General features: G+C 70.2%; 48 protein-coding genes and 3 pseudogenes. 16 read left to right on the top strand and 35 right to left on the bottom strand.

The window, feature by feature from the left end; translation table 11 throughout:
- Positions 1 to 407 precede the first annotated feature (407 nt).
- On the bottom strand, positions 408 to 1856 hold the full coding sequence (locus tag P3L51_RS09895; RefSeq protein ID WP_354604737.1) for a gamma-aminobutyraldehyde dehydrogenase: 1449 nt from the start codon (positions 1854 to 1856) through the stop codon (positions 408 to 410).
- A gap of 176 nt (positions 1857 to 2032) precedes the next feature.
- Between P3L51_RS09895 and P3L51_RS09890 the strand changes: the two genes are divergently transcribed.
- The 5 genes from P3L51_RS09890 to P3L51_RS09870 all read left to right on the top strand — a co-directional run bounded on the left by P3L51_RS09890 (position 2033) and on the right by P3L51_RS09870 (position 7269).
- Entirely contained in the window at positions 2033 to 2539 is a 507-nt protein-coding gene (locus P3L51_RS09890) for an Lrp/AsnC family transcriptional regulator (protein ID WP_354604733.1), read from the top strand.
- The gene (locus tag P3L51_RS09885) at positions 2524 to 3903 is read left to right on the top strand and encodes an aspartate aminotransferase family protein (protein WP_354604732.1); all 1380 of its coding nucleotides are present in this window, start codon (positions 2524 to 2526) and stop codon (positions 3901 to 3903) included. Before P3L51_RS09890 ends, P3L51_RS09885 begins: the two co-directional genes overlap by 16 nt.
- 259 nt (positions 3904 to 4162) lie before the next feature.
- Positions 4163 to 4891 (top strand): ABC transporter ATP-binding protein, encoded by a 729-nt coding sequence (locus P3L51_RS09880; RefSeq protein WP_354604731.1) that lies wholly within the window; start codon positions 4163 to 4165, stop codon positions 4889 to 4891.
- Positions 4873 to 6030 carry a hypothetical protein gene (locus P3L51_RS09875; RefSeq protein ID WP_354604730.1) on the top strand — a complete coding sequence of 386 codons (1158 nt, stop codon included), beginning with the start codon at positions 4873 to 4875 and terminating at the stop codon, positions 6028 to 6030. Before P3L51_RS09880 ends, P3L51_RS09875 begins: the two co-directional genes overlap by 19 nt.
- Positions 6031 to 6090: 60 nt before the next feature.
- Positions 6091 to 7269, top strand: a complete 1179-nt coding sequence (locus tag P3L51_RS09870) for an LOG family protein (protein ID WP_354604729.1) — start codon at positions 6091 to 6093, stop codon at positions 7267 to 7269.
- Between the two features lie 31 nt (positions 7270 to 7300).
- Here P3L51_RS09870 and P3L51_RS09865 read toward each other — a convergent pair whose 3' ends face one another.
- From P3L51_RS09865 to rpsB, 9 genes are all read right to left on the bottom strand, one after another.
- On the bottom strand, positions 7301 to 8389 hold the full coding sequence (locus P3L51_RS09865) for an ABC transporter ATP-binding protein (RefSeq protein ID WP_354604728.1): 1089 nt from the start codon (positions 8387 to 8389) through the stop codon (positions 7301 to 7303).
- Positions 8389 to 10002, bottom strand: a complete 1614-nt coding sequence (locus P3L51_RS09860; protein WP_354604727.1) for an ABC transporter permease — start codon at positions 10000 to 10002, stop codon at positions 8389 to 8391. Before P3L51_RS09860 ends, P3L51_RS09865 begins: the two co-directional genes overlap by 1 nt.
- 140 nt (positions 10003 to 10142) lie before the next feature.
- Complete coding sequence (locus tag P3L51_RS09855) at positions 10143 to 11237, bottom strand: thiamine ABC transporter substrate-binding protein (RefSeq protein ID WP_354604726.1); 1095 nt, start codon at positions 11235 to 11237, stop codon at positions 10143 to 10145.
- 258 nt (positions 11238 to 11495) lie between these two features.
- The gene (gene rlmN / locus P3L51_RS09850; protein WP_354604725.1) at positions 11496 to 12608 is read right to left on the bottom strand and encodes a dual-specificity RNA methyltransferase RlmN; all 1113 of its coding nucleotides are present in this window, start codon (positions 12606 to 12608) and stop codon (positions 11496 to 11498) included.
- Positions 12609 to 12783: 175 nt separating this feature from the next.
- A complete protein-coding gene (locus P3L51_RS09845; RefSeq protein WP_354604724.1) occupies positions 12784 to 13857 on the bottom strand; it encodes a phosphatidate cytidylyltransferase in 1074 nt (357 codons plus the stop codon).
- A complete protein-coding gene (gene frr, locus P3L51_RS09840; protein WP_354604723.1) occupies positions 13857 to 14414 on the bottom strand; it encodes a ribosome recycling factor in 558 nt (185 codons plus the stop codon). The genes P3L51_RS09845 and frr overlap by 1 nt, the downstream gene beginning before the upstream one ends.
- Positions 14415 to 14544: 130 nt before the next feature.
- A complete protein-coding gene (gene pyrH / locus P3L51_RS09835; protein WP_354604722.1) occupies positions 14545 to 15324 on the bottom strand; it encodes a UMP kinase in 780 nt (259 codons plus the stop codon).
- A gap of 198 nt (positions 15325 to 15522) precedes the next feature.
- On the bottom strand, positions 15523 to 16383 hold the full coding sequence (gene tsf, locus P3L51_RS09830; protein ID WP_354604721.1) for a translation elongation factor Ts: 861 nt from the start codon (positions 16381 to 16383) through the stop codon (positions 15523 to 15525).
- An 87-nt stretch (positions 16384 to 16470) separates the two neighbouring features.
- Positions 16471 to 17439: a 30S ribosomal protein S2 gene (gene rpsB / locus P3L51_RS09825; protein WP_354604720.1), complete on the bottom strand. Its 969-nt coding sequence runs from the start codon at positions 17437 to 17439 to the stop codon at positions 16471 to 16473.
- Between rpsB and P3L51_RS09820 the strand changes: the two are divergent.
- Positions 17438 to 18295 (top strand): annotated as a pseudogene (locus P3L51_RS09820) (peptidoglycan DD-metalloendopeptidase family protein); the annotation flags it as partial. The gene rpsB and the pseudogene P3L51_RS09820 overlap by 2 nt on opposite strands.
- A gap of 292 nt (positions 18296 to 18587) precedes the next feature.
- Here P3L51_RS09820 and P3L51_RS09815 read toward each other — a convergent pair.
- The 17 genes from P3L51_RS09815 to P3L51_RS09735 form a co-directional block, all read right to left on the bottom strand.
- Positions 18588 to 19148: a TetR/AcrR family transcriptional regulator gene (locus P3L51_RS09815; protein ID WP_354604736.1), complete on the bottom strand. Its 561-nt coding sequence runs from the start codon at positions 19146 to 19148 to the stop codon at positions 18588 to 18590.
- A 73-nt stretch (positions 19149 to 19221) separates the two neighbouring features.
- Positions 19222 to 20070 (bottom strand): RNA polymerase sigma factor WhiG, encoded by an 849-nt coding sequence (gene whiG, locus P3L51_RS09810; protein WP_354604719.1) that lies wholly within the window; start codon positions 20068 to 20070, stop codon positions 19222 to 19224.
- Positions 20071 to 20318: 248 nt separating this feature from the next.
- Positions 20319 to 21488: a DNA-processing protein DprA gene (gene dprA / locus P3L51_RS09805; protein WP_354604718.1), complete on the bottom strand. Its 1170-nt coding sequence runs from the start codon at positions 21486 to 21488 to the stop codon at positions 20319 to 20321.
- Positions 21485 to 23113, bottom strand: a complete 1629-nt coding sequence (locus P3L51_RS09800) for a YifB family Mg chelatase-like AAA ATPase (RefSeq protein WP_354604717.1) — start codon at positions 23111 to 23113, stop codon at positions 21485 to 21487. Before P3L51_RS09800 ends, dprA begins: the two co-directional genes overlap by 4 nt.
- Positions 23113 to 23475, bottom strand: a complete 363-nt coding sequence (locus tag P3L51_RS09795) for a YraN family protein (RefSeq protein ID WP_354604716.1) — start codon at positions 23473 to 23475, stop codon at positions 23113 to 23115. The genes P3L51_RS09800 and P3L51_RS09795 overlap by 1 nt, the downstream gene beginning before the upstream one ends.
- A 191-nt stretch (positions 23476 to 23666) precedes the next feature.
- On the bottom strand, positions 23667 to 23975 hold the full coding sequence (locus P3L51_RS09790) for a DUF2469 domain-containing protein (RefSeq protein WP_003993268.1): 309 nt from the start codon (positions 23973 to 23975) through the stop codon (positions 23667 to 23669).
- A gap of 55 nt (positions 23976 to 24030) precedes the next feature.
- Positions 24031 to 24522: an NUDIX hydrolase gene (locus tag P3L51_RS09785; protein ID WP_354604715.1), complete on the bottom strand. Its 492-nt coding sequence runs from the start codon at positions 24520 to 24522 to the stop codon at positions 24031 to 24033.
- Entirely contained in the window at positions 24512 to 25279 is a 768-nt protein-coding gene (gene lepB / locus P3L51_RS09780) for a signal peptidase I (RefSeq protein WP_354604714.1), read from the bottom strand. Before lepB (P3L51_RS09780) ends, P3L51_RS09785 begins: the two co-directional genes overlap by 11 nt.
- Positions 25280 to 25339: 60 nt before the next feature.
- The gene (gene lepB, locus P3L51_RS09775) at positions 25340 to 26311 is read right to left on the bottom strand and encodes a signal peptidase I (RefSeq protein ID WP_354604735.1); all 972 of its coding nucleotides are present in this window, start codon (positions 26309 to 26311) and stop codon (positions 25340 to 25342) included.
- A complete protein-coding gene (gene lepB / locus P3L51_RS09770; RefSeq protein ID WP_354604713.1) occupies positions 26280 to 27284 on the bottom strand; it encodes a signal peptidase I in 1005 nt (334 codons plus the stop codon). Before lepB (P3L51_RS09770) ends, lepB (P3L51_RS09775) begins: the two co-directional genes overlap by 32 nt.
- Positions 27277 to 28053, bottom strand: a complete 777-nt coding sequence (gene lepB / locus P3L51_RS09765; RefSeq protein WP_354604712.1) for a signal peptidase I — start codon at positions 28051 to 28053, stop codon at positions 27277 to 27279. The genes lepB (P3L51_RS09770) and lepB (P3L51_RS09765) overlap by 8 nt, the downstream gene beginning before the upstream one ends.
- 57 nt (positions 28054 to 28110) lie before the next feature.
- Positions 28111 to 28461: a 50S ribosomal protein L19 gene (rplS, locus tag P3L51_RS09760; RefSeq protein WP_354604711.1), complete on the bottom strand. Its 351-nt coding sequence runs from the start codon at positions 28459 to 28461 to the stop codon at positions 28111 to 28113.
- Between the two features lie 131 nt (positions 28462 to 28592).
- Entirely contained in the window at positions 28593 to 29414 is an 822-nt protein-coding gene (gene trmD / locus P3L51_RS09755; RefSeq protein ID WP_354604734.1) for a tRNA (guanosine(37)-N1)-methyltransferase TrmD, read from the bottom strand.
- Positions 29415 to 29428: 14 nt separating this feature from the next.
- A complete protein-coding gene (gene rimM, locus P3L51_RS09750) occupies positions 29429 to 30025 on the bottom strand; it encodes a ribosome maturation factor RimM (protein WP_354604710.1) in 597 nt (198 codons plus the stop codon).
- A 159-nt stretch (positions 30026 to 30184) separates the two neighbouring features.
- Positions 30185 to 30424 (bottom strand): RNA-binding protein, encoded by a 240-nt coding sequence (locus P3L51_RS09745; RefSeq protein WP_003980229.1) that lies wholly within the window; start codon positions 30422 to 30424, stop codon positions 30185 to 30187.
- A 2-nt stretch (positions 30425 to 30426) separates the two neighbouring features.
- Positions 30427 to 30873, bottom strand: a complete 447-nt coding sequence (rpsP, locus tag P3L51_RS09740) for a 30S ribosomal protein S16 (RefSeq protein ID WP_354604709.1) — start codon at positions 30871 to 30873, stop codon at positions 30427 to 30429.
- A 230-nt stretch (positions 30874 to 31103) separates the two neighbouring features.
- A complete protein-coding gene (locus P3L51_RS09735) occupies positions 31104 to 31697 on the bottom strand; it encodes a hypothetical protein (RefSeq protein WP_147878267.1) in 594 nt (197 codons plus the stop codon).
- A 748-nt stretch (positions 31698 to 32445) separates the two neighbouring features.
- Between P3L51_RS09735 and P3L51_RS09730 the strand changes: the two genes are divergently transcribed.
- The 9 genes and pseudogenes from P3L51_RS09730 to P3L51_RS09690 form a co-directional block, all read left to right on the top strand.
- Positions 32446 to 33375, top strand: a complete 930-nt coding sequence (locus P3L51_RS09730; protein ID WP_354604708.1) for a methyltransferase domain-containing protein — start codon at positions 32446 to 32448, stop codon at positions 33373 to 33375.
- Between the two features lie 216 nt (positions 33376 to 33591).
- Positions 33592 to 34530 carry a GntR family transcriptional regulator YhfZ gene (gene yhfZ, locus P3L51_RS09725; protein ID WP_354604707.1) on the top strand — a complete coding sequence of 313 codons (939 nt, stop codon included), beginning with the start codon at positions 33592 to 33594 and terminating at the stop codon, positions 34528 to 34530.
- 119 nt (positions 34531 to 34649) lie between these two features.
- Positions 34650 to 35036 carry a transcriptional antiterminator gene (locus P3L51_RS09720; RefSeq protein WP_354604706.1) on the top strand — a complete coding sequence of 129 codons (387 nt, stop codon included), beginning with the start codon at positions 34650 to 34652 and terminating at the stop codon, positions 35034 to 35036.
- A gap of 13 nt (positions 35037 to 35049) precedes the next feature.
- Complete coding sequence (locus P3L51_RS09715; protein WP_354604705.1) at positions 35050 to 35406, top strand: DUF2620 domain-containing protein; 357 nt, start codon at positions 35050 to 35052, stop codon at positions 35404 to 35406.
- Between the two features lie 88 nt (positions 35407 to 35494).
- Positions 35495 to 36871, top strand: a complete 1377-nt coding sequence (locus tag P3L51_RS09710; protein ID WP_354604704.1) for a YhfT family protein — start codon at positions 35495 to 35497, stop codon at positions 36869 to 36871.
- Between the two features lie 57 nt (positions 36872 to 36928).
- Entirely contained in the window at positions 36929 to 37927 is a 999-nt protein-coding gene (locus P3L51_RS09705; protein ID WP_354604703.1) for a phosphotriesterase family protein, read from the top strand.
- On the top strand, positions 37928 to 39031 hold the full coding sequence (locus tag P3L51_RS09700; protein ID WP_354604702.1) for an aminotransferase class V-fold PLP-dependent enzyme: 1104 nt from the start codon (positions 37928 to 37930) through the stop codon (positions 39029 to 39031).
- Positions 39032 to 39033: 2 nt separating this feature from the next.
- A complete protein-coding gene (locus P3L51_RS09695; RefSeq protein WP_354604701.1) occupies positions 39034 to 40194 on the top strand; it encodes an alanine racemase in 1161 nt (386 codons plus the stop codon).
- A gap of 12 nt (positions 40195 to 40206) precedes the next feature.
- A pseudogene (locus P3L51_RS09690) lies at positions 40207 to 41415 on the top strand (phosphopentomutase); the annotation flags it as partial.
- Positions 41416 to 41448: 33 nt separating this feature from the next.
- Here P3L51_RS09690 and ffh read toward each other — a convergent pair.
- The 5 genes from ffh to nsdA all read right to left on the bottom strand — a co-directional run bounded on the left by ffh (position 41449) and on the right by nsdA (position 49313).
- Positions 41449 to 42999 carry a signal recognition particle protein gene (gene ffh, locus P3L51_RS09685; RefSeq protein WP_354604700.1) on the bottom strand — a complete coding sequence of 517 codons (1551 nt, stop codon included), beginning with the start codon at positions 42997 to 42999 and terminating at the stop codon, positions 41449 to 41451.
- A gap of 193 nt (positions 43000 to 43192) precedes the next feature.
- On the bottom strand, positions 43193 to 45643 hold the full coding sequence (locus tag P3L51_RS09680) for a [protein-PII] uridylyltransferase (RefSeq protein WP_354604699.1): 2451 nt from the start codon (positions 45641 to 45643) through the stop codon (positions 43193 to 43195).
- Positions 45644 to 45880: 237 nt separating this feature from the next.
- Positions 45881 to 46219, bottom strand: a complete 339-nt coding sequence (locus tag P3L51_RS09675) for a P-II family nitrogen regulator (RefSeq protein WP_023538375.1) — start codon at positions 46217 to 46219, stop codon at positions 45881 to 45883.
- Positions 46216 to 47502: an ammonium transporter gene (locus P3L51_RS09670; protein ID WP_354604698.1), complete on the bottom strand. Its 1287-nt coding sequence runs from the start codon at positions 47500 to 47502 to the stop codon at positions 46216 to 46218. The genes P3L51_RS09675 and P3L51_RS09670 overlap by 4 nt, the downstream gene beginning before the upstream one ends.
- 338 nt (positions 47503 to 47840) lie before the next feature.
- Entirely contained in the window at positions 47841 to 49313 is a 1473-nt protein-coding gene (gene nsdA, locus P3L51_RS09665; RefSeq protein ID WP_354604697.1) for a transcriptional repressor NsdA, read from the bottom strand.
- Between the two features lie 472 nt (positions 49314 to 49785).
- On the opposite strand from nsdA, the gene P3L51_RS09660 reads away from it, so the two are divergent.
- Positions 49786 to 50445, top strand: coding sequence for a bifunctional DNA primase/polymerase (locus P3L51_RS09660; protein WP_354604696.1), 660 nt, complete (start codon positions 49786 to 49788; stop codon positions 50443 to 50445).
- A gap of 152 nt (positions 50446 to 50597) precedes the next feature.
- Here P3L51_RS09660 and ftsY read toward each other — a convergent pair whose 3' ends face one another.
- The 3 genes and pseudogenes from ftsY to P3L51_RS09645 form a co-directional block, all read right to left on the bottom strand.
- Entirely contained in the window at positions 50598 to 51818 is a 1221-nt protein-coding gene (gene ftsY / locus P3L51_RS09655) for a signal recognition particle-docking protein FtsY (RefSeq protein WP_354604695.1), read from the bottom strand.
- 99 nt (positions 51819 to 51917) lie between these two features.
- Positions 51918 to 53284: pseudogene (locus P3L51_RS09650) on the bottom strand (sugar porter family MFS transporter).
- Positions 53285 to 53416: 132 nt separating this feature from the next.
- Positions 53417 to 55205 (bottom strand): AAA family ATPase (locus P3L51_RS09645; protein ID WP_354604694.1); only part of this gene is annotated, 1789 nt, incomplete at its 5' end.

Below are 55205 nucleotides of genomic sequence, written 5' to 3'. Positions count from 1 at the left end.
GACTCGCCACAACCACCAGGAACGGGGCCGGAGTTCAGTGGCTCCCGACAACTCTCCGCGTCAAGGCTTGCGCGACGACGGTGGCACCCGCAGCCGCGGCAAGTCCCATCGCGACGTCGCGTGCCCGGGGGACGGCTTCAGCACACCGGCCCGCCTCAGCACCAGACCGTTCAGTCCGAAACCGTCCAGCGCGCCCTGGTAGAAGCCGGACCCCCCGTACGGTGCCCGCGACGGCGGCGGAACCGACGAACGGGGCCATCACCCCGACAGACGGGGCGGGGCGCAGACACGCTACGTGTCCGCGCCCCGCCCCGGGGAAAGCAACTCAAGCACCGTGCTCGCGAGTTGGCGGGCCGATCACGTCGCGACGAGGCGCCGGCCTCAGCGACTCGCACGCCCCGCGTACCTCACGCGTCGAGCGACGTCATCACGTGCTTGATACGTGTGTAGTCGTCAAAGCCGTACGCCGACAGGTCCTTGCCGTAGCCCGACTTCTTGAAGCCGCCGTGCGGCATCTCGGCCACCAGGCAGATGTGCGTGTTGATCCACACACAGCCGAAGTCCAGGTTCTTGGACATGCGCATCGCGCGCCCGTGGTCCTTGGTCCACACCGAGGAGGCGAGCGCGAACTCGACCCCGTTCGCGTACTCCAGCGCCTGCGCCTCGTCCGTGAACGACTGCACCGTGATGACGGGCCCGAACACCTCGTTCTGGATGATCTCGTCGTCCTGCTTGAGACCCGAGACGACGGTCGGCGCGTAGAAGTACCCCTTGTCACCGACACGGTGACCGCCCGCCTCGACCTTGGCATGGGCCGGCAGCCGCTCGATGAAGCCCGAGACGTGCTTCAGCTGGTTGGCGTTGTTCAACGGCCCGTACAGCACGTCCTCGTCATCCGGACCACCGGTCTTGGTGTCGGCGGCGGCCTTGGCGAGCTCGGCCACGAACTCGTCGTGGATCGACTCGTGCACCAGGACGCGGCACGCCGCCGTACAGTCCTGCCCGGCGTTGAAGAAGCCGGCCACCGAGATTTCCTCGACAGCCTTGGCGATCGCCTCGCTGTCGAGGTCCTCGAAGACCACGACGGGCGCCTTGCCCCCCAGCTCCAGATGCACGCGCTTGACGTCCCTCGACGCGGACTCGGCGACCTGCGTCCCGGCCCGTACGGAGCCGGTGATCGAGACCATCGCCGGAGTCGCGTGCTCCACCATGGTGCGCCCGCTGTCGCGGTCGCCGCAGATGACGTTGAAGACGCCCTTGGGCGCAATCGCGCCGATGATCTCCGCCATCAGCAGCGTGGAGGCCGGGGTGGTGTCCGACGGCTTCAGTACGACGGTGTTGCCCGCCGCGAGCGCCGGGGCGAACTTCCACACGGCCATCATCATCGGATAGTTCCACGGTGCGACCTGCGCGCAGACGCCGACCGGCTCACGCCGCACGAAGGAGGTGAAACCGTCCATGTACTCGCCGGCCGAGCGGCCTTCGAGCATCCGCGCCGCACCCGCGAAGAACCGGATCTGGTCCACCATCGGCGGGAGTTCTTCGGTGCGGGTCAGTTCGAGCGGCTTACCGGTGTTCTCCGACTCGGCGGCGATCAGGTCCTCGGCGCGCTCCTCGAACGCGTCCGCGATCTTGAGCATCACCTTCTGGCGTTCGGCCGGAGTGGTGTCGCGCCAGGCGGGGAACGCCGCGGCGGCGGCCTCCATGGCGGCGTCGACGTCGGCCTGGCCGGAAAGCGGGGACGTGGCGTAGGCCTCGCCCGTGGCCGGGTTGACCACCTCGATGGTCCGCCCGTCGGCGGCGTCCCGGAACTCCCCGTTGATGTAGTTACGCAGACGGCGCAGCTCGGTGGTCACTGCCACCCCTCCTTACAGATGTCATGCCGGATGTGTCCGATGGGTGAGACACCCACCTTAAGCGTTCTGCCGACGCTTTCGACAGACCTGACCCCTCCCAACTTCGGATTCAGTCATATTCTGACCCACGTACAACGAATTTCATCGCTTTGGGGTTGCAAGACAGACGAGTCGCGGTGCACAGTGAGCCGGTGGCCAGTCGCAGCGCAGACCCCAGGAACGGGAACGGATCGTCGTCGACGATCGACGCCGTGTCCCTCGCGATCATCGAACAGCTTCAGGAGGACGGCCGGCGCCCCTACGCCGCGATCGGCAAGGCCGTGGGCCTCTCCGAGGCGGCCGTACGTCAGCGCGTCCAGAAGCTGCTCGACCAGGGGGTCATGCAGATCGTGGCCGTGACCGACCCGCTGACCGTCGGTTTCCGGCGCCAGGCGATGGTCGGCATCAATGTCGAGGGCGACCTCGACTCCGTGGCCGACGCGCTCACGGAGATGGACGAGTGCGAGTACGTGGTGATGACCGCGGGCTCCTTCGACCTGATGGTGGAGGTCGTCTGCGAGGACGACGACCACCTGCTGGACGTCATCAACAAACGGATCCGCGCGCTCCCCGGCGTGCGCTCCACCGAGAGCTTCGTCTACCTCAAGTTGAAGAAGCAGACCTACATGTGGGGAACCCGATAGCCGTGAGCAAGGACCTCTCCAAAACCGCTTACGACCACCTGTGGATGCATTTCACCCGCATGTCGTCGTACGAGAACGCACCCGTGCCCACCATCGTGCGTGGTGAGGGCACCTACATCTACGACGACAAGGGCAAGCGTTACCTGGACGGCCTCTCCGGCCTGTTCGTGGTCAACGCGGGCCACGGGCGCCACGAGTTGGCCGAGACCGCCTACAAGCAGGCTCAGGAACTCGCCTTCTTCCCCGTGTGGTCGTACGCCCACCCGAAGGCGATCGAGCTGGCCGAGCGGCTGGCCCACTACGCGCCCGGGGACCTCAACAAGGTCTTCTTCACCACCGGCGGCGGCGAGGCGGTCGAGACCGCCTGGAAGCTCGCCAAGCAGTACTTCAAGCTGACAGGCAAGCCCACCAAGTACAAGGTCATCTCCCGCGCCGTCGCCTATCACGGCACGCCGCAGGGAGCGCTGTCCATCACCGGACTGCCCGCTCTGAAGGCCCCGTTCGAGCCGCTGGTCCCCGGCGCCCGCAAGGTGCCGAACACCAACATCTACCGCGCCCCGCTCCACGGCGACGACCCGGAGGCCTTCGGCCGCTGGGCCGCCGACCAGATCGAGCAGGAGATCCTCTTCGAGGGCGCGGACACGGTCGCCGCCGTCTTCCTGGAGCCGGTGCAGAACGCGGGCGGCTGTTTCCCGCCCCCGCCGGGCTACTTCCAGCGGGTTCGCGAGATCTGCGACCAGTACGACGTGCTGCTCGTCTCGGACGAGGTCATCTGCGCCTTCGGCCGGCTCGGCACGATGTTCGGCTGCGACAAGTTCGACTACGTACCGGACATGATCACCTGCGCCAAGGGCATGACGTCGGGCTACTCCCCGATCGGCGCCTGCATCATCTCCGACCGTCTCGCCGAGCCCTTCTACAAAGGTGACAACACCTTCCTGCACGGCTACACCTTCGGCGGCCACCCGGTCTCCGCGGCAGTCGGTCTCGCCAACCTCGACATCTTCGAGCGCGAGGGTCTCAACAAGCACGTGCTGGACAACGAGGACGCGTTCTTCACGACGCTGCGCAAGCTCCACGACCTGCCGATAGTCGGCGACGTACGGGGCAACGGCTTCTTCTACGGCATCGAGCTGGTCAAGGACAAGACCACCAAGGAGTCGTTCACGGACGAGGAGACGGAGCGCGTCCTGTACGGCTTCCTCTCCAAGGCTCTGTACGACAGCGGGCTGTACTGCCGCGCCGACGACCGCGGTGACCCGGTCGTACAGCTCGCGCCGCCGCTGATCTCCGACCAGTCGACGTTCGACGAGATCGAGCAGATCCTGCGCACCGTCCTGACCGAGGCCTGGACGAAGCTCTGATCACCGCGGCGTACGGGGCGTGGGACGGCGCGTAAGAGGCGCCGTACGCCGCCTTGTAGCCCCATCCCACGCGTCATCCGCATGTCGGCCCGGGTGCCCCCGTTCGAGTGCAAAGGGGGCGCCCGGGCCGCGTGCTGTCCGCACACCTCGTCATCGATCTCTACGGTGCAGTGACCGATCGGCTTCGCTCTCGTTCCCCCCGGACGGGGCGCGGTACGTCAGCTCAGAACCGAGCCCGATCCGAACCGAGGTGTACGCCATGGTTGCCCCGCCGGACAACGACGTGCTCTGGGCGCGTTCCCTGCACCACTCGCACAACGGCTCGCCGGCTCTCAGCGGCGTCTCGCTCGGTGTGCGCGAGGGCGAGATCCTCGCCGTCAGCGGCGCGCGCGGCAGCGGCAAGACGACCCTACTGCGCTGTCTCGCGGGCCAGCTCGTCCCGCAGGAGGGCGAGGTCTGGTTCAACAGCACCGCCGTGCACACGATGCCCCCGGCGCTGCGTGAACGGCTCCGGCGTGACCGTTTCGGCTGGATCGACTCCGATCCGGTCCTGGTCCCGGAGTTCAACGCGTGGGAGAACGTCGCCCTGCCGCTGCTCCTGCGCGGTTCCTCCCGCCGTGCGGCGAAGGCCACGGCCGTGGAGTGGCTGGAGCGGCTCGACATCGGAATGTGCGCCCGCAAGCGTCCGCACGCCCTGCTCCAGTCGCAGCGCCAGCGCGTCGCCGTCGCCCGCGCCCTGGTCAGCACGCCCGCCGTACTCTTCGCCGACGAGCCGACGGCGCCGTTGTACGCCGCCGAACGCACACAGGTCCTGCGCACGCTGACGACCGCGGCGCGCTCGCATCGCATCACCGTCGTCCTCGCCACCCTTGACGACGAGGTCGCGACCCTCGCCGACCGCACCGTCGTACTGGTCGACGGGCGCCGCGTGGGCGCCCTGCGACCGTCCGAGGCGGAAGGCCAGGCAGCGTGCTCGCTCTCCGTCTAGCCCGTGGCAGTCACCCTCTCGTCCTGCTGCGCAGACTGCTCGTCGCCGCAGCGTCGGCGGGCGTCGGTTTCCTCCTGCTGTGCACGCTGGGCTGGGCGATGAATCACCCCGCTGGATCGCTGCTGCGCCTGCTGTGGTGCGTGCTCCCACTCGCCGCCACGGTGCAGTTCGCCGTCGCCGTGGCCCGTACGGACCCGAGTACGCGGCCGCGTCCCGGTCTCTCGGCGGTCGGCCTCGGCCCGGCTCAACTCACCGCACTGGCCGCCGCGTCGACCACCCTGTCCTGCACGCTCGGCAGCGTGGTGGCGCTGTTGTTCTTCCTTCACCTGCGGGGTGACCTCACGGGGCTGCCCTTCGACGGCGCCGCGTCAGATCTCCTCGGCGCCGGACAGCCATTGCCGCTGGCCGCCGCCCTCACGCTGCTCGCCGTCGTACCGGTCCTCGCCACCGTGGCCACCGGAGTCGCCCTGCGTCCGCGCAAGGCGAGGTCGGTCGAGCACACCGATCCCGAGCGTCCGGCAACTCCCAAGCCCGCCCCGTCGGGGCTGCCTTGGGGCGTGGCTCTCACCGCGGCCGGGCTCGCCGTCGAGACGTACGCGAGCCGGGGCGGCTCGGGAACGCCGCTGCCACTGCCGGGACGTTTCGAGGGCAGCCCGGCGGGTGTCCTGGCCGGCTGGTCGTTGACTGCGCTCGGCCTGGCCCTGGCGGGCCCCGGTATCGCGCACCTCTGCGGCCGACTCCTCCAGATGCTGCGACCCGGCGCGACCCGGCTGCTCGCGGGGCGCGTCCTGATGGACGAGGCGGTACGGATCGGCCGCCCGCTGGGCGTGGTCTGCGCGGTGGTCGCCGGCGGATTCGCCGCCGCGGCGCTCTACGGCCCCGGCGACCCACGCCCGTTCGGACCGCTCACGGGCCTCGGCGCCACGCTCATCGTGGGCTGCACCGTCGCGACGCTGCTGACGGCGGTCCTGGAGGCCAAACACGCCCGCACCGACACCACGGCGGCGTTGGTGCGGGTGGGCGCCCCAACAAGGCTCCTGCGGACCGCCGCCGCACTGCGCGCGGGCGCGCTCCTCGCCGTTTTCGGGCCGCTGACATGGGTGGTCGCCGCACTCGCCGCCGTACCGCTCACCGGCTGAGTCGGCCCAGCCTTCCCGGACCCCCGTTCCCCTCCCGCACGAGGGGCCTATCGTGTCCGCATGGCGTACGGCGAGGGACACGACGGACATGAAGCACAACAGGCAGCGGCGCAAGGCCCCCAGGGGCCGTGGGAGCACCGGGCGGACGGCCTGGACCGCGAGATCGAAACCCTCGACGAGTTCGACCAGGTGATCCTGGGCGGGACGCTCAGCGGCTTCCGCGTCCAGTCGGTCGACCTGACGGACCGTACGCTCGCCCTTCTGTCCACCGACACCTCCGAAACCGTCTTCCTCGGCTGCCCGATGGCACCGGACGCCGCGGCGAAGATACGGGCGGACGGGGCCCTGGTCTTCCCTCCCGTCCCGCACCTCCCCTTCGACCCGTACCGGGGTCTGCTCTACTCGCCCGAGCAGCTCTTCGAAGGGCTGGGCGCGGGTGGGTACGAGGCGACGCCGGACGCGCTCGCCTACGAGTGGTTCCAGCGGACCAAGGCCGACGGCGACATACTCGCCTCGATGCTGCGCTCGGTCCACGACGATGCGATCTCGGACGCTCTGGACGAACTCCTCGCCGGCGCACGGGTCGTCGGCGTGATGGGCGGCCACGCCATGGCACGAGGCACCGACGCGTACGCGGGGGCGGCGCGTCTCGGCCGCGACCTGGCCCGTACGGGACTCACGGTCGCGACCGGCGGCGGCCCCGGCGCCATGGAGGCCGCCAACCTCGGCGCGTACGCCGCCCCGCATCCCGACGAGATGCTGGACGAGGCCCTCGAAATCCTCGCCAAGACACCGTCGTTCAGCCCGTCGATCTCCGACTGGGCACGGGCCGCTTTCGAGATACGGGGCCGATGGCCCGGGGGCGACGGCTCCGTGGGCATCCCCACCTGGTTCTACGGCCACGAACCGCCGAACGCCTTCGCCGGCCACATCGCGAAGTACTTCGCCAACGCGACGCGCGAGGACGGCCTGCTCGCCCGCTGCAACGCGGGCGTCATCTTCCTGCCCGGCGCCGCGGGCACCGTCCAGGAGGTCTTCGACAACGCGACGCCGAACTACTACGAGTCACGCGGCGAACCGACGCCCATGGTCCTGGTCGACCGGGCGCACTGGACAGAGCGGCTGCCTGCCTGGCCGCTGCTCACGTCGTTGGCTCGGGAACGCTCGATGGAATCGCGCATCGCGCTCGTCGACTCGGTGACCGAGGCTCCCGAGGCCCTGGCCCGGCTGTCGGGCTGACCGACCTGGCGCAGGTACCGGCGGTGCCTCGTCAGCCCGCCCCGTTGTCGCCTGTCGGGGCTGCGCCCTCTTCGGGCTCGGCAGGGTCCGGCTCTCTCTCGTCCAGGACCAGCACGTCCTCGGGGGCAAAGGAGACGCCGACCGTCGCTCCCTCGTCGGGCATGTCGCGGAGGCCGCACTGCGCCTCCACCTCCGGCCCGTCCGTGGGGCGCAACTGGACGGCGACGTGACTGCCGCGGAAGGTGCGCGCCCCGACGATGCAGCGGAGCCCGTCCTCGGATGGGCCGAGCCGTACGCCCGCAGGACGTACCAGCAGCGTGCGGCGGCCCTGGGGCGAGTCGACGGGTACCGGGATCTTCCCCCAGGGCGTATCGGCGATGTCGCCGTGCACCCTGGCCGGCACGACGTTGTCGAAGCCCAGAAAGCGCGCCACGAACGCCGAGGCCGGGCGCTGCCAGAGTTCCACCGGTGTGCCGGTCTGGACGACGCGTCCGTCGCGCATCACCACGACCCGGTCGGCGAGCGCGAAGGCCTCGCCCTGATCGTGCGTGACAGCCAGCACCGTCGCGCCCAACTGCGCGAACACGCCGCGCAGTTCCGCGACGAGGCGCTCGCGCAGGCTCCGGTCGAGTTGGCCGAGCGGTTCGTCGAGCATGAGCAGCCGGGGCCGAGGGGCGAGCGCCCGTGCCAGCGCCACGCGCTGCTGCTCGCCGCCGGACAGCCCGGCGACGGCGCGGCGCTCGGCGCCCGGCAGGCCGACGAGGTCGAGCAACTCGGCGACACGTCGCCGCTGTTGGGCGCGCGGCTCGCCGCGCATGCGCAGCCCGAAGGCGACGTTGCCACCGACGTCACGCTGCGGAAAGAGCTGGTGATCCTGGAACATCAGTCCGACACCGCGCCGGTGCACCGGTACGCCCGCCTGGTCGGTGCCTTCCAGCAACACCCGGCCGGCGTCCGGCCGCTGGAGGCCGGCGACGACACGCAGCAAGGTGGACTTGCCACTGCCGCTCGGTCCCAGCACGCACACGATCTCGTGCGCGGCCATCTCCAGATCCACCGCGTCGAGCGCCGTACGCCGCCCGAACCGTACGGTCACGTCCTCAAGGGTGAACAGGGCCATCAGAACTCTCCGGAACGGTCGGTACGGATACGTTCGAGCACCAGCAGCGATACGGCGCACACCACCATCAGCACCGTGCTCAGCGCCATCGCCTGCCCATAGTTGAGATCACCGGGCCGCCCCAGGAGCCGCGCGACGGCGACCGGCAGCGTCGGCCGGTCCGGTCGCGCGATGAAGACCGTGGCACCGAACTCGCCGAGCGAGACGGCGAAGGCGAATCCCGCCGACACCAGCACCGCTCGCCGCACCATCGGCAGATCCACCTCCCGCCACACACGCAACGGCGACGCGCCGAGAACGGCGGCGGCCTCGCGCAGCCGCCCGTCCACGGCGCGCAGCACGGGAAGCATGATCCGTAAGACGAAGGGGACCCCTACCAACGCCTGGGCGAGCGGCACCAGGATCCAGGAGGCCCTCAGGTCCAGAGGCGGCTTGTCCAGCGTGATCAGGAACCCGAAGCCGACGGTCACCGCGGAGACACCCAGCGGAAGCATCAGCAGCGCGTCGAAGCCCCGTACGAGGCGCCCCGCCCTACGAGTGAGCGCGGCGGCCGCCAGCCCGCCCACGACCAGGGCGATGACCGTCGCCATCAGGGCGTAGCGCAGAGAGTTCCAAACGGATTCCAGCGGCGGTACGAGGAACGTGCCGCCGCTCGCCTCCACCGAGCGGAGCGCCCGGTAGTAGCCGAAGCCGTACCCGGTGGGGCCGTCGAGCGACCGCTCGATCAGCACGCCGAGGGGCAGCAGAATCAGCAGGAGGACGGTGCCGAGCACGCCGGCGAGCAGCGCCCATTGGCCGGCTCCGCGCGGTCTGTGCGCCGTCTGCGCGGGGTCGACCAGTTTCAGGGCGGTCTCCCGCCTCCGTACGGTCCAGGCGTGGAGCGCCAAGACAGAGCCGACCGCGGCGAACTGGACCATCGTCAGAACGGCGGCGGTGGGCAGATCAAGTAGCTGCGCGGTCTGCCGATAGATCTCCACCTCCAGCGTGGAGTAGGCCGGCCCGCCCAGAATCTGGACGATGCCGAAAGAAGTGAAGGTGAAGAGAAAGACCATCAGCGCCGCGGCGGCGACGGCGGGGCCGAGCGCGGGCAGCGTGACCCGCCACCACGCCGCGAGCCGCCCTGCGCCGAGGACCCGTGCGGCCTCCTCCTGACCTGGGTCGAGCCGGGCCCAGAGGCCGCCGACGGTGCGGACAACCACCGCGTAGTTGAAGAAGACATGCGCGAGGAGGATCGCCCATACCGTCGTGTCCGCCCGCACGCCCCAGAGTTCGTCGAGCAGCCCGCCGCGCCCCAGCAGCGCGAGGAACGCCGTGCCGACGACGACGGTCGGCAGGACGAACGGCACGGTCACGACGGCGCGCAGCAGCTGTTTGCCGGGGAACTCGAAGCGTGCGAAGACGTAGGCACCAGGGAGCGCGAGCAGCAGGGTGAGGGCGGTGGAGACCGCGGCCTGCCACGTCGTGAACCAGAGGACCTGCCCGATGTCGGGCCGACTCAGCACGTCGCCGAACCTGCCCCAGTGCCAGGAGCCGTCCGCCTTCAGGCCACGGCCGACGATGGCGGCAACGGGATAGGCGAAGAAGACCGCGAAGAAGGCGACGGGCACCGCCATGAGGCAGAGCCTTACAGCGCTCCCCCGACGCCGTGCGACGCGCGCCACACGTCCCGCGTCCCCGCCCCGTCGTCGCACGACGGGGCGGGTGGAGGCGGCCTTACGCGTGGACCTCTCGCCCTTCCGAGCGGCCTCCGCGTCTACTTGACGACGAGTGAGGACCACGACTGGATCCACTCGTCACGGTTCTTGGCTATCTTCTCCGGGGCCACGGTCTCCGGGTTGTCGACGACGGCGCCGTGTTCGGTGAAGAGCGCGGGCAGCTTCGCACCGTCGACCACCGGATTCACGAACATGTTGAGCGGCATGTCCTCCTGGAAGGTCTTGCTCACCAGGAAGTCCAGCAGGGCCTTGCCGCCCGCCTCGTTCTTGGCCCCCTGGAGCAGGCCGGCGAACTCGACCTGACGGAAGCAGGTGCCCGCGGCGACGCCGGTCGGCGCTTCCTTGGGCTGCGGGTCGGCATACAGGACCTCGACGGGCGGGCTCGACGCGTACGAGACGACGAGCGGACGCTCCGCCTTCGCCTTCTTGCCGCCCGCCGAGCCGGAGAAGTCCTCGTTGTAGGCCTGTTCCCAGCTGTCGACGACCTGGACGCCGTTGGCCTTGAGCTTCTTCCAGTAGTCCTGCCACCCGTCGTCCCCGTACGCGGCGACGGTGCCGAGGAGGAAGCCGAGCCCCGGCGAGGACTGCTCGGCGTTCTCGACGACGAGAAGGTCCTTGTAGGCGGGCTTCGTCAGGTCGGCGAAGGACTCCGGCGGGGCCAGCTTCTTGTCGGTGAAGTACTTCTTGTCGTAATTGACACAGATATCGCCGGTGTCGACGGGGGTGACACGGTGCTTGGCGTCGTCGAGCCGTACGTCGGCGCGGACCTGGTCGAGGCCCTTCGCCCGGTAGGGAGTGAACAGGCCGTTGTCGAGAGCACGGGAGAGCAGGGTGTTGTCGACACCGAAGAAGACATCGCCCTGCGGCGAACCCTTGGTGAGGATCTCCTTGTTGAGTGCCGCGCCGGCCTCGCCGCTCTTGAGTACCTTGACGGTGTAGCCCGTCCGCTCGGTGAACTCCTTCAGTACGGAGTCCGAGGCGGCGAACGAGTCGTGGGCGACGAGCGTCACGCTCTTGGACTTCGCACCGTCCGACGCCGTGGAGTCCTCGGACCCGCCGCCGCACGCGGCGAGTGTCGAGACTCCCAGCGCGGCGGCGACGGCGCCGGCCGCCATCTTCTTCGTGGTACGCACTGAATTCCTCCTGGGATGTCCAGGAGAAGACGCGGCCCTGCCCCGCGCCGGCGGACCGGAGCAGGGCAGGGCGCAACAGCTTGAGTGATGACCGAACTTCCTACCCAGAATGACCTGGGCAAGGTTCAGAGGGTCTGCGACCGTGAGGCTCTCATCGAACCTCTGCCGCACTCTCAGCGCTGTGGCGCTCCCCTGTCGGAATATGTAATTCGTTCGAAGCTCAGCGTACATGGGCCCCGGCGGGGCCCTTCGCCGCGCTCAGCGCTCCGTCGCCGCCAGCTGACCGCACGCCCCGTCGATCTCCTGACCGCGGGTGTCGCGCACCGTCACGGGCACCCCGTGGGACGCGATGGCCTCGACGAATGCCTTCTCGTCCTCGGGGCGGGAAGCCGTCCACTTGGAGCCGGGCGTGGGGTTGAGCGGGATCAGATTGACGTGCACCCGCTTGCCCTTGAGGAGCCGCCCCAGCAGATCGCCCCGCCACGCCTGGTCGTTGATGTCACGGATCATGGCGTACTCAATGGAGATCCGACGCCCCGACTTCTCTGCGTACTCCCAGGCGGCGTCCAGCACCTCCCGCACCTTCCAACGGGTGTTGACCGGCACGAGGGTGTCACGCAGTTCGTCGTCGGGCGCGTGAAGCGAGACAGCGAGGCGGCACTTGAAGCCCTCGTCGGCGAATCGCAGCATCGCGGGCACCAGACCCACCGTCGAGACGGTGATGCCGCGCTGAGAGAGGCCGAGACCGTCCGGCTCCGGGTCGGTCAGCCGACGGATCGACCCGACGACGCGGCGGTAGTTGGCGAGCGGTTCGCCCATGCCCATGAAGACGATGTTCGACAGCCGGGCGGGGCCGCCGGGGACCTCGCCGTCGCGCAGCGCGCGCATACCGTCCACGATCTGGTGCACGATCTCCGCCGTGGACAGGTTCCGGTCGAGACCCGCCTGCCCCGTGGCGCAGAACGGGCAGTTCATGCCGCAGCCCGCCTGCGAGGAGATGCACATGGTGACCCGGTCCGGGTAGCGCATCAGGACGGATTCGACGAGCGTGCCGTCGTGCAGCCGCCACAGCGTCTTACGAGTGGTGTCGTCGTCACAGGAGATGTGCCGGACCACGGACATCAGGTCGGGCAGCAGCTCCGTGGCGAGCTTCTCGCGCGCGGCGGCCGGGATGTCCGTCCACTCGGCGGGGTCGTGCGCGAACCGCGCGAAGTAGTGCTGCGACAACTGCTTGGCGCGAAACGCCTTCTCGCCGAGTGCCGCCACGGCCTCGCGACGCTCCTCCGGCGTGAGGTCGGCGAGGTGCCTCGGCGGCTTCTTGGCGCCACGGGGCGCGACGAACGTGAGCTCTCCGGGATTGGGCGGGGCCATGAGCTGTTTTCTCCTCGGTACGACGAGGCCGGTGTTCCCCGCCGGCTGCGGGAGGGACATGGGCACACTGCCGGTGCCAGGAGACCTCATGTGACGGGCTCCGCGACAGCGGAGCGCAGTAAGGCCCGCCGTCCGGGACGGCGGGCCTTACCAGGGTAACCGGTACGGATACGGCTCAGCCCGAGCCGACGAACACCACCAGCAGCAGCCACACCACCGGGGCGGTCGGCAGGAGCGAGTCGAGGCGGTCCATGATGCCGCCGTGACCGGGCAGCAGCGTGCCCATGTCCTTGATCCCGAGATCCCGCTTGATCATCGACTCGCCCAGGTCACCGAGTGTGGCACTGGCCGCGACGGCGAGACCGAGCAGCAGGCCCTGCCACCAGGTGCCGTCGTCGATGAGGAACTGCATGCACAGCGCGCCGGCCACCATGGCGAATCCCACGGCGCCGAACAGGCCCTCGCGGGTCTTGCCGGGGCTGATGCGCGGCGCCAGCTTGTGGCTGCCGAAGCGCCAGCCGATCGCGTACGCGCCGGTGTCGCTGACGATGGTCAGCACCAGGAAGGTGAGCACACGCTGCGCGCCGTCGTCCGCCGTGAGCATCATCGCGACGAACGTCGCCAGGAAGGGCACGTAGAACGTCGCGAAGACGCCCGCCGTCACGTCCTTGAGATAACCCTCCGGTGGCTCCGTCATGCGCCAGGCGAGCACGGCGAGCGCGGTGAGGGCCGTCGCGACCCAGGCGCCTTCCGCGCCCCGTACGTACCCGGCGACGACCATCGCTGCGCCACCGACCGCGAGCGGGACGAGGGGCGCCTTGATGCCCTTCTTCTCGTCGAGCCGGGAGGTCAACTCCCACAGCCCGACGACGACCGCGACCACTATGACGCCGATGAAGACGGCCTTCACGATGAAGAGCGACGCCACGATCACCGCGCCGAGCCCCACACCGACCCCTATGGCCGCACGGAGATCGCGGCCTGCCCGCTTCTTCGGCGGAGGTGGCGGAGGGGCGGACATGGGCTCCTGCGGCGTTTCGTCACGGAACAGGGGGCCGCCCGGCCGAGCAGCCCCCCGGTCGTCGTCATCCTGGGCCCCGCCGCTCGCGGGTACGTCGGGCACGATGGGCATGGGCCGAGTCTGCTGTGCGTCAAGCTCATCGTATGCGGGACCCGCCGGGGCAGCCCCCTGGTCAGGCGGTGCCCAGTAGCCGGCAGTCGGCGGGGCCCCCCAGGAAGAGTCGTTCATCAGACCTCGAGCAGCTCGGCTTCCTTGTGCTTGAGCAGCTCGTCGACCTGGGCGACGTACTTCGCCGTCGTGTCGTCGAGCTCTTTCTCCGCGCGGCGGCCCTCGTCCTCGCCGACCTCGCCGTCCTTGATCAGCTTGTCGATTGTCTCCTTGGCCTTGCGGCGCACCGAGCGGATCGAGATCTTGGAGTCCTCCGCCTTGGTCTTGGCGACCTTGATGTACTCCTTGCGGCGGTCCCGCGTGAGCTCGGGGAACACCACTCGGATGATGTTTCCGTCGTTGCTCGGGTTCACTCCGAGGTCGGAGTCGCGGATGGCCTGCTCGATGTTGCGCAGCGCGCTCTTGTCGAACGGGGTCACCACCGCCATGCGCGGCTCGGGCACCGAGAACGAGGCCAGCTGGTTGATCGGGGTCAGGGCACCGTAGTAGTCCGCCACGATCTTGTTGAACATCGCCGGGTGCGCACGACCGGTGCGGATCGCGGCGAAGTCCTCCTTGGCGACCAGGACGGCCTTCTCCATCTTCTCCTCTGCTTCGAGGAGGGTCTCTTCGATCACCACTTGCTCCTGCGTGTCTTGAGTGGGCCCGGTGTGCTTAACAGGGCCGGCGGAACCTGCGTCGCGTCTTCTTCCTGCACGGTGTCCGACCGGCAGGGCTTTGTCCATCCCCGTGCGGGGCAGCCCGAGTTCAGGCCCGGGTGCCCTGGTCGCTCACGAGCGTGCCGATCTTCTCACCCTTGACGGCGCGCGCGATATTGCCCTCCGTGAGGAGTTCGAAGACGAGGATCGGCAGCGCGTTGTCGCGGCAGAGAGTGACCGCCGTGGCGTCGGCGACCTTGAGGTTGCGGGTGATCACTTCGCTGTACTCCAGCGCGTCGAACTTCACCGCGTCGGGGTTGGTCTTGGGGTCGGAGTCGTAGACCCCGTCCACGCCGTTCTTGCCCATCAGCAGCGCTTCGGCGTCGATCTCCAGGGCGCGCTGGGCGGCGGTGGTGTCGGTGGAGAAGTACGGCATCCCCATGCCGGCGCCGAAGATGACGACGCGGCCCTTCTCCAGGTGCCGTACGGCGCGCAGCGGGATGTACGGCTCGGCGACCTGCCCCATGGTGATGGCGGTCTGGACGCGGGAGTCGATGCCTTCCTTCTCCAGGAAATCCTGGAGAGCGAGGCAGTTCATGACCGTACCGAGCATGCCCATGTAGTCGGAGCGGGCCCGGTCCATGCCGCGCTGCTGCAGTTCGGCGCCGCGGAAGAAGTTGCCTCCGCCGATGACGATGGCGATCTGCGCCCCGTCCCGCACGACGGCGGCGATCTCGCGGGCGATGGCGTGTACGACGTCGGGGTCGACGCCGAGCGCTCCCCCGCCGGCGAACGCCTCACCGGACAGTTTCAGCATGAAGCGCCCGGCCTTCTTGCCGGGGTCGCTGTTGTCGTCGGTGGACTGGGTGGCGTCCGCGCCCTTGTTCATGGGGATCTCCTCGTGCACATACGAAGAAGGCCATTGCCGGTGGGTCTGTGTCCCTAGCGGCAATGGCCTCCTCGTCAGATCTGCGGCCGTCCGGCGCGTGTTCGGCAGGCGGCTGCAATAGACCCTAGCGGGGTCCACCGTCGATCGCGTACGACTGCGCTGTCCCGGGTGCTCTGCCCCGGGACCGTTTCCGGAAGGTCAGGCACCGACGCGGATGCGCGCGAAGCGCTTCAGCGTGACACCGGCCTCGTCCAGAACCTTCTTGACGGACTTCTTGTTGTCCTTCGCGAACGGTTGGTCGAGGAGGGTGACCTCCTTGAAGAAGCCGTTGACACGCCCCTCGACGATCTTGGGCAGCGCGGCCTCGGGCTTGCCCTCCTCGCGAGAAGTGGCCTCGGCGACGCGGCGCTCGTTCTCGACGACGTCGGCCGGAACGTCCTCACGGGTGAGGTACTTCGGCGCGAACGCGGCGATGTGCTGGGCGACGTCCTTGGCGACCGCGGCGGCAGTGGCGTCGTCGACGCTGCCCTTGTCCAGCTCGACCAGGACACCGACCTGCGGCGGGAGGTCGGGCATGGTGCGGTGCATGTACGTGCCGACGAAGCTGCCTTCGCCCTGGAACTGCGCGAAGCGGTCCAGGACGATCTTCTCGCCGAGGTTGGCGTTGGCCTCGTCGACGAAAGCCTGGACGGTCTTGCCGGGCTCGATCTCGGAGGAGCGCAGCACGTCGATGTCGGCGGGGCCGGTCGCGGCCACGTGCGCCGCGAGCGCGTTGGCGGCGGCCAGGAACTTGTCACCCTTGGCGACGAAGTCCGTCTCGCACTTGAGCTCCAGCAGAACACCGGAGGTGTTGTCGTCGGAGACGAGGGAGACGACAGCGCCGTTCTCCGCGCTGCGGCTCTCGCGCTTGGCGACGCCCTTCTGGCCCTTGACGCGGAGTACCTCGACGGCCTTGTCGACATCGCCGTCGGCCTCGACCAAGGCCTTCTTGCAGTCCATCATGCCGGCGCCGGTGAGCTCGCGGAGCTTCTTGACGTCAGCGGCGGTGTAGTTCGCCATGTCTGTGAATCTCTCTCGGAAGTCGAAGATCTACGGGTGGACGGCGGGGGCCCGTGGCCCCCGCCGTCAGCAACCGAACCTTTGAGGTCAGGCCTTGTCGGCGTCCGCGGCCGGAGCCTCGGCGACCGGCGCCTCGGCGACCTCGGCAGCGGGGGCCTCGGCCGGAGCGACGGCCTCGTCGGCCTGCTCCGCGTCGGCGACCTTCTCCGTCTCGGCGGAGCTCTGGACGTCGGCAGGCGCCTCGGCGTCGTCCGCGGGCTTCTCGGCGTCGCCCTTCTTGTCGCCTTCGAGGAGGTCGCGCTCCCACTCGGCGAGGGGCTCGCCGGCAGCCTTCTCGCCCGGCTTGGAGTCACCGGTGGCGGCGCCGGAACGGGCGATGAGGCCCTCGGCGACGGCGTCGGCGATCACGCGGGTGAGCAGGGTGACGGAGCGGATCGCGTCGTCGTTGCCCGGGATCTTGTAGTCGACCTCGTCGGGGTCGCAGTTGGTGTCGAGGATCGCGACGACCGGGATGTGGAGCTTGCGCGCCTCACCGACGGCGATGTGCTCCTTCTTGGTGTCGACGATCCAGACGGCGCTGGGCACCTTCTGCATTTCGCGGATACCACCGAGGGTCTTCTCCAGCTTGGCCTTCTCACGCGAGAGGACCAGGAGCTCCTTCTTGGTGAGGCCGGAGGCGGCCACGTCCTCGAAGTCGATCTGCTCAAGCTCCTTGAGACGCTGAAGGCGCTTGTAGACGGTGGAGAAGTTGGTGAGCATGCCGCCCAGCCAGCGCTGGTTGACATACGGCATGCCAACGCGCGTCGCCTGCTCGGCGATGGCTTCCTGCGCCTGCTTCTTCGTACCCACGAACATGATGGAGCCGCCGTGGGCGACGGTCTCCTTGACGAACTCGTAGGCGCGGTCGATGTACGACAGCGACTGGAGCAGGTCGATGATGTAGATGCCGTTGCGCTCCGTGAAGATGAAACGCTTCATCTTCGGGTTCCAGCGGCGGGTCTGGTGACCGAAGTGGACGCCGCTTTCCAGCAGCTCCCGCATCGTGACGACGGCCATGGCCGTACTCCTTGAGGTACTCGGTTGTCGCGTCCGCCGGACGGCGGTCGCGCCTGACGCCCCGGAACGCTTTGCCACTAGGGACCGAGAAGCGTGGACGCCGGCGAAAGAGGCCGACGGCGGGGCGTGCGAAGTCGATCCGGTGACCCGGATCGCCACAGGAAGTGTACGGGACCCGCACAGTGCCCGACGACGGAGTGCGAGGGTGACGGAGTTATGCACAATGGGCCGGTTATCCACAGAATTTGAGCATGATCCACATGGATCCGCCGACTGCGGCAGCGTGAACGACATGATCACTGTCCACGATTTGCTCATTCACGCGTCCGCCCGACCCGCCCGTCGTGGTCGGCGGGGGGTCATCTCCCTGTGTGTCTCCGTCGGTGTCGCCGCGCTCACGGGTGTGGTGGCGGCCCTCCTGTTCGGCCCCTCGCCCGATGCGCGGGCCGCGGACAACGAGGAGGCCGGCACGGGCGCCGATGCCCCCACGGGCGCCCGGACCGGGATCGGTGTCGAGACAGAGGAGAGTGTCGACGGCGTCAGTGGCGACCGGGCCTGGCCGGTGGGACACCGGCCGACCCTCCTACGAGGGTGGGAACCGCCCGCCTCGCCTTACGGCCCCGGCCACCGGGGCGTGGATCTCGCCGCGGCCCCGGGCACTCTCGTCCGCGCCGCCGCTTCCGGCCGGGTGTCCTTCACCGGCATGGTGGCGGGCCGCGGCGTCCTCTCGATCACGCTGCCCGGCACCGGGCAGCCACCGCTGCGGACGACCTACGAACCGGTGACGGCGGTTGTCGCCGAAGGTGACGAAGTGACGGCGGGCCAGGTCGTCGCCGTCCTCGGCCCGGGACCGTTCCACTGCGCAGGCGGATGTCTGCACTGGGGCCTGCTGCGGGGGGAAACCTATCTCGACCCCTTGTCCCTGCTGCCCGACGACCTGCTCGACCGCGGCCCGGCCCGTCTGCTGCCCGTATTCGGGATTCCCGAGCCGGCAACCACGCAAGCGCCGACCGGATCACCTTCGCCCTTGCCGCCGGACGATGCGGTGATCATGGCGGAGGAAACCGCCGCCGTGGCCGGCGACGTTCTGCATGCCGCGGCCCTGCTCGCGGCTGCGGCGTGGGTACGGCAGCGGAGTCGTACGGGGGTCAGTTACCGCGTACGCCTCGGAGCACCATGGACACCGCCGCCTCGGCGATCACCACGGGGTCCTCGGCCGCGCCCAACTCGATCCGCCGCACAGCGGCGTCCACAACACCCTGGAGCAGCATCGCGGCCAGCCTCGGCTCCTCGTGGCCCAGTTCCGAAAGGGCGTCGACGATCATCGCGATGAGCCCGCCGTGGGCCGCTCGGATCTTCTCGCGGGCGCCCGCGTCGAGCTCACTCGCGGAGATCGCGACCACCGCGCGGTGACGGCGGTCGCCGACGAGGCTCAACTGCGTGCGTACGTACGCTTCGACCTTGGTCTCAGGGGTCGTCGCCTCCGCCATGGCGAACTCGATCTCGGCTGCCCAGACAGGGAAGTCGACGGCGCAGAGCTCCTCGACGACGGCCGCGCGCGAGCGGAAGTACTCGTAGACCGACGACCGGGCGAGCCCCGTGCGCTCGGCGAGGGCGGGGAAGGTCAACGCCTCCGTGCCGCCTTCGGACAAGAGGGAGCGTGCGGCGTCCAGCAGGGCGCCGCGCTGCATGGTCCGGTGCTCGGCCACGGAGGCCGCTCGAATCCTGGGCACGTGCCCACTGTACGGCGGAGACCGCCCGCGCAGGCGGGGCAGTGACGATTCAGCGTCCCGCGTCGGCGAGTTTCGCGCGGAGCTGGAGCACGGACTTCGTGTGGATCTGGCTGACGCGGCTCTCGGTGACGCCGAGGACGTTGCCGATCTCCGCCAGCGTGAGCCCCTCGTAGTAGTAGAGGGTGACCACGGTCTTCTCGCGTTCGGGAAGGGTGTTGATGGCGCGGGCGAGCAGCCGGCGCAGCTCGCGGTCCTCGGCGACCTCGACGGGGTTGTCGGCCGCCGTGTCCTCCAGCGTGTCCATCAGACTGAGCCGGTCGCCACCTTCCCCGCCGACATGCAGCAGTTCCTCCAGCGCCACGACGTTCGCCAGCGACAACTGGCTGAAGACGGCGTGCAGTTCCTCGACGGCGATGCCCATCTCGGCAGCCACCTCAATCTCCGAGGGGGTACGCCGCAGCTGCGCCTCCAGCGTCGCGTACGCCCGCTCGACGGCCCTGGCCTTCTGGCGTACGGAGCGCGGGATCCAGTCCAGCGCACGCAGTTCGTCGATCATCGCGCCGCGGATGCGTGTGATGGCGTAGGTCTCGAACTTGATCGACCGCTCGATGTCGAACTTCTCGATCGCGTCGATGAGCCCGAAGACTCCGGAGGAGACGAAGTCCGCCTGCTCGACGTTGGACGGCAGCCCCACACTCACCCGGCCGGCGACGTACTTCACCAGCGGCGAGTAGTGCAGGATCAACTGCTCTCGCAGCCGCTCGTTACCCGTGGTCTTGTACGACCGCCACAAGGTGTCGAGCGCCGAGGGGGCGGAGGGTCGCACTTCGCCGCGGGCCGCGGGGGGCGCCACGGGGGGCGCCGCCGCACGGTCGGACCCGGAGGTGTGCTGGGGCATGCGTTGCCTTGAGCCGTTCTGCCGTGAAGTGGGGGGAGGTGTGTCTGGGCCGGATTCCTGGTGAGCGTAGCGTGACACCGCGGTCGCGGTGCGCGAGGAGGTAGAGGCTATTGCCTGTCCGGACAGGCGCTGTCGGCCGCCGCCGAGATTCGCGATCCGGCGCCGACACCCCGCGTATCGGCCGCTGTCGCGCGGCCGGGAGAACTGCGATGGTCATCCGCCTCACCTTTTCACCCGAATGCCCCAGGTCAAGGACCGGCTCGCCGCGCACCGCCGTCGCGTGTCGTCGGCGGCGTCAACTGCCAGCCGTCACCGTGCCGTTCGACGAACCCGAGGGAGTGAAGTTCGTACAGCTTGCCGAGAGCCTCGTCGACCGTCGTCGCGGCCTCCCGCGCGATGTCCCGCCCGCCGAGGGCGCCTCGGGCGGGCAGCGCGTCAAGGATCTGTCTGCCGAGGGGATCGAGCAGGTCCCTCGCCAGAACGGGACCGCGCCTGGTGGGCGCGAGGTCGCCCATGTCCCCCACCAGCTCGGCCACTTCGGCCGCGTCCGTGACCAGCACGCCTTCGCCTCGTAGCAGTTCGTGCACCCCGGCGGAGAGCCCGCTCGTCGCCGGACCCGGCACCCCCATGGTGAACCGCCCGAGCCGCTGCGCGCTGCGGGCGGTGACCAGTGAGCCGCTGCGGTACTCGGCCTCCACCACGACCGTTCCCCGGGTGAGTGCCGCGATCACGCGGTTACGCAGGACGAACCTGCTGCGGGTCGGATGATCACCGGGCGCCAGTTCCCCCACCACCAGCCCCTGTTCGGCGATGCGCCGCACCAGTTCCGCGTGTCCGGGCGGGTAGACCACATCGACGCCGCAGGCCAGGACCGCGACGGTCGCGCCGTCGGAGGCGAGCGCTCCCCGGTGGGCGGCTCCGTCGATTCCGTACGCCCCGCCCGACGTCACCACCCAGCCCCGCTCGGCCAGACCGGATGCGATGCTCGCCGCCATGTGCGCCCCGTACGGCGTGCAGGCCCTGGCTCCCACGATGGCGACGGAGCGCAGGGCCCAGAGCCTCAGGTCGGGTCTGCCGCGCACCCACAGCCCGATGGGGCGTGACGTGCCCAGGTCGTCGAGCTGAGTCGGCCATTCCTGGTCGCCGGGACAGACGAACCGTCCGCCGATCCCGGCAACGACCGACAGATCACGCTCGGGGGCGGTCGCCGCCGCACGTGCCCGAAGCCCGCGGATGCGGCGCGGACCGATTTCACCCAGGGCCTCGTCGTCGGCCCCCTCGGGGGAGGTGAGCAGTCGCATCAGTCCCCGGGCGCCGTACTTGCGCAGCCACCGGCCGCCGTTCTCGTCGCCCGGCTCGATCACGCGTGTCAGGGCGGCCCTCGCCAGTCGCTCGTCGGCCCCGATTCCCGTGGTCATGACACGCCGCCGATCGTGGCCCCGGCGCCCCGCGCGATGCCGGTGCGCAGCTCCAGCGCCAGGCCCACGTCCCGTCCGTCGGGACGGTCGTGTCCGGCGAGGTCCGCGACTGTCCACGCGACGCGCAGGACCCGGTCCAGGCCGCGAGCCGTGAGGAGTCCCCGTTCGAGGTCCCGCTCGGCGGCGTCGAGTGCCCCGGGGGTGGTGAGCCACCGGGTACGCAGTTCGTGACCGGGCACTTCGCTGTTGACCGTCCATGGCGTCCCCGCCAGCCGCTCCGCCGACCGCAGCCGGGCCTCCCTGATCCGCTCGGCGACGACAGCCGTGGTCTCACCCCGGCCGCCCCGGCCCATGAGATCGGCACGGTGCACCGGCTGGACCTCCACCCGGAGATCGACCCGGTCGAGCAGGGGACCGGACAGGCGCGACTGGTAGCGACGGATCGCGGAGGGCGGGCAGTCGCACCCGGCGCCGTGCAAGGTGTGCCGGCCGCAGGGGCACGGGTTGGCGGCGAGAACCATCAGGAAGCGGGCGGGCAGCCGTACGACTCCGGCGCTGCGCGCGATGACCACCTGCCCCGATTCGAGGGGCTGGCGCAGCGCGTCGAGGGCCTTGCCCGAGAATTCAGGCGCCTCGTCAAGAAAGAGCACACCCTTGTGCGCCAGGGACACCGCTCCGGGTCTCGCCAGCCCGTTGCCGCCTCCGACGAGGGACTGCATGGTCGCCGAGTGATGCGGGGCGCAGTAGGGCGCCGTACGTACGAGCGGTTCGCCCGGCGGCAGGATCCCGGCAACCGAGTGCACCGCCGTGACCTCCACGGACTCCTGCCTCGTCAGCGGCGGCAGCAGCGCGGGCAGCCGCTCGGCCAGCATCGTCTTGCCCGCTCCGGGCGGGCCCTGCAGGAGCAGATGGTGTCCTCCCGCCGCGGCAACCTCCAGGGCCGTACGCGCTCCCCGCTGCCCTGCCACGTCGGCGAGGTCCGGGCAGTGCGCGTCCCGCCGCCCGAAACCGGGAGCCAGGCCCGTCCCCACCCCGGCGCCGGGGACCATCAGACCGGCGAGCATGGGATCGGGGCGGCCCTCCTCACTGATCGTCGGCTCCTCGGGCACCGGTTCGCCGGTCAGCACCGCGATGAGCTGGCGCAGGCTGCGTACGCCGAGCACGGACACCCCCGGAACCAGCGACGCCTCGCCCGCTGTCTGCTCCGGCACGACCACCTGGCGGTAGCCGGCCTCGGCCGCCGCGAGGACGGCCGGGAGGATGCCTCGTACCGGACGGACCCTGCCGTCGAGCCCGAGCTCCCCGATCAGCACCAGGTCGGCGATGGCCCGCGCCTCGATACGCTCGGCCGCTCCCAGTACGGCCACCGCAACAGCGAGATCGAAACCCGATCCGCTCTTGGGTACGGAGGCCGGACTGAGCCCCACCGTGAGCTTCTTCTGCGGCCATTCCGCGCCGGAGTTCACGACAGCCGCCCTGACTCTGTCGCGGCTCTCCGACAGGCTCTTGTCGGGCAGCCCGACCAGCGTGAAGGCCGCCACGCCGGGTTCGAGATCCGCCTGGACCTCCACCACCACGCCCTCGACGCCCACCAGCGCCACCGAGCACGCACGCGCGAATCCCATCAGGCCACCCCTCGCGCGTGCTCGACCACGGGAGCGCCGCGTCTGGGCAGCACCACTCCGATCAGGTCGATACGCACCCCACCCGGGGGTGGTCCGCCGCACGCGTCCAGCCAGCAGGCGGCCAGGCGCCTCAGCCGGTCGACCTTCACCGGCGTCACCGCGGCCATCGGATGCTCGAAGGAGCCTTCCCTGCGGGTCTTCACCTCACAGACGACCAGCACGTCCCCGTCGCGGGCGACGATGTCGATCTCGCCCGTCCTGCCGCACCGCCAGTTGCGGTCCAGCACGGTCATCCCCGCCGCCGCCAGCCGTCGCGCGGCCAGCCCTTCGCCGTACCGCCCGAGTGCCCCCGTCGCGTTCATGTCGGCACCACCTCCGGCACCGACTCTGAGGCGAAGGCCCACAGCGAGTGGATCTTGGTGGACAACTCACCGGTTGTGGATAACTCCGCCACCCACCAGCACCCCAGGAGTCACGACAGCCTCAACCACCCCAGCCCTTACCGCACCGGCCGCCGCTCAGCCACCCACCCGCATCAGCCGCATCGCCCGCTTCAGCCGCTCGGCAGCTCCAAGTCGCTTTTGTTCAGCTCCTCGATGTTCACGTCCTTGAACGTGAGCACCCTCACCTGCTTGACGAACCTGGCCGGCCGGTACATGTCCCAGACCCACGCGTCCGCCATCGAGACCTCGAAGAAGACCTCGCCCTGCACCGAGTGCACCTGCATCTCGTAGTCATTGGTGAGATAGAAGCGTCGTTCGGTCTCGATCACGTATTTGAACAGACCGACGACATCGCGGTACTCCCGGTAGAGCTTCAGCTCCATCTCGGTCTCGTACTTCTCGAGGTCCTCGGCGCTCATGGCATGTTCCCCTTCAGCCGTACGTCCCCCTATTGTGCTCCGGCCCCGTGCGCCCCTAGACGATTTCAGAGGCGAGAAGCACCGGCGCACCCGGAGGACCCTCGTCGAGCAGCGTGCGCAGCAGCCCGGCGAGCCTGGTCGGATACACCGTCTCACGCGTCGTCGACAGTTCGGCGGAGGTCCACCACCTCAGCTCCGCGACACTGCGCCGCTCCAGCTCCGTCAGCCCCTCGGGGGTCGTCTCGGTCTGCGCCGTACGTGCCAGGAAGTACCACTCGTCCTGGTCCCAGCGGCGCCCGTCGAACGGAAAGGAGCAGGTACGCCGCCAGAGAACCGGCCCGAGCTCCACCTCTGTGATGCCGGTCTCCTCGGTCAGCTCGCGGAGCGCGGCCTCCTGCCGCGTCTCGTCGCCCTCCAGGCCGCCGCCGGGCGTGAACCACCAGTCGCGGGCGGGGTCGGCCGGCTCGTATCCGCGCATGAGCAGAATGCGGTCGTCCGGGTCGAGCAGTACGACCCGTGAGACCTTCCGCGGCGCGTCACCGGACACCGGTCGACACCTCCCCGTCGGTCCGCCCCGTCGGCCCCGTACGCCGCCGACTCAGCCGCTGTACGACCGGCCCGTACGCCGCGCCTCCCAGGATCAGCAGCGCCCCGAGGACCGCCGAGCCCACCACCAGCGTCACGGGCCCCGGCTCCGACACCCCGCCGGGAAGCGCCGCGAATCCCCGCGGGCGTTCGATCAGACCGCCCAGCGGCCACGCCACCGCGTCGATCCGCGCGGTCACCGTCGAGCGGGGCACCGACCCCTGCCCCTGGTCCTGGAGGTGGACCCGTGAGTCCAGCGACCCGCTGCGTTCGTCACCGAGGAGGAACAGCTGTCCCTTCGGGACCGTCGCCCCGAAGCCCGTGGTCGACGCGAGCCCGCCCGGCATCCGCTGGACGTACGGTTCCTCGATCGATTTCCCGTTGACCGTCAGACGCCCCTCGGAGTCGCAGCAGGCGACCTTGTCGCCCCCGACGCCGACGACCCGTTTCACCATCGGCATGTCGCCCCACTGCGCGTCCTTGAAGACCACGACATCGCCACGCCGCACCTGGTCGCCCGATATCCGCTGCGCCAGGACCCGGTCGCCGGCCTTCACCGTCGGGTCCATCGAATCCGTCGGCACGGTGTACGGCTGGTACTCCACCGCCCCCCAGACGAACCCGCCGAGGAAGAGCACACAGCCGACGGCCACGGCCAGCCCCGACAGCACACTGCCGAGGCGGCCGTGGCCGCCGTTCGTACGTCCTGTTCCGCTCATCCCAGCCGTCCCCCGTCCCGGAGAATGATCATCGCCGGATCGGCGATCTGGGACGGCACCCTACCCGGCGGTACGGCCGCCGGTCAGCCTCCGCCTACGCCAGAACACCAGCGGCAGGGCGCCGGCGACGCCGAGCACGGCCGGAGCCCCCGCAGTCGCCACAGCGGCCGCGTTGAGGCCCTTCTGGTCGAAGGTGTCGGGCACGGGCAGCGTCGACAGCCGGTTGAGCGGCCAGGCGATGACGATCGCGCGGCCGACGACCTCGTCCGTGGAGACGGTGCCGTGACCCGGCAGTTCCTGGTGGTAGCGGGAGTCGAGCGAATTCTGCCGGTGATCGCCCATCACCCAGATCCGCCCGTCGGGCACCGTGATAGGTCCGAACGGCTCGTCGTCACAGGCGCTGTTTCCGGGGAAGATGTACGACTTCTCGTCCAGCGACTTCCCGTTGACCTGGACACTGCCGCCCTTCTGGCACTCCACCGTGTCGCCGCCGACCGCGATGACCCTCTTGATGAGGTCCTTCTCCTCGGAGGACGGCATGAGGCCGATGAAGCTGAGGAACTTCTGCGCCACGTTGGGCTCGGGCGCCTCCGTGCTGTCGAGCCAGCCGCCCGGGTCGTGGAAGACCACGACCTCGCCGCGCTCGGGCTCCGCGCCGAACCACGGAGTGAGCTTGTCGACGAGCACACGGTCCCCACGCTGCAGGGTGTCCTGCATCGAGTCCGAGGGGATCGAGAACGCCTGTACCAGGAAGGTCTTGATCAGCAGCGCGAGCAGCAGCGCGATACCGATCAGCAGCGGCAGCTCCTTCCAGAACGAACGCGGCTTCTTTACGTAGGAAGCCCCGTCGCCTCCGGACTCGCCGTCCTCGGGCCCACCGTCCAGCCGCTCCACCGTCTGGTCCTTCATCTCTGCGGACGCGCCTGCGGATGGGGTCTCCGCGGCGGAACCGGCAGAACCGGCGGGAGGCTCGGCGAGCTGCTCGGGCCTGTCCTCGGGCTCACCGTGTCCGGATCGTGCGCCGACGGCCAAATCCCCCACATCCACTCCTCACTCCGTGCAACCGCCCGCTCCGGAGACGGAGCAGGCCCACTACTCCCATAACGAGCGGGAGTTCCGCAGGGGTCGGGAGCAGGATCATTCCGTTCGGATCCTGAGAGGACACACTATTCGACGGGCCGAGCGCCGTGGTCGGTGCGGCGCGCGCGTCCGGTACGGAGGCGTACGTCTCCGGCTCCTCCAGCCGCCGCCAGTGGCCCAGCGGCCAGGCGATGACGACGGCCCGTCCGACGACCTCGTCCTCGGAGACGGTGCCGCGGAACTTCTCGTCGAGATGGAAGCGCGAGTCGGCCGAGTTCGACCGGTGGTCGCCCATCACGAAGATCCGCCCCGTCGGCACCTTCACCTCGAAGTCGAGCGTCGACGGCGGGTTGCCGGGATTCAAGTACGGCTCCGTCAGCGGTACCCCGTTGACCACGATGCGCCCGTCCTTGTCGCAGCACTTCACGGTGTCGCCGCCCACGGCGACGACGCGCTTGATCAGGTCCTGCTCGTCGGCGGACGGCAGCAGTCCGATGAAGGTGAGGACCTGCTTGACCTGCTTGACGACGATCGGGTCGTCCGCGGGCACCTCGGTCTCCTCCTGGAGCCAGCCGCCGGGGTCCTTGAACACGACGACGTCGCCGCGCTCGGGGCGGGAGCCGAACCAGGGCGTCAGCTTGTCCACGAGCACCCGGTCGTCGATCCGGATCGTCTGCTCCATGGAGCCGGAGGGGATCACGAAGGCCTGGACGAGGAAGGTCTTCAGCACGAGCGCGATCAGCAGCGCCACGGTGATCAGGAGCGGGATCTCCGTCATGGCGGAGCGCCGACGGCGGCGTTTCACCTTGCGGGCGAGCCTGCGCCGCTCCGCGCGCCCCGGCAGGGAGCGTCCTGAGGTGGGTCTGGTGCCTGTCGGCAGCCGGGTGTCGGACCGGTGGCCCCCGGGCCGTCCGCGGTTACCCATGGGCGCCGTCCGGGCCGGTTACGTCCCTGAAGGCGTCGGAGCGCTCCAGGGAGGCCCAGCGGCCCAGTGGCCAGCCGATCCAGTCCACCCGCCCGATGACCTCGTCGACGGGCACCGTGCCGCCGCCGGGTCGGCCCAAGTGGTCACGTGAGTCGCGGGAGTTGCTGCGGTGGTCGCCCATCACCCAGAGGGTGCCGGCGGGTACGACGATGTCGAAGGGCGCGTCGGACGGCGCGTCGCCGAAGTACAGGTACCGCTCGTCGACCGCCCGGCCGTTCACCTCGACCTTGCCCCCCTCGTCGCAGCAGACCACTCGGTCTCCCCCCACGCCGATCACGCGTTTCACGAAATCGGTCTCGGCGGGCTCGGCGAGACCGAGGGCCGCCGCCGCCCCGTGGGCGAACCGGGTGAGGGGATTCTCCCGCGCCGGCTCCTGGACGAAGGACCCGGTGCCGTCGAAGACGACCACATCACCGCGCCGCGGCTCGGTACCGAAACGGTACGCCAACTTGTTGACCAGCACCCGGTCCCCGACCTGGAGGCCCGGCTCCATGGAGCCGCTGGGGATCAGGAAGGGCTGCACGACAAAGGCGCTGAACAGCAGGAGAGAGGCCGTACCCAGCAGTCCCAGGGCCGCGGCCTTGCGCCACGACAGCGCCCGTAGAAGTCCCGGGAACCCCGGCATACGCACAGAGCGCGACCCCTCTTCATTCCCTGTGGCGGGTGTGGAAGAGGGGCCGCGCTCCAAGTGCTGTCGTTCGGTGTCCATCGGGCTCAGAGCTTATCCGGCCGTCCGGTGCAACCGTGCGCGAGTTCGAGCTTCAGCTCAGTTGTCGCGCTTCTCCTTGATCTTCGCGGCCTTGCCGCGCAGCTCACGGAGGTAGTAGAGCTTGGCGCGACGTACGTCACCACGGCTCACGAGCTCGATCTTCTCGAAGATCGGGCTGTGCACCGGGAAGGTGCGCTCGACGCCGACGGAGAAGGAGACCTTGCGGACCGTGAAGGTCTCACGGACGCCCGAGCCCTGCCGGCGGATGACAACACCCTTGAACTGCTGGATACGGGAGCGGTTGCCTTCGATGACACGTACGTGGACGTTCACGGTGTCGCCGGGACGGAAGGCGGGGAGGTCGGTACGCAGCGACGCCGCGTCGACGGTGTCGAGCAGGTGAGCCATGATTGTCTGCTTCCTCGCTGATGCCACAGGTCATCAACGGAATGTCGAAAGGAAAATTCGGAGCGCCGTTCTCGTCGGGTGGGCGTCGTTCCCCCTGTGGCAGGGGCGCGCACCGGACGTACGGCAGCGGTTCATTCTTCCACGGCCTCGGGCCTGCGCCAAAATCGGCCACCGGGCTCCGGGGCCCAGCCCATGATGGAGAGCGTCTCGCGGTCCTTCTTGTCGAAGGCCGCGGCGTCACAACGCTCGATCATGTCGGGCCTGTTGAGCGCCGTACGGCGGAACGCCTCGTCCCGCCGCCACCGCGCGATCCTGCTGTGGTGACCGCTGAGAAGGATGTCCGGAATGGCACGCCCGCGCCACTCCGGCGGCTTGGTGTAGACGGGGCCTTCCAGCAGATCGGCCATCGCTCCGGGGGCGAAGGAGTCGTCACGGTGGGACTCCGCGTTGCCCAGGACGCCGGGCAGCAGCCGCGCGACGGCCTCCATGATGACCAGGACGGCGGCCTCGCCGCCGGCCAGGACGTAGTCGCCGATGGACACCTCGTACACCGGCATCCGCGTCGCGTACTCGTCGACGACGCGGCGGTCGATGCCCTCGTACCGGGCCGGCGCGAAGACCAGCCAGGGCCGCTCGGAGAGCTCGACGGCGAGTTCCTGGGTGAAGGGGCGGCCACTGGGCGTGGGAACGACCAGGACGGGGCGGTGCGCGCCCGCCTCGTAGCCGTCCGCGATGGCCTCGTCGAGGGCCTCGCCCCAGGGGCCGGTCTTCATCACCATGCCGGGGCCGCCGCCGTAAGGGGTGTCGTCGACCGTGTTGTGCCGGTCGTACGTCCACTCCCGGAGGTCGCGCACGTCCACGTCGAGGCGGCCACGCGCGCGTGCCTTGCCGACGAGGGACACGTTCAACGGTTCGAGGTACTCGGGGAAGATCGTGATCACATCGGCCCGCAGGGTGGCGGCGGACGTCATGACGACTCGCCCTTGCCCGCGCCGTCGGGACCGGCGCTGTCGGTGCCCTCGGTGTCCTCGCCCTTGGTGCCGGCGACCACTGCGTTGTCGTCGATGAGGCCGGGCGGCGGGTCGACCACGGCCCTCTGCTCGACCAGGTCGATCTCGGTGACGATCTCCTCGACGAAGGGGATCATGACCTCGGTGCCGTCGGGCCGCTCCACGATGAACAGGTCTTGCGACGGAAGGTGAGTGATCTCGGTGATCCGCCCGACCTCGGTACCGTCCGCCAGGACGACGTCCAGGTCCATGAGCTGGTGATCGTAGTACTCGTCCGGGTCCTCCGGCATGTCCTCCGGGTCCACCTCGGCGATGAGCAGGGTGTTGCGCAGGGCCTCGGCGCCCGTACGGTCGCTCACCCCGGCGAAACGCAGCAGCAGCCTGCCGCTGTGCACCCGGCCGGTCTCGATCGTCAGGGGGCCCGTGGAGGCCGGTTCGGTGGCGAGTACGGCTCCGGGGCCGAGTCGCAGCTCGGGCTCGTCCGTACGCACCTCGACGGTGACCTCGCCCTTGATGCCGTGGGCACGGCCGATCCGCGCGACTACCAACTGCACTTGCACACGCCCCTGTTCTCCAACTTCTGCGACTTCTGCGACTTCTCCGGCATTGGTGGCGGCGGAGCGGCGCCACGGCGTTCCGCGTCCGCGCCGCGAAGACGACAAAGACCGGGGAGGGCCATGGCCCTCCCCGGCCCGTGCCGGTTCACAACTCTGTCAGCGGACCTGATCCACATCGACGAGGTCGACGCGGATACCACGGCCGCCGATCGCACCCACGACGGTGCGCAGGGCGCGTGCGGTGCGGCCGTTGCGGCCGATCACCTTGCCGAGGTCGTCGGGATGAACCCGTACCTCGAGCACACGGCCACGGCGCAGGGTGCGCGAGGCGACCTGCACATCGTCCGGGTTGTCGACGATGCCCTTCACGAGGTGCTCGAGAGCCTCCTCGAGCATGCTCAGGCCTCGGTCGGCTCAGCGGCGGGCGCCGAAGCAGCGGCGTCAGCCTCGTCCGCCTTCTTGTCGGCCTTCTTCGCCTTCGGGGTGATGGCATCACCCTTGGGCTCGTCGCCATCCTTGGTGAGGGCCTCGAAGAGGGCACGCTTGTCGGCCTTCGGCTCCGGCAGGAGCAGCGGCGCCGGCGCGGGCAGGCCCTTGTGCGCCTGCCAGTCGCCCGTGAGCTTGAGGATCGCGAGAACCGGCTCGGTCGGCTGGGCGCCGACGGACAGCCAGTAACGCGCGCGGTCCGAGTCGACCTCGATACGCGACGGGTTCTGCACCGGGTGGTACAGGCCGATCTCCTCGATGGCCCGGCCGTCACGGCGGGTGCGGGAGTCGGCGACGATGATGCGGTAGTGAGGCGAACGGATCTTGCCCAGACGCTTCAGCTTGATCTTGACTGCCACGGAAGTGGTCTCTCCTGGATCTTGACGTGGTTGGGCACATCGACATGCCGCGTGGGGTTGCGGTACTCGTGTGCCCGATGGACGCGTCAGCCGGAGGAGAGAGGGGTCCTATGCGACTGTCGAGTACAGCTGGTCATTGTGCCACACGCCTCGGGCGCGCCGCGCCCCGCCCGACCGGGGGCGGCTCCTGACGGAGACGGCTCCGGGGCCGGGCGGGCAGCGGGTGGTGCTCAGCTCGCAGCGGCGACCACTTCCGGAATGCGGAACGGCTTGCCACAGCCGCCGCACACGATCGGGGCCTGGGCGAGGACCGACGGAACCACGCGCACGTTACGGCCGCAGTCGCAGACCGCCTTCACGCGCACCCCGCCACCCGACGAGCCGTGCCGCGCGGCGGGGCCGCGGAAGCTGCGCTCGGTGTCGGACGTCGTCGCGACCGTGTGCGCCGCGAGGGCGCGCTGGAGTCGCTCGATGGTGGGGCGATAGCGGCGTCTCGCCTCGGGATTGAGTGATACCAGGGAGAAACCGCTGCTGGGATGCGGTTCCTCGGAATGGTCCAGGCCCAACTCCTCGGCGATCGCGAGGAATCGGCGGTTGTGGTAGCGGCCTGCTCGGGAGGTGTCGCGGACACCCCGGGCGGCGGCGATGCCATGGACTGCCTCATGAAGCAGTCGCTCGAAGGAGAGCTCGGCGCCGCAGGCGGACGACGACTCTCCGATCAGGGACTCTGGCGCGGCAAGATCGGGCAGCTCGGTGTGGTGCCGCTGAATCTCGGCCCACGCCTGCGCCAGCTCTGCGGCGAGAACAGGTGGTGTCGTGCTCACGTCGTGAACAACGAGCCTGGACGCTCCCGGGTTCCATTCCGGGGCATCCCAAATATTTTGCACGTACCCGTCAGTTGCCATTGATGCGTCCCGACGAGGGCGGGTGCGTAGATCTGCGGAGAAGCCTCGCTTCTCGCCACAAGGCGGTACGTAGCACTGGCTACGTCTGGACGCGTAGGAGAAATACGTACACCAGAGCGAACCCACGGCCACTACGGCCGTTCGGGCAACCGTCTTCGATGTCCACGCCGCTCAGGCCTCCGTAGAAGGGCGATACGGGGCGGGACCACAAGAACGACATTAACGGGCGCGCCGCCGATCCCCGGCATCGGCCCCGACCGGGGCAGCCCGCGCGGATTCACCCGATACCGGCGCGGGTGACGGGGAGTTGAGGGATCACGCCCCGGCGACGTCACCCTTTCGGCCCAATCTCCACCGACGCCCGTCCATGACCCTCGTACGCCGTTGCGCCTTGCCTGCGCGGGCTCCGCACACGGGCGGAGTGGCGGCGTACGAGGCGCGGCCAGGGGCGATTCGGCGGAGGCTCGCACCGTAGGGCGACAACGTCCGGTGAGAGCGATTTTTCGTGCGCCGGGGCGCACGACCGGAGCACACAAGGATTGCCCGCGAACCACTGGACGCGGGCACGGATGCGGAGTTCTCTGGCATACGGGGAACGAAGGCGCGCACGTACACGGGGGCTGTCAATCGGGGCACAAGGACCTCTCGCCGGATTGGGGCGCTATCCATGACTCGTACGCTCGTCCAGCACCACCAGCAGCAGGTGAACGCGGCCTCGACAGACCCTTCTACAGAGGCGTGCGAGCGCGCCCGTGACTGGGCCGAGATCCAGGAACGGATGCTGGTGCCGCTCTACGAGGCGGTGTACGAGCGGCTGGAGGTGGGCCCCGGCACCAGGCTGCTGGGCCTCGGCTGCGGCTCGGGACTCGCCCTGCTGATCGCCACCGGCAGGGGCGCCCAGGTCACCGGCGTGGACGCCGACCAGGAACGCGTGGCACTGGCCCGCGAGCGGCTCGTCCACGACGCACCCCCCACGGCGCACGCGGCATCCTCGGCGGCGCCGGGAAGGCCCGCGGCCGGGATGTCGGGGGCGTTCGCGGGCCGGACCCTGGCGCGCGTACTGACGAGCGGCGCGACCGCGACCGCCGTCGCCGCGGCCGAACGCCCTTCTTACGACGTGATCACGGCGTTCCAGCCCATCGGTGTCGCCACGGGCGATTCGGACGGTCTCGGCCCCGCGCTCGCGGAGGCGGTACCGATGGCGGACCGCGGCACACCCGTGGTGCTCGCCGGCTGGGGGCCGCCGGAGCGCTGCGCGACCTCCGGCGTCCTGCGGATCGCGGGGCGGCTGACCGAGCGACTGCGTAAGGGCGGCGGCTACCGTCCGCCGCGCAGGGACGACCTGGAGGACGTCGCGGCGCGGGCCGGGCTGAAGCCCGACGGTTCGGGGCGCGTGTCCTGCCCCTTCGGCTACGCCGGGATGGAGAGCGCCCTGCGCGGGCTGCTGTCGACCGGGGTGTTCGACGCCGCGGTGCGGGCGACGGATCAGTCGCAGGTGGAGAAGGAGATAACGGAGGCCCTGCACCCGCATGTCCGGCACGACGGCACCGTATGGATGCCCAACGTCTTCCGTTATCTGATCGCGCGCACGCCCTGACCCTCAGGGCCCTATACGGCTTGAGCACGGGGCCCACGGCGCCGCGACTGCGGTACGGGTGGCCCCGTGCCGCAGTCCGGGCCGCGAGCCGCCCTTGGTACCGAGGACCACGTCGAGCGGCAGTCGGGCGAGCGGGAAGAACGAACCGGCGCCCCGGCGAAGGACACCCTCACGAGACCCTTGTCAGTATCCAGAATCCTGGTTACTGTCCCATCTGTGACCGGCTTCGATGAACGCTTCCTGACCCGCAACGGCCTCGCCGCCAGGCAGCTCGCCGTCCTGCTGCTCAACCACGAACCGGACACCCGCCTGCCCCGCGTCCGCGACTTCGCCGAGGAGCTGGGCGTCGGCAACGGCACCGTCCAGGCCGCGCTCCAGCTCCTGGAGACGGCGGGCGCGATCCGTACGACCGCACGCGGCCACCTCGGCACGTTCCTCGTCGATTCCGACCGTTCGGTCCTGTGGCGACTCTCGGGGCTCGGCACGCTCCTGGCAGCCATGCCGCTGCCCTACTCGCACCGTTACGAGGGGTTGGCCACGGGGCTGCGCGCCGCGTTCGAGCAGGCCGGGGCGCCCTTCGCGATCACGTTCATGCGTGGCGCCGGGGCCCGCACCACCGCGCTGATCGAGGGCAAGGTCGACCTGGTGGTCCTCTCGCGCTTCGCCGCCGACCGGCTGATCGAGGAGCGCCCCGTGGAGCTGGTCGCGGACCTCGGGCCCGGGACGTACGTGGGAGCGCACGGGCTGCTGCTGCGGCACGGCGCGGCCCTGGAGACCGACGGACTGCGGGTCGCCGTCGACCACGCCTCCGAGGACCAGCGCATACTCGCGGAGCGCGTCTTCGCTGGACGCGCGGACATCAGGTGGGTCGAGGCGTCGTACATGCAGCTGCGCGACCTGTTCGCGCACGACCGCGTCGACGCCACCCTGTGGAACCTCGACGAGGTCCAGGACCGGCTCGGCGCCGGCGTGGACGTGTTGCCGCTGGGCGACGAGGTCACCCGCGACCTGTCGCTGCGCAACTCCAGCGCCGCGATCATCGGCCGGACCGAGGGGGCGAAAGCGCTCGGCGCCGTGCGCGACTCCCTCGACCTGTCGCTCATCACCACCTGCCAGGCCGAGGTACTGCGAGGTGAGCGCGCCCCGTCGTACTGACCGTCCGGCCCGCCTGACGGGGCGGGCGCTCCCCGGACCTCGAAGAGAGGAATGAAGTCGAGCCTCTGCTCAAAATCCAAAATCCTGGTTACTGTCGTATCGAACTGGAAGGAACCGCCATGGATGACCAGCTCGCCCTGCGCATTCAACTGTTCCGCGAGGGTGGCCAAGTCCGGCCCGAGGCCGCCGCGTTCGTGACGGCCGAGCTGGACGCCCTGGCCGCGGAGGGCCGCACCGTCACCGAGGAGACGGCCGGCACCCTCACCAGTCACCTCATGATGGCGCTCACCAGGCTGCTCGACGGAGAACCGATCGCGGAATTCCCGACCGACACCGAGATCGCCGCCGAACTCGCCGGACACCCGGCCGCGGTGGCGCGAGCCCGCGCCGTCTCCGTACGCGCGGCATCGGAACTCGGCGCGCCACTTCCCGACTCCGAGATCAACTTCCTCGGACTGCACCTCGCCCTGCTCGACCGGAACTCGCCCCCACGGCGCGAGACATGAGAAGGAACCAGCCATGACGAAGATCCTCACCGGCGGCGTCGGCAAGGCCGAAGTCACCGAGACCGTCAAGAAGCTCGGCCTCGACGGCATCGAGATCGTGGTCTCCAACGACATGGACGCCGCGATGAAACTCCGCGGCGGCCAGGCCGACTACTTCCTCGGCACCTGCCATACCGGCGCCGGCGCCTCCCTCGGCGTACTCGTCGGACTGCTCGGCAAACCCGCCTGCCACACCTTCGGCCGCTCCGTACCCACGGAGGACGAGGTGAACGCCCTGCTGGCGGAAGGCAAGAAGGTCTTCGGCTTCGCCATCGATCAGATCGATGTGGTCGCCCCGCTCATGGCCCGCGCCATCGCCGCACGCGGCTGACGGCCCCGTACGAACCCGCAAGGGCTCGACAGACCTCGTAAGACCCCGCGCCGGGCCAAGCCCCGCCGGGCACTGAGGAGTGAATTCCGTGAACAGCGTCCTCGCAGCGAGTTCGACCGACCTCGATCTCTCGCTGGCACAGCAACTGACCGTGATAGCGCTGTGTGCGCTGACCGCGTTCATCTCTCATATGGCACTGGCCGTCTTCAACGACGGCGTGCGCCCCTTCATGCTCGACTTCATCCAGGGGCGGTCCACGCGCAACGCGACCACCGCCGTGTCCTTCGGCCTCTCGGCCGGCTTCATCTTCGGTCTCGGCGCCCCGATGGCGCTGTCCACCGGCGTGCTGAACCCGTGGCTGGTGTTCCTGCCCACCGACATCCTGGGCATCCTGTCGCCCAAGAAGTGGATCGCACCGCTGCTCGGCGGCGCGTGGGGCGCCGTGGTCGTGTTCGGCCTCAACGGGGCCAACAGCCTCGCCCACGACCTGCCCGTCGACTTCCTGACCGCGCTCCAGCAGATGTCGACGCCGATCCTGTTCCTGTTCACGCTCTTTCCGGTGCTCGCCATCACCAAGCAGTTCGGGCGGCTACGGGGCGGGATAGCCGCGGTCGTCGAGCTGGCGCTCGTCGTGATGACGATGAAGGTCTGGCCCGACATCTTCCCCGGCTCCATCGCGATGGCCGTCGGAGTCCTGACGCTCATCGGCTTCGCCGTCAACAAGGACATGGCGCAGCGGAAGTTGGACCGGGCCGAGGCTGCGAAGGCCGCGGCGGGCGGCTCTGCCCTGGAGGGTAAGAACGGGGCGGCGGACGACGCGGAGGATCCGATGGCCTCGCTCTTCAGCGCGAGCGCGCTGCGGCTGCGCCGCCATCTGCCGCTGTTCATGCTGCTCGGGGCGGGCATCTGCGTGCTGGCCCAGTCGCATGTGTTCGGCGGTGGTGAGGCGACGAGCTTCCTGATCGCCAAGGGCGACTACGCGGAGGCGGCCCAGGTCGACTTCTACCGGGCGTTCGGCTTCGTACCCCTGATCGCGACGACCGCCCTCGCCTCCGGCGCGTACGGGATCGCCGGCTTCACCTTCGTCTACCCCATCGGCTACCTCATGCCGAACCCGTTTCTCGCCGCCGTCGTCGGCGCCGCGGTCTTCGCCATCGAGGTGCTGGCGCTCTCCGCCATCGGCAAGGTCCTCGGAAAGCTGCCCAGCGTCCGTGACTCCTCCGAGCATCTGCGCAGCGCGATCGGCGACGCCCTGGGGCTCGCCATCCTCTTCGGTTCGCTGATGGCCGCCAACGTCATGGGAGGCGGCCTCGGCATCCTCATCGTGGGCGGGCTCTACCTGCTCAACGAGTCGATGGGCCGCCCCGTGGTGCGGATGGCGGCGGCGCCCGCCGCGGTCATCGTGGGCGGCGTACTGCTGAACGTCCTCTACTGGCTGGATCTGTTCACGCCGATCAAGGGATAGGGGGCGCTACGGGAACCGCCGTAGCGAACGCGCACCACACAGGAAGGCCCCGGCACCATGCAGTACCCCGACTCCGGCACCGCGCACGACACCGGTGACGAAGCGCGCCGGCCGCGCCATCTGCGCACCGTCACCGGCCCGTTGCCCGTCTCCGCCGTACGCGGCCCCGCGCTCGCCCACGAACACCTGGTCCTCGATCTCGACCGCTCCGGGGAGGGTGCGGCGGTTCTCGACGCGGACCGGCACGGGCCCACCGTCACCGCGGAACTGGCGGCCCTGCGCGAGGAGTACGGCCTCGGCCTGGTCATCGAGCTGACCTGCCGCGGCATGGGCCGCCATCCGCGCGCCCTGGCCCGGATCTCCGCGGAGGCCGGGGTGCCGGTGGTGGCCGCCACGGGCTGGTACTACGAACCGTTCCACCCGGCGGAGCTCGACGGGGCGAGCGTCGAGGAACTGACCGCGACCCTCGTACAGGAGATCGACGCCGGATTCGGAGACACCGGAATCCGGCCCGGCGTACTCGGCGAGATCGGCAGCCACGGAGACACGCCTACCGAAGCCGAGACGCGCGTCCTGCTGGCCTCGGCGCACGCCGCCGTCGCCACGGGTCTGTCGGTGGCCACCCACGCCCAACTCGGCCACGGCGGTCTCGCCCAGTGGGAACTGCTCACCGGCGCAGGTCTCCCCCCGCACCGGATCTCGCTGGGCCACCAGGACCTGCTCGACGCCCCTGCTGTGCACCGTGAGCTGGCGGCGAGCGGCGCGTACGTCGCCTTCGACACCGTCGGCAAGGAGAGCTACCAGAGCGACACCACCCGGCTGCGCCTCCTGCTGGCGCTGTTGGAGGCCGGCCACGCCGATCGCGTCCTGCTCAGCTGCGACATCTCCCGGCACTCTTATCTGCGGTCGGCGGGCGGGCAGGGATACGCGCATCTCTTCCGGTCCTTCCTGCCCCGGGTGCGCGCGGCCGGCGTGGACGAAGACCTGATCGATCTGATGACACGGCGCAATCCGCTCCGGTTCCTGACCGGCGCGGACACGAAGGAGAACCACTAGATGTCCGTACAACTCCCACGGACCTTCCCGCTGGCGACGATCCCGCTGGACGACGCGGTCCGGATGCAGTTCAGGCTGCTGGAGTGCGTCGCCGCGCGCTTCGAGGGTCAGCAGCTCTTCGAGGCGGACGCGGGTGTGGTGCCGGACCTGGGCCGGCCCCGTACCACCGCGCGGGTCGAGTCGGTGCTGGCCGACTTCTTCGGCGCCGAGGACGCCGCGCTGGTGCAGGGCGCGGGTACGGGTGCCATCCGGGCCGCGCTGCAAGGCGCCGTCGGCCCCGGTGCCCCCCTGCTGATCCACCGGGCACCGGTCTACCGCACGACCGCGGTGACCCTGCGGGGGCTCGGAGTCCGCACCGTCGAGGCGGACTTCAACGACGGCGCGGAGCTCCGTGAGGCCCTGGACTCGGGTGAATTCGGGTGGACGTACGTCCAGCACAGCCGGCAGCGGCTCGCCGACTCGTACGACGCGGGGGATGTCCTCGCGGCCTGCCGCGCCGCCGGGGTGCGCACGATCGTGGACGACAACTACGCGGTGATGCGCGCCCCGTTGTGCGGAGTTGAGCTGGGCGCCGACGTCTCGTGCTTCTCGCTGTTCAAACTGCACGGGCCCGAAGGGGTCGGCGCCGTCGTCGGGGCGGCCGACATCGTGAAGCGCGTACGCGCCGACAACTACTCCGGCGGCGGTCAGGTGCAGGGCCACCAGGCGCTCGACGCGCTGCGCGCCCTCACCCACGTCCCCGTCATGTGGGCCGTGCAGTCGCAGGTCGGGGCCGAGATCGCCGACCGGCTCGCCGCCGGGGAGGTGCCCGGTGTGGCGGAGGTACGGATCGCCAACGCGCAGGACCGCTGTCTGCTCGTACGTCTGGACCGCCCCGTCGCGCGTGAACTGCCCGCCGCTGCGGCGCGGCACGGCGCCGCGCCGTACCCCGTAGGCTCCAACTCCCGCTACGAGATCGCCCCGCTCTTCTACCGGATGTCCAGCTCGTCCCTCGACGACGCTCCGGAGCTCGCCGACCGGACCGTGCGGATCAACCCCATGCGGGCCGGCGCCGATCTGGTGATCGAGATCCTCCGCCGTTCGCTGCACGACCTGAAGGACTGAACGTGTTCCTGGACGCCGTCCTGGCCCGCAACCCCGAGCTCGTCGACGTGGCGGTCTCGCTGCACAACTCCGGCACCGTCCCACCCGATTCGTACGTGATCGACGCCGACGCCGTGGAGGCCAACGCCGCGTTGCTGGCCGGCGAGGCCGAACGGCTCGGTCTGTCGCTCTGGTTCGTGGTCAAGCAGATCGGCCGCAATCCGGCGCTGATCCGGGCGATCGCCCGCCACATCCCCCGGTTCGCTGCGATCGATCCGTACGAGGCGCGGCTGCTGCACGAAGCGGGCGCACGGGCAGGCAACCTCGGCCATCTCGTACAGATTCCGCCCCGTCAGCTGCCCGAGATGCTCGGCTGGCGGCCGGAGACGGTGACCGTGTTCGACCTGGCCAACGCGCGTGCCGTCTCGGACGCCGCCAGGCAGCTCGGCTTCGTCCAGGACGTTCTCGTACGTCTTGAGGGCACCGACAAGGTCTATCCGGGGCAGGAGGGCGGCGTACCGCTCGCCGGGCTGGACGACTTCGCGGCGGCGGCCGAGGCGCTGCCGGGCATCAGGATCGCGGGCGTCACCGCGTTCCCCTGTGTCCTGTGCGATCCGTTGACCGGCGCACCGGCCCCTACACAGAACTTCCAACTCGCGACCACGGCGCGCGAGTTGCTGTCCGCGCGCGGGCACGAGGGGTTGAAGCTCAGCGCCCCGAGTGCCACCTCCATGGCCACCCTCCCCCTCCTCGCCGAGCTGGGCGCCACACACGGTGAGCCGGGGCACGCCCTGACCGGGACGACCCCGCTGCACGCGCTCGACCACCAACAGCCTGAACGGCCCGCCTACGTGTACGTCAGCGAGGTCGCCCACACGCTCGCCGACGGACGGCCGGCGATCCACGGTGGCGGCTTCTACCCGCGCGCCCGCATCAACGACGCCCTGCTGCCGCGGACCGGGCTGCGCCTGCCCGTACAGGACGCTCCCGCGGAGAACATCGACTACTACCGATTGCTCCAACGCCCCACCCACGCCGCGGACGTTGAGGTCGGGGACACCGCCGTACTCGCCTTCCGTACCCAGATCTTCGTCACCCGCTCGACCGTCGCGGTCGTCGCCGGGCTCTCCACCGGAGAACCCCGGCTGACCGGCCTCTACGACGCCCAGGGCCGGGCCCGATAAGGAGCCACAGCCATGAGCACCACCGTGATCCTCGTCATCGACGGATTCGGTGTCGGCGCCATGCCGGACGTGGGAGCACTGCGCCCCGGCGATCTCACCGCCGACACCTGCGGGCATGTCCTCGACCACTGCCGCGCCTCACTGGGCCGACCGCTCCGCCTCCCGGCACTCGGGGCGCTGGGCCTGGGCCTCGTCCACCCGCACCCGGATCTCGCCCGACGGACCGGCCGCCCCGTCGCCGCAGGCCGGGCCGCACTCGGCTACCCCGGGGCGGACACCTTCGCCGGGCATCAGACCATGATGGGCGCGGACTTCAGCCGGGTCACGGTGGCCCCGCTCGCCGGGCATCTCGACGAGGTGAGCGGCGCGCTGAAGTCGGCGGGACACCTGGTCGAGCCCCTGCCGGGCCGACCGCTCCTACTCGTCGACGGCGCCGTACTGGTCCACGACAACCTGGAGGCCGACCCCGGCATCAACTGGAACGCCTCCGGCCGGCTCGACGACCTGTCCTTCGACCGCGTCCTCTCCATCGCCCGTACGGTGCGGGCGGTGGCGCCGGTCGCCCGCGTGATCGCCGTCGGCGGCCACGCGGACGGGGCGCTCTCCACGTACGTACGTGAGGGTGACGGCGGCACCGTCGGGCTGGACACACCGGCCACCGGCTTCTACCGCAACGGCGGGCTCCAGGTGCGGCATCTGGGCGTGGATCTCGACCACACCGGACAACTGCCCGACGTCGCCGCCCGCGCGGGCCTCTCGGTCACCCTCGTCGGCAAGGCGGCGGACATCCTGGCGTGCGAGGCCGCAGTACGGCGCCCTGCGGTCGCGACGGCGGAGGTGCTGGAGCACACGTTGGCGGCGGTACGGGGCGGGCAGGGCGGCCTCGTGGTCGCGAACGTCCAGGAGACCGATCTCGCGGGGCACCAGCAGGACACGGGGCGCTACGGGATCGTCCTGGAGCAGGTCGACGCCGGGCTCGCCGAGCTGATGGGGCTGCTCACCGCGCCGGGCGACCGTCTGATCGTCACGGCCGACCACGGCAACGACCCGACGATCGGCCACGCGTACCACACACGCGAGTACGTCCCCGTTCTGATCCACCGGCCGGACGCCGTGGGGATCGAACTCCTGCCGGACGCCGCCACATTGGCGGACGTCGGGGCAACGGCCGCGGTGGCCCTCGGCCTGGACGCCGAGGCTCTGACGACGGGAGCGACGCTGCTCGGCCGACCACCCGGCCGCGCCCGAGGGGTGTCAGCCCATGAACTTCTTGAACTCGTCGGGCAGTTCGAAGTTCTTGTCCGCCTCGGCCGCCGGGAGGCCGAACGCGCCACCCGCCTGCGCCGCCTCCTCGCGCCGCACCGCGGCGGCCTGCTCCTCGGCCTTGCGCTTCATCGGGTTGCCGGAGCGCTGCTTCCCCTTGGCCTGCTTCTGCTGCTTCTTCTGCCTGCCGGGGCCGCCACCCGAGCCCGGAGCGCCCGGCATGCCCGGCATGCCGCCGCCCTGCGCCATCTTCGACATCATCTTGCGAGCCTCGAAGAACCGCTCCACCAGGCTCTTCACGGCGCTGACCTCGACGCCCGAACCCTTGGCGATTCGCGCCCGGCGTGAGCCGTTGATGATGGTCGGCTCGTGCCGTTCGCCCGGCGTCATGGACTTGATGATCGCGGCGGTACGGTCGACGTCCCGCTCGTCGATGTTGCTGATCTGGTCCTTCATCTGCGCCATGCCGGGCAGCATCCCGAGCAGCTTCGAGATGGAGCCCATCTTCCGGACCTGTTCCATCTGCGCCAGGAAGTCGTCGAGCGTGAACTCCTTGGGCCCCTTCGCCAGCTTCTGGGCCATCTTCTCGGCCTCGGCCTGGCTGAAGGTCTGCTCGGCCTTCTCGATGAGGCTGAGCATGTCGCCCATGCCGAGGATGCGGGACGCCATGCGGTCCGGGTGGAACGCGTCGAACTCGTCCAGCTTCTCGCCGTTGGAGGCGAACATGATCTGCTTGCCGGTGACGTGCGCGATGGAGAGCGCGGCGCCGCCGCGGGCGTCGCCGTCGAGCTTCGACAGGACGACGCCGTCGAAGCCGACGCCGTCACGGAAGGCCTCCGCGGTGTTGACCGCGTCCTGGCCGATCATCGCGTCGACGACGAACAGGACCTCGTCGGGGCTGACGGCGTCGCGGATGTCCGCGGCCTGCCGCATCAGCTCCTCGTCGATGCCGAGACGACCGGCGGTGTCGACGATGACGACGTCGTGGACCCGGTCCTTCGCGTACTTGATGGAGTCCTTGGCGACCTTGACCGGGTCGCCGACGCCGTTGCCGGGCTCGGGGGCGTACACCGAGACGCCCGCGCGTTCGGCGACGACGGAGAGCTGGTTCACGGCGTTGGGGCGCTGCAGGTCACAGGCGACCAACAGCGGGGAGTGGCCCTGACCCTTGAGCCAGAGGCCCAGCTTGCCCGCGAGGGTCGTCTTGCCCGCGCCCTGGAGACCCGCGAGCATGATCACGGTCGGCGGCTGCTTGGAGAAGCGCAGGCGCCGCGTCTCGCCACCGAGGATGCCTACGAGCTCCTCGTTGACGATCTTGATGATCTGCTGGCTGGGGTTGAGCGCCCGCGAGACCTCCTCCCCGCGCGACCGCTCCTTCACCTTCGCGGTGAAGTCTCGGACCACGGGGAGCGCGACGTCCGCCTCGAGGAGCGCGATGCGGATCTCGCGTGCGGTGGCGTCGATGTCCGCCTCGGACAGTCGCCCCTTGCCGCGGAGGGTTTTGAACGTCGCTGAGAGGCGATCGGAGAGGGTATCGAACACGGCGCTCGTAGGTCCTCAGGGGTCGGGGGCAGGGTGGATTGCTCTCCAGGGTATCCGGCCGGGCGAACGCGGGGGGCCCTGCCCGGTATGAATGCCTGTACGGGGCCCTCCGCCGCGGCGTCGCACCGCCCCCCACCGCGGCGTCGCACCGCCCCGTACGACGGCTGTCCGCGCCGCTCCGCGACCCACGTGGTCAGCCGCGCAGGGCCTCCTCCACGATCTTCGCGACCGTCGTGGCCTCCCCGTCCGTCAGGAGGGCCCCGTCGGCGCGCGTGACGTACACGGTGTCCACCACGTTCGCGCCCAGCGTGGACACGTGCGCGCTGCGGACCCGTACCGCCGCCTCCTCCAGCGCCCGCCCGATCCGGTGCAGCAGGCCGGGGGCGTCCTGCGCGCGTACTTCGATGACGGTGGCGAGCTCCGAGCTGCCCGGCACCACCGTCACACGGGGCGGCGGGGCCTGTGTGCCGCGCCGCCGGGGATAGGCGGCCTCGCGCTCCGCGAGGCGGGACCGGATGTCGAGCGAACCGTCCAGGGCGCGCACGAGGTCGGCGCGCAGCCGCGTCGCCTGGGGCAGGGACCCGTACGCCGCCGCGACCCGCCAGCTCAGCAGCAGGACGTCGGAGGCCTCGCCGAGCGCGGTGGGCAGTTCGACGATGCGCAGATCGGCGGCCCGCACGGTGAGACGGTGCAGCGCGAGGACTCCGGCGGCGGCAGGCAGGACGCCGGGGCGGTCGGGCAGGGCGATGAGCAGTTCGACGCCGACCGGCTCCGGTTCGTCGTCCTCCTGAGGAGGTTCCGGCTGGGCGTGGAGGGACAGGACGGGGCCGCCGGTGCGCAGCGCCTCGACGGCGAGGCGTTCCTGCTCGGCGCTGGTCACCACGGGGCGCGGTACGGCCGGTGCCTTGCCCGCGAGGGCCGCTGCGACGCGGCCGACGAGGTCCGTGACGAGCGATCCGCGCCAGGTGGACCAGGCGGCGGGACCGGTGGCGAGCGCGTCGGCCTCGGTGAGCGCGTGGAGCAGTTCGAGGGTGGACAGCGAGTCGACCTTCTCGGCGACGGAGCTGACGGTGGCCGGATCGTCCAGGTCGCGCCGCGTGGCCGTCTCGACGAGCAGCAGATGGTGGCGTACGAGCGTGGCGACGACATCCGCGTCGGCCCGGTCGAAGCCGATCCGCAGGGCGACGGAGCGCGCGACGGGCTCGCCGGCCTCGGAGTGGTCGCCGGGCAGGCCCTTGCCGATGTCGTGGAGCAGGGCGGCGACCAGGAGCAGGTCGGGGCGGCTCACGCGCCGGGTGAACGCGGACGCCTCGACCGCCGTCTCGACGAGGTGGCGGTCCACGGTCCAGGTGTGCACGGCGTTGCGCTGGGGGCGACAACGGACGCGCTCCCACTCGGGGATGAGGCGGGTGATGAGCCCTTCGGCCTCGAACGCTTCCCACACATCGACGGTCGGCTCCCCCGCGCCGAGCAGCGTGACGAATTCCTCACGCACCGCGGCGGGCCACGGCACGGGCAGCGGCTGCGCGGCGGCGAGCCGTCGGACGACGTACGGCGAGATCGGCAGCCCGGACTGGGCGGCGGCGGCAGCGGCGCGCAGCGGCAGCCCGGGGTCGCGTTCGACACGCGCCGTCCTGGCGAGTACGGCCTCGCCGTCCTGCTCCACGACGCCTTCGGCGAGCGGCGTCCGCTCCGGGGCGGGCCTGTTGCCGCCGAGGAGGGCACGGAACCGGGGGCGGGCGGCGCGGGAGCGCAGGACGCGGTTGACCTCGCGCCAGGTGACGTCGGAGGCGTACGACACGGTCCGCGCCGCTTCGTAGACCTGCCGCAGGAGTTCGTCGGCGTCGGCGATGCCGAGGTCCGCGGCGACGCCGTCCTGCTCCTGGAGGGCGAGCCGATCGGTGGCGCGGCCCGTGGTCAGGTGCAGGGAGTCGCGTACATCGAGGAGCGCGCGGCGGGCGTCGGCAAGTCCTTCGCGGGGAGCGTCGGCCAGCCAGGACGCGGCGACGGCGCGGAGCGCGGTGGCGTCCCTGAGCCCGCCCCGTGCCTCCTTGATGTCGGGTTCGAGAAGGAACTGCAGCTCGCCCTGGCGCTCCGCGCGTTCGCGGCAGAGCTCGTCGAGTTCGGGAAGGCGTTTGGGGGCCTGGTTGCGCCAGTCGGCGAGCACGGCGGTGCGCAGGGCCGCGGTGGGCGCCGGGTCGCCGACGATGTGGCGGGCGTCGAGGAGCCCGAGTTGCACCTTGAGGTCCTGGCCGGCGGTCTTACGGGCCTCGGCCGTCGTACGTACGGAGTGGTCGAGGGCGAGCCCGAGGTCCCACACGGGGTACCAGACGCGGTCCGCGAGCGCGGCGATGGCCGCGGCGTCGGAGCCCCCGTCGTGCAGGAGGAGAAGGTCGAGGTCGCTACGGGGGGACAGTTCACCGCGTCCGTAGCCACCGACGGCGACGAGGGCCGCGCCCTGGACGCCGACCTCGCGGACCGCTGCGGTGAACAGCGCGTGCAGCCAGTCGTCCGTGAGGCGTGCCAGGGCGGCGCGGCGCGGCGGCCCGGACCGCGTCTTCTCGTGGAGAAGGCGCAGCCGGGCCGCCGCGTAACCGCTGGGTCCGGGGTCCGGTTGTCCGGTCGTCTGTTCAGGGGTGGTCACCCGGCAGGTCCCGTCTTTCGGCGGGCGTCCCGCGTGCGGGACGCCCGGTTTCGCTGCGCGTCCCGTCTCCGAGCGCGCTCGGTGTCACAACTCGCGCGACGTTGTCACGAGTTGGGCGCCGGCTCGCGCCCCGTCCCCGGAACGCGAGCGGCGCCGGGCGCACTCCTCGACGGAGTGCGCCCGGCGCCAGAGCGTGCCCGCTCACCGAGCACGCGCTGGCATCGGACCGTGTCGGTGTCAGAGGGCGTCCGGGCCGCGTTCCCCCGTACGTACCCGGACCGCCGTGTCCACCGGCACGCTCCACACCTTGCCATCGCCGATCTTGCCTGTCCTGGCGGCTTTCACGACGACTTCGATGAGCTCATCGGCGTCCCCGTCCTCGACCAGCACCTCGATGCGGATCTTCGGTACGAGGTCGACGGTGTACTCCGCGCCCCGGTAGACCTCGGTGTGGCCGCGCTGCCGGCCGTAGCCGCTTGCTTCCGTGACCGTCAGGCCCTGGACGCCGAAGGCCTGGAGGGCCTCCTTGATCTCGTCCAGTCGGTGTGGCTTGACGACTGCGGTGATGAGCTTCATACGTCCACCTTCTTGTTCTGCGCCGCGGCGGCGAAGTCCTTGTCCGGAGCGGTCACACTGCTTCGGCCCGAGGGCGAGCCTCCCACCGCGCTGAAGTCGTAGGCGGATTCCGCGTGGAATGCCATGTCCACACCGCTGGTCTCGTCGTCCTCGGAGGCCCGGAAGCCGATGGTGACGTCGACGATCTTGGCCAGGATCCAGGAGACGACGAAGGAGTACGCCATCACCGAGAAGGCGCCGACCGCCTGCTTGCCGAGCTGCGAGGCGCCGCCGACGCCGTCGATGGCGAGGACTCCGACGAGCAGGGTGCCGATGACGCCGCCGACGAGGTGGACGCCGACCACGTCGAGCGAGTCGTCGTAGCCCAGCTTGTACTTGAGGCTGACGGCCCACGAGCAGGCCGCTCCCGCGACGACGCCGATGAGCAGCGCGCCGAACGGGTTGACGTGCGCGCCGGACGGGGTGATCGCCACAAGACCGGCAATGGCTCCTGAGGCCGCGCCGAGGGTGGTGAACGCGCCGTGCCTGATGCGCTCGTAGATCAGCCAGCCGAGCATGGCCGCGCCGGTGGCGATCTGCGTGTTGAAGGCCATGACGGCGGCCGTGCCGTTGGCGGCGAGGGCGGAGCCGGCGTTGAAGCCGAACCAGCCGAACCACAGCAGCGCGGCACCGAGGACCACCAGCGGCAGGTTGTGGGGCCGCATCGCGTCCTTCTTGAAGCCGATGCGCTTGCCGACGACAAGCACCGCGGCGAGTGCTCCGACACCGGCGTTGATGTGGACCGCCGTACCACCGGCGAAGTCGATCACTTCCAGCTTGAAGAGCCAGCCGTCGGCCTGCCACACCCAGTGCGCGACCGGGAAGTAGACGACGGTGACCCAGAGGGCGATGAACAGCGCCCAGGCGGTGAACTTGACGCGGTCGGCGAGTGCACCACTCATGAGCGCCGGAGTCAGTACGGCGAACATCAGCTGGAACAGGGCGAAGGCGTAGACGGGGATTCCCTCGGTGCCGCCCGTGAGCGTCTCGGCGGTGATGCCCTTCAGACCGATGTGGTCGAAGTTGCCGAGCAGTCCTCCACCGATGTCGTCACCGAACGTGAGCGAGTACCCGTAGAGCACCCACAGCACGCTGACGATGCCGAGCGAGATGAAGGACATGATGAGCATGTTCAGGGCGCTCTTCACCCGGACCATGCCGCCGTAGAAGAAGGCCAGGCCGGGCGTCATCAGCATGACGAGCGCGGCACTGATCAATACGAATGCGGTATCTGCGCCATTCAAGGCCGGCGTCTCCTCGTGGGTGGGAAATACGGCCCGTGCGGATGCTCTTACTTCAGTGGGCCGACTAGTGGTGAGGAGATTGACGTGGGGGCATTTCGGTCGATGCCGCCCGATGTTTCGCGCCAGTGACGAAGTGGTCCGGGGTGTTACGCCTGGATGAACTGCCGTGTCGCGGGGTGCGGTGATGGCAGAATCCGGCCGCGACACCCACCCGGCGACCTGGAGCGGGGAAGCCGTGTCGGCTTGTACGGGGCGGACGCCGCAGCCGGAAGCCCTCCAACCAGCACCGCGCGCCGGGGAAGCCCGCGGGCGTCCCACGGAGGGCGTTCAGGGGCCGCTCAGACCGCTTCCGCCGCCTCCGGGATCTCCTCCGTGAGCTGCTCGGTGAGCTGGCTGATCTCGGAGACGTCCCCGAAGTCCCTGGTGGCCGCGGTCACCGTCCTGCGGAGTCGCGTGTTGACCCGCTCGGAGCGCACCTTCTTGGCGATGTCCAGCGCCTCCTTGATCAACGGCGTGGACCGCTCGGGCTCCCTCTTGAGGAGGTGGACGGTGGCCATCCCGACGAGGTTCAGCGCGTACGACCGCTGATGCACCTCGTCCTTCTCGAAAAGCTCGACGGCGCGCGTCATCACCGGCTCGGCGAGCGAGGCGTACGTCGGGCTGCGCCCGGCCACGTAGGCCAGGTCTCTGTAGGAGTGCGCGTTCTCCCCGTTGAGCTCGGCCTCGGAGAAGAACCGGATCCAGTCCGGCTCCGGCTCGCCGTCGTCCCCCGCGTCGGCGAAGGTGTTCTCCGCCATCCGCACCGCCCGCTTGCACTTGCCGGGCTGCCCCATGTTGGCGTAGGCCCGCGCCTCCATCGCGTACAGCATCGACTGCGTACGGGCCGTGGCGCACCCCCTGCCGCCGTACTGCGCGAGATGGATGAGCTCCAAGGCGTCGTCGGGGCGGCCGACATGGATCATCTGACGGCTCATGGAGGAGAGGATGTACGACCCGAGGGCCTTGTCCCCCGCCTCCTTGGCGGCGTGCAGGGCCAGGACGAAGTACTTCTGGGCGTTGGGCTGGAGGCCCACGTCGTAGCTCATCCAGCCGGCCAGCTCGGACAGTTCGGCCGCGCACCTGAACAGGCGCCGCGCGGTGACGTCGGACTGCGGCTCCTGGAGCAGGTCCGTCACCTCGTGGAGCTGACCCACGACGGCCTTGCGCCGCAGGCCGCCGCCGCACTGCGCGTCCCACTGACGGAACATCACCGTGGTGGACTCCAGGAGGTCCAGCTCCGGCGCGGAGAGCCGGGAGGGGCGGCGCACGGCGGCCGCGGCCGCGCCGTCCTGGTCGCCCGGCGAGGCGGGCACCAGCCAGCGCTGCATCGGCTCGATGAGGGCGGGTCCGGCGGCGAGCGCGAGCGACGTCCCCAGGAAGCCGCGCCGGGCCAGCATCAGATCGCTGCGGGAGAACTCACTGATCAGGGAGATGGTCTGGGGAGCGGCCCAGGGCAGATCGACACCGGAGACCGAGGGCGACTGGTGCGCGGAGCGCAGTCCGAGATCCTCGACCGCGACGACGGCGCCGAAGCGCTCGGAGAACAGCTCCGAGAGGATACGCGGGATGGGCTCCCGGGGCTGCTCACCGTCGAGCCAGCGGCGTACCCGGGAGGTGTCGGTACTGATGTGGTGGGCGCCCATCTGGCGGGCCCTGCGGTTCACTTGGCGCGCGAGCTCGCCCTTGGACCAGCCGCTGCGCCTGAACCACGAGCTCAACTGCTCGTTCGGGCGCTTGCCGGTAGCCGAACCGTCTGCGCCACTGCCGCCCACTGGAATGCCCCCATCCGCTGAAGCCCTGTCGCGCGAACTTCCACCAGAATGCCGTCAGTTACGGTCCTCTGTCCGGAGATTGCGCTCCTTCGAACAGGAAACCGAGTTGCCCGCGGCATAACCACGAACGTGTGACTTCCTACCGTTCGCATACTCAAAGTAATCCTACGATCACCCCTCCCGCGAGGGCCGTTCCGTAAACGCCACCATTCGCCACCCCTTCGAATGAACTCGCCTGCGGCCAGGCGCGATTCACTTGACAGGCGACGATCACGAACAGGTGGAGCGTTGCACACGGAGGCGCGCGGACGTCGGTCGCACCACCCCGAGCGCCACCTGGCGCCGCCGACGCGAGGCGCGTGCGAGGCCGAAGAAAGACCGAAGAATCCGGACAAGAAACGGGATGCCGACGGAGGGTCACGACAGGGCTCCGCATCGTAACTACCCACGAGTTCGACCCGTTGGAGGGTGCATGGGCTTCACGATCGGCGGAATCCGGGAGATGCGGTCCGGTTCACGGCGCCGCAGCCGCAGCACCGAGTGCACGACGGTGGCCGAGTACACCGGACTCTGGGGCTGGGACGTCGTCCCCGGCGCACGGGCCGCGGCGGGCCGCTGCTCCTGTGGCGCCGCCGGGTGCCGCGCACCGGGCGCGCATCCGCTGGACCCGGCGCTTGAAGTCCCCGCCGGCGCCACGCTGGACGATGCAGCCAAGGCCTGGTCCGAGACCCCGGGCGCGGCCGTGCTGCTGCCCGTGGGGCGCACCTTCGACATCATCGACGTCGCCGAACCGGCGGGCCGTCGCGCTCTGGTCAGGCTGGAGCGGATGGGGCTGCCGCTGGGCCCCGTCGCCGCCACGCCGACGGGGCGGGCGCACTTCTTCGTCGCACCGGGCGCCGCGGCCGAACTGCCCCAACTGCTCTACCGGATGGGCTGGGACGACGCCGGTCTCGATCTGCGCGGGCTCGGCGCGGGCGACCATGTCACCGCCCCGCCGTCCGATCTCGGCGGCCTCGGGCCCGTCCGCTGGCTCCGGCCGCCGGTCCTGGACACGGCGGCCGACCCGCCGCAGGCGCGGCTGCTGCTCGGCACCCTGGCGTACGTCTGCCACCGCTCGCCGGTCTGCGACTGAGCCCCCCGACTCCCGGCCCGCCGTGGCATCGCCTGCCGCGCCCCGTCGCCTCCGTACGAAGGGCCCCACCGCACGCTCACCACGCGGAAGGGCCCTTTCTTCGTACAGCGCCCCGTTCAGCGCCTCGTACGCCGTCTCTCGTACGGCGCCTCTCAGCCGTCGATCAGCGCGTCGACGAACGCCTCCGGCTCGAACGGCGCCAGGTCGTCAGGACCCTCGCCCAGTCCGATCAGCTTGACCGGCACACCCAGCTCGCGCTGGACCGCGATCACGATGCCGCCCTTGGCCGTACCGTCCAGCTTCGTCAGCACGATGCCGGTGATGTCCACGACCTCGGCGAACACCCGCGCCTGTACGAGGCCGTTCTGCCCCGTCGTCGCGTCCAGGACCAGCAGCACCTCGTCCAGCGGACCGTGCTTCTCCACGACGCGCTTGACCTTGCCGAGCTCGTCCATCAGCCCGGTCTTGGTGTGCAGCCGCCCCGCCGTGTCGATGAGGACGACATCCGCCCCCTCGGCGATGCCCTCCTTGACCGCGTCGAAGGCGATCGACGCCGGGTCGCCGCCCTCGGGGCCGCGCACCGTACGAGCGCCCACGCGCTCGCCCCACGTCTGGAGCTGATCGGCCGCGGCGGCGCGGAAGGTGTCGGCGGCGCCGAGCACGACCGACCTGCCGTCGGCCACCAGTACGCGCGCCAGCTTGCCCGTCGTCGTCGTCTTGCCGGTGCCGTTGACGCCGACGACCATCACGACACCCGGGGTGTCCAGACCGCTCTCGGTCTTCACGGCGCGGTCGAAGTCCGTACGGAGCAGCGCGAGCAGTTCCTCGCGCAGCAGCGTGCGCAGCTCGTCGGGCGTACGCGTACCGAGCACCCTGACCCGTTCACGGAGCCGGTCCACCAGCTCCTGCGTCGGCGCGACACCGACGTCGGCGGTGAGCAGGGTTTCCTCGATCTCCTCCCACGTCTCCTCGTCGAGGTGCTCGCGCGACAGCAGCGTGAGCAGTCCCTTGCCGAGGGTGTTCTGCGAGCGGGCGAGCCGGGCCCGCAGTCTGACCAGACGGCCCGCGGACGGTTCCGGGACCTCGATCGCCACGGGCGGAGCGGCCACAACCGGATCCTCGACGGCGGGCGGCGTCGCGGTCGCGTCGGCCGCGTCGGGGAGGCCCACCTCCTCGATGGTGCGGCGGGTTTCCTCCCGCGGCGGCCCCGACTCGTCGCCGACGTGCGGCTCCGCGGGCGGGGTCGTGATGGTCGGCGTGCTCGACGGTGCCGAGGGCGGCAGCTGCTTCTTCTTGCGGCTGCTGACCACGAGCCCGCTGATCACGCCGACAGCGACCAGGGCGATGACTACGGCGAGAATGACGATGTCCACCACGTCATCTTCGCAGGCGGTGGCCGGCTTATGCCGATGGGGAGATTCCGGGCCCCGGCGGGGCGGGAAATCCCCGGAACGGGGCCGCCCCGAGGCGGGTCAGCCCATCTCCTCCAGTGCCTTGCCCTTGGTCTCGGGAATCCACTTCAGGATGAAGAAGATCAAGAGCGGGGCGAAGGCGGAGTAGATCACGTACGCGCTCGAGAGATCCCAGTCCGAAAGGGTCGGGAACGTGACGGTGACGGCCCAGTTGGCGATCCACTGCGCCGACGCGGCGACGCCGAGCGCGGCGGCCCGGACCCTGCCGGGGAAGATCTCGCCGAGCAGCACCCAGACGACGACGCCCCACGACAGCGCGAAGAAGAGCACGAAGGAGTGGGCGGCGATGAGCGCCACGGTGCCCTGCGTGCTGGGGATGGAGATGTTGGTGCCGCTGCCGCTCTTGTACGAGAACGCCCAAGCCGCCAGGGCCAGCGAGACCGTCATACCGACGGAGCCGATCAGCAGGAGCGGCCGGCGGCCGATCCGGTCGACGAAGACCATCGCGATGACGGTGCCGATGATGTTGATGATCGACGTGGTGAACGAGTAGAAGAACGAGCTGGTGGGATCGATGCCGACGGACTGTCACAGAGACGCGCTGCAGTAGAAGATCACGTTGATGCCGACGAGTTGCTGGAGCGCGGAGAGACCGATGCCGATCCAGACGACTGGCAGGAAGCCCACCCTGCCGAGCAGGTCCTTGAACGTCGGCTTGTCCTCCTTACGGAGGTTGAGCTCGATCTCCCGGACCCGCGCGTCCAGGTCGACGTTCTTGTCCTCGACCTCGGCCAGCACCCCCTTGGCCGCGCTGTTCCTGCCGACGGAGACCAGGAATCGGGGCGATTCGGGGATCGCGAAGGAGAGCAGGCCGTAGAGGAGCGTCGGGACGACCATGACACCGAGCATCCACTGCCAGGCCTCCAAGCCGCCGATCTCGCCGCGCTGGTGACGATCCCCGCCTGCTGGAACGAGGCGAGCCGGCCGCGGTACGCGGGCGGCGAGACCTCCGCGATGTACGCGGGGCCGATGACGGAGGCCATCCCGATGGCGAAGCCGCCGATGACCCGCCACATGGCGAGGTCCCAGAGCGCGAAGGGCAGCGCGGAGCCGACGGCGCTGATGGTGAACAGCACGGACGAGATCTGCATGCAGTGAATACGGCCGATCCGGTCGGCGATCCGGCCCGCCGTCGCGGCGCCGATGGCGCAGCCGATCAGGGCGGCGGCGATCACCTGGGCCAGCGCCCCGGAGCCGATGTCGAAACGGTCCCTGATGGCCTCGACGGCGCCGTTGATGACGGAGCTGTCGTAGCCGAAGAGGAAGCCGCCCGTGGCGGCCGCCGCCGTGATGAAGATGACATGGCCCATGTGCTCCGGACGGGTCTGTGGGCCGCCGGACCGCGGCGACTGCGCTGTGCTCGTCACATGGAGCTCCCGGGGCCGCCCGGAAGCGGCACCGGGCATGGGTGGAAAACCCCTCCAGTGGGGAACAGCTCCGCAGGGCCCACCACCTGACGGTGGCCGTTCAGTGGAGTCGAGGAAGGGGAGCGGCGGCGCTCAGCGCAGGCGCTGACTGATCACCTTGGAGACGCCGTCACCCTGCATGGAGACGCCGTACAGCGCGTCGGCGACCTCCATCGTCCGCTTCTGGTGCGTGATCACGATCAGCTGAGAACTCTCCTGGAGCTCCTGCATGATCCGGATCAGCCGCTGGAGGTTGGTGTCGTCCAGGGCGGCCTCGACCTCGTCCATCACGTAGAACGGGCTCGGCCTCGCCTTGAAGATCGACACCAGCAGCGCCACGGCGGTCAGCGACCGCTCGCCGCCCGACAGCAGGGACAGCCGCTTGACCTTCTTGCCGGGCGGCCGGGCCTCCACGTCCACGCCACTGGTGAGCATGTTGTCGGGATCCGTAAGGATGAGGCGTCCCTCGCCCCCGGGGAAGAGGCGCGAGAAGACGCCCTCGAACTGAAGGGCCGTGTCCCGGTACGCCTCCGTGAAGACCTGCTCGACCCGCTCGTCGACCTCCTTGACGACCAGGAGCAGATCGGTGCGGGTCTTCTTGAGGTCTTCGAGCTGCTCGGAGAGGAACTTGTGCCGCTCCTCCAGCGCCGCGAACTCCTCCAGTGCGAGCGGATTCACCTTTCCGAGTTGCTGATACGCCCGTTCGGCCGACCGGAGCCGCTTCTCCTGCTCGCCCCGTACGTACGGCCGGGGCTGATTGCGCGGGTCCTCGGGGTCTTCCGGCAACTCCTCGCCCTCGGCGGGCAGGGACGGCGGTACGAGCTGGTCCGGGCCGTACTCGGCGATCAGGCCGGCGGGCTCGACGCCCAGTTCTTCCAGGGCCTTCGCCTCCAGCTGCTCGATCCGCATCCGCTTCTCGGCGCCCAGGACCTCGCCCCGGTGCACCGAGTCGGTGAGCTTGTCGAGTTCGTTCTTGAGGTCGCGCCCCTGGTTCCGCTCCGCGACCAGCTCCTGTTCACGGCCCGCCTTGGCCGCCTCGGCCGCAGTGCGTTCCTCGTCGGCGCGTACGACCGACACCTCCACGTGCGCCAGCAACTGTCTCGCGCCGGAGGCGACGGCGCCTGCCACGGCCGCCTCGTGGCGCAGTCTGGCCCGCCGCTGCTCCGCGCGGGCCCGTGCCTCGCGCTCGGCGCGGGCGCCCCGGTCGAGGTAGTCCGCGCGGCCTGCGAGTCCCTTGACGCGCTCCTCGTGGGTACGGACCTGGAGCCGCGCCTCCATCTCGGTCTGCCGGGCGTTCGCCCCGTCGGCGGCGAGCCGGTCCCGTACGGACGTATCGGGCTCCTCCTCGGCGGGTGCCTCCTCGGCGACGAGCAGGCGCTCCGCCAGCTCCTCCGCCTCCTCGGCGGCCCGGTCCAGCGCGTCCTGGGCTTTCGCGGTGGCCGCGGAGGTTCGCTCGGCCTCGCCCGCGGCGCCCCTGGCCTGGCCGGCGAGCCGCCCCAACTGGCCGGACACGGCGGACTTCTCCCGGTCGGCGGCCCGCCTCCGCTCCCCCAACTCCTCTACGAGGGCGACGCATTCGGTACGGCGGCCGGTCGCCCGGCGCTGCGCGTCGGCCAGTTCGTCGCACCGTACGGCCAGTTCGGCAAGCTCGGCGGCCGCCTCGTCGACGGATGCCCGCACCTCCAGCAGGCTGGGCGCCCCGGCTGAGCCACCGTGCGCGAAATGGACGCCCAGGAGGTCACCCTCCGCCGTCACGGCGGTCAGCCCGGGGTGTGCGCCGACAAGCTCCTCGGCCTCCTCCAACGTGGTGACGACGACCATGTCCTGGACGAGTCGTCGTACGGCGCCCATGAGCGCGTCGGGGCCCCGTACGAGGTCGACG

It is taken from the genome of Streptomyces panacea (assembly GCF_040560175.1).
Taxonomy (GTDB): Bacteria; Actinomycetota; Actinomycetes; order Streptomycetales; family Streptomycetaceae; genus Streptomyces; species Streptomyces panacea.
This window is presented reverse-complemented; position numbering and strand designations above follow the sequence as displayed.

Bases quoted from the DNA above. Each gene is read 5' to 3' on its own strand.
- P3L51_RS09880 (WP_354604731.1), top strand. From the start codon at position 4,163: ATGGTTGCCCCGCCGGACAACGACGTGCTCTGGGCGCGTTCCCTGCAC.
- P3L51_RS09870 (WP_354604729.1), top strand. From the start codon at position 6,091: ATGGCGTACGGCGAGGGACACGACGGACATGAAGCACAACAGGCAGCG.
- P3L51_RS09865 (WP_354604728.1), bottom strand. From the start codon at position 8,389: ATGGCCCTGTTCACCCTTGAGGACGTGACCGTACGGTTCGGGCGGCGT.
- P3L51_RS09860 (WP_354604727.1), bottom strand. From the start codon at position 10,002: ATGGCGGTGCCCGTCGCCTTCTTCGCGGTCTTCTTCGCCTATCCCGTT.
- rlmN (WP_354604725.1), bottom strand. From the start codon at position 12,608: ATGGCCCCGCCCAATCCCGGAGAGCTCACGTTCGTCGCGCCCCGTGGC.
- P3L51_RS09845 (WP_354604724.1), bottom strand. From the start codon at position 13,857: ATGAACGACTCTTCCTGGGGGGCCCCGCCGACTGCCGGCTACTGGGCA.
- pyrH (WP_354604722.1), bottom strand. From the start codon at position 15,324: ATGAACAAGGGCGCGGACGCCACCCAGTCCACCGACGACAACAGCGAC.
- tsf (WP_354604721.1), bottom strand. From the start codon at position 16,383: ATGGCGAACTACACCGCCGCTGACGTCAAGAAGCTCCGCGAGCTCACC.
- rpsB (WP_354604720.1), bottom strand. From the start codon at position 17,439: ATGGCCGTCGTCACGATGCGGGAGCTGCTGGAAAGCGGCGTCCACTTC.
- whiG (WP_354604719.1), bottom strand. From the start codon at position 20,070: ATGCCCCAGCACACCTCCGGGTCCGACCGTGCGGCGGCGCCCCCCGTG.
- dprA (WP_354604718.1), bottom strand. From the start codon at position 21,488: ATGACCACGGGAATCGGGGCCGACGAGCGACTGGCGAGGGCCGCCCTG.
- P3L51_RS09800 (WP_354604717.1), bottom strand. From the start codon at position 23,113: ATGGGATTCGCGCGTGCGTGCTCGGTGGCGCTGGTGGGCGTCGAGGGC.
- P3L51_RS09795 (WP_354604716.1), bottom strand. From the start codon at position 23,475: ATGAACGCGACGGGGGCACTCGGGCGGTACGGCGAAGGGCTGGCCGCG.
- P3L51_RS09790 (WP_003993268.1), bottom strand. From the start codon at position 23,975: ATGAGCGCCGAGGACCTCGAGAAGTACGAGACCGAGATGGAGCTGAAG.
- lepB (WP_354604714.1), bottom strand. From the start codon at position 25,279: ATGAGCGGAACAGGACGTACGAACGGCGGCCACGGCCGCCTCGGCAGT.
- lepB (WP_354604713.1), bottom strand. From the start codon at position 27,284: ATGGGTAACCGCGGACGGCCCGGGGGCCACCGGTCCGACACCCGGCTG.
- lepB (WP_354604712.1), bottom strand. From the start codon at position 28,053: ATGGACACCGAACGACAGCACTTGGAGCGCGGCCCCTCTTCCACACCC.
- rplS (WP_354604711.1), bottom strand. From the start codon at position 28,461: ATGGCTCACCTGCTCGACACCGTCGACGCGGCGTCGCTGCGTACCGAC.
- P3L51_RS09745 (WP_003980229.1), bottom strand. From the start codon at position 30,424: ATGCTCGAGGAGGCTCTCGAGCACCTCGTGAAGGGCATCGTCGACAAC.
- P3L51_RS09730 (WP_354604708.1), top strand. From the start codon at position 32,446: ATGACTCGTACGCTCGTCCAGCACCACCAGCAGCAGGTGAACGCGGCC.
- P3L51_RS09720 (WP_354604706.1), top strand. From the start codon at position 34,650: ATGGATGACCAGCTCGCCCTGCGCATTCAACTGTTCCGCGAGGGTGGC.
- P3L51_RS09715 (WP_354604705.1), top strand. From the start codon at position 35,050: ATGACGAAGATCCTCACCGGCGGCGTCGGCAAGGCCGAAGTCACCGAG.
- P3L51_RS09705 (WP_354604703.1), top strand. From the start codon at position 36,929: ATGCAGTACCCCGACTCCGGCACCGCGCACGACACCGGTGACGAAGCG.
- P3L51_RS09700 (WP_354604702.1), top strand. From the start codon at position 37,928: ATGTCCGTACAACTCCCACGGACCTTCCCGCTGGCGACGATCCCGCTG.
- P3L51_RS09675 (WP_023538375.1), bottom strand. From the start codon at position 46,219: ATGAAGCTCATCACCGCAGTCGTCAAGCCACACCGACTGGACGAGATC.
- P3L51_RS09660 (WP_354604696.1), top strand. From the start codon at position 49,786: ATGGGCTTCACGATCGGCGGAATCCGGGAGATGCGGTCCGGTTCACGG.